The 57,671-nt window shown below is 34.7% G+C and carries 51 protein-coding genes, 2 rRNA genes and 1 pseudogene (2 of these 54 cut by a window edge); 28 read left to right on the top strand and 26 right to left on the bottom strand.

The window, feature by feature from the left end; translation table 11 throughout:
- The 3 genes from ACKXGU_RS13260 to ACKXGU_RS13270 form a co-directional block, all read left to right on the top strand.
- A 23S ribosomal RNA gene (locus ACKXGU_RS13260) occupies window positions 1-516 on the top strand (it extends 2,306 nt beyond the left edge of the window).
- Window positions 517-600: 84 nt separating this feature from the next.
- Window positions 601-708 (top strand): 5S ribosomal RNA (rrf, locus tag ACKXGU_RS13265).
- 125 nt (window positions 709-833) lie between these two features.
- The gene (locus ACKXGU_RS13270) at window positions 834-1,331 is read left to right on the top strand and encodes a hypothetical protein (RefSeq protein WP_463465753.1); all 498 of its coding nucleotides are present in this window, start codon (window positions 834-836) and stop codon (window positions 1,329-1,331) included.
- On the opposite strand, the gene ACKXGU_RS13275 is transcribed toward ACKXGU_RS13270, so the two are convergent.
- From ACKXGU_RS13275 to ACKXGU_RS13315, 9 genes are all read right to left on the bottom strand, one after another.
- The gene (locus tag ACKXGU_RS13275; RefSeq protein WP_463465754.1) at window positions 1,318-1,551 is read right to left on the bottom strand and encodes a DUF6095 family protein; all 234 of its coding nucleotides are present in this window, start codon (window positions 1,549-1,551) and stop codon (window positions 1,318-1,320) included. The two genes, ACKXGU_RS13270 and ACKXGU_RS13275, sit on opposite strands and share 14 nt — an antisense overlap.
- Window positions 1,541-2,359, bottom strand: a complete 819-nt coding sequence (gene murQ, locus ACKXGU_RS13280) for an N-acetylmuramic acid 6-phosphate etherase (protein ID WP_463465755.1) — start codon at window positions 2,357-2,359, stop codon at window positions 1,541-1,543. The genes ACKXGU_RS13275 and murQ overlap by 11 nt, the downstream gene beginning before the upstream one ends.
- A gap of 27 nt (window positions 2,360-2,386) precedes the next feature.
- Window positions 2,387-3,205, bottom strand: coding sequence for a DUF4249 domain-containing protein (locus tag ACKXGU_RS13285; RefSeq protein WP_463465756.1), 819 nt, complete (start codon window positions 3,203-3,205; stop codon window positions 2,387-2,389).
- A gap of 4 nt (window positions 3,206-3,209) precedes the next feature.
- The gene (locus ACKXGU_RS13290) at window positions 3,210-5,585 is read right to left on the bottom strand and encodes a TonB-dependent receptor (protein WP_463465757.1); all 2,376 of its coding nucleotides are present in this window, start codon (window positions 5,583-5,585) and stop codon (window positions 3,210-3,212) included.
- Between the two features lie 69 nt (window positions 5,586-5,654).
- Entirely contained in the window at window positions 5,655-7,883 is a 2,229-nt protein-coding gene (locus tag ACKXGU_RS13295; RefSeq protein WP_463465758.1) for an NADP-dependent isocitrate dehydrogenase, read from the bottom strand.
- A gap of 128 nt (window positions 7,884-8,011) precedes the next feature.
- A complete protein-coding gene (locus ACKXGU_RS13300) occupies window positions 8,012-9,328 on the bottom strand; it encodes a TolC family protein (protein ID WP_463465759.1) in 1,317 nt (438 codons plus the stop codon).
- Window positions 9,318-12,515: an efflux RND transporter permease subunit gene (locus ACKXGU_RS13305; RefSeq protein ID WP_463465760.1), complete on the bottom strand. Its 3,198-nt coding sequence runs from the start codon at window positions 12,513-12,515 to the stop codon at window positions 9,318-9,320. The genes ACKXGU_RS13300 and ACKXGU_RS13305 overlap by 11 nt, the downstream gene beginning before the upstream one ends.
- Before the next feature lie 2 nt (window positions 12,516-12,517).
- On the bottom strand, window positions 12,518-13,642 hold the full coding sequence (locus ACKXGU_RS13310; protein ID WP_463465761.1) for an efflux RND transporter periplasmic adaptor subunit: 1,125 nt from the start codon (window positions 13,640-13,642) through the stop codon (window positions 12,518-12,520).
- Between the two features lie 89 nt (window positions 13,643-13,731).
- Entirely contained in the window at window positions 13,732-14,304 is a 573-nt protein-coding gene (locus tag ACKXGU_RS13315) for a pentapeptide repeat-containing protein (protein WP_463465762.1), read from the bottom strand.
- A 182-nt stretch (window positions 14,305-14,486) separates the two neighbouring features.
- Between ACKXGU_RS13315 and ACKXGU_RS13320 the strand changes: the two genes are divergently transcribed.
- The gene (locus tag ACKXGU_RS13320) at window positions 14,487-15,842 is read left to right on the top strand and encodes a glycoside hydrolase family 2 TIM barrel-domain containing protein (RefSeq protein WP_463465763.1); all 1,356 of its coding nucleotides are present in this window, start codon (window positions 14,487-14,489) and stop codon (window positions 15,840-15,842) included.
- A complete protein-coding gene (locus ACKXGU_RS13325; protein ID WP_463465764.1) occupies window positions 15,835-19,584 on the top strand; it encodes a glycosyltransferase family 2 protein in 3,750 nt (1,249 codons plus the stop codon). The genes ACKXGU_RS13320 and ACKXGU_RS13325 overlap by 8 nt, the downstream gene beginning before the upstream one ends.
- A 679-nt stretch (window positions 19,585-20,263) precedes the next feature.
- Here the strand turns inward: ACKXGU_RS13325 and rplS are convergent.
- From rplS to ACKXGU_RS13355, 6 genes are all read right to left on the bottom strand, one after another.
- Window positions 20,264-20,617 carry a 50S ribosomal protein L19 gene (rplS, locus tag ACKXGU_RS13330; protein ID WP_103052626.1) on the bottom strand — a complete coding sequence of 118 codons (354 nt, stop codon included), beginning with the start codon at window positions 20,615-20,617 and terminating at the stop codon, window positions 20,264-20,266.
- A gap of 149 nt (window positions 20,618-20,766) precedes the next feature.
- Complete coding sequence (gene trmD, locus ACKXGU_RS13335; RefSeq protein WP_463465765.1) at window positions 20,767-21,444, bottom strand: tRNA (guanosine(37)-N1)-methyltransferase TrmD; 678 nt, start codon at window positions 21,442-21,444, stop codon at window positions 20,767-20,769.
- Window positions 21,445-21,481: 37 nt separating this feature from the next.
- A complete protein-coding gene (locus tag ACKXGU_RS13340) occupies window positions 21,482-22,168 on the bottom strand; it encodes a hypothetical protein (RefSeq protein WP_463465766.1) in 687 nt (228 codons plus the stop codon).
- Window positions 22,169-22,304: 136 nt separating this feature from the next.
- Window positions 22,305-22,934, bottom strand: coding sequence for a tRNA (guanine-N1)-methyltransferase (locus ACKXGU_RS13345; protein WP_463465767.1), 630 nt, complete (start codon window positions 22,932-22,934; stop codon window positions 22,305-22,307).
- 134 nt (window positions 22,935-23,068) lie between these two features.
- Window positions 23,069-24,517, bottom strand: coding sequence for a glyceraldehyde-3-phosphate dehydrogenase (locus tag ACKXGU_RS13350; RefSeq protein ID WP_463465768.1), 1,449 nt, complete (start codon window positions 24,515-24,517; stop codon window positions 23,069-23,071).
- A gap of 142 nt (window positions 24,518-24,659) precedes the next feature.
- A complete protein-coding gene (locus ACKXGU_RS13355; RefSeq protein ID WP_463465769.1) occupies window positions 24,660-26,072 on the bottom strand; it encodes a trypsin-like peptidase domain-containing protein in 1,413 nt (470 codons plus the stop codon).
- Window positions 26,073-26,220: 148 nt separating this feature from the next.
- On the opposite strand from ACKXGU_RS13355, the gene dapF reads away from it, so the two are divergent.
- The 5 genes from dapF to ACKXGU_RS13380 all read left to right on the top strand — a co-directional run bounded on the left by dapF (window position 26,221) and on the right by ACKXGU_RS13380 (window position 30,251).
- Window positions 26,221-27,000: a diaminopimelate epimerase gene (gene dapF, locus ACKXGU_RS13360; protein WP_463465770.1), complete on the top strand. Its 780-nt coding sequence runs from the start codon at window positions 26,221-26,223 to the stop codon at window positions 26,998-27,000.
- Complete coding sequence (locus ACKXGU_RS13365; RefSeq protein ID WP_463465771.1) at window positions 26,994-27,515, top strand: GNAT family N-acetyltransferase; 522 nt, start codon at window positions 26,994-26,996, stop codon at window positions 27,513-27,515. The genes dapF and ACKXGU_RS13365 overlap by 7 nt, the downstream gene beginning before the upstream one ends.
- Window positions 27,516-27,519: 4 nt before the next feature.
- Complete coding sequence (gene mltG, locus ACKXGU_RS13370) at window positions 27,520-28,563, top strand: endolytic transglycosylase MltG (protein ID WP_463465772.1); 1,044 nt, start codon at window positions 27,520-27,522, stop codon at window positions 28,561-28,563.
- 5 nt (window positions 28,564-28,568) lie between these two features.
- Window positions 28,569-29,477, top strand: a complete 909-nt coding sequence (locus ACKXGU_RS13375) for a DUF2279 domain-containing protein (protein ID WP_463465773.1) — start codon at window positions 28,569-28,571, stop codon at window positions 29,475-29,477.
- A 108-nt stretch (window positions 29,478-29,585) separates the two neighbouring features.
- Complete coding sequence (locus tag ACKXGU_RS13380; RefSeq protein WP_463465774.1) at window positions 29,586-30,251, top strand: peptidoglycan-binding protein LysM; 666 nt, start codon at window positions 29,586-29,588, stop codon at window positions 30,249-30,251.
- 6 nt (window positions 30,252-30,257) lie between these two features.
- On the opposite strand, the pseudogene ACKXGU_RS13385 reads toward ACKXGU_RS13380, so the two are convergent.
- From ACKXGU_RS13385 to dnaA, 4 genes and pseudogenes are all read right to left on the bottom strand, one after another.
- A pseudogene (locus ACKXGU_RS13385) lies at window positions 30,258-30,975 on the bottom strand (SAM-dependent methyltransferase).
- Complete coding sequence (locus ACKXGU_RS13390) at window positions 30,975-32,387, bottom strand: PQQ-dependent sugar dehydrogenase (RefSeq protein ID WP_463465775.1); 1,413 nt, start codon at window positions 32,385-32,387, stop codon at window positions 30,975-30,977. Before ACKXGU_RS13390 ends, ACKXGU_RS13385 begins: the two are co-directional and overlap by 1 nt.
- Before the next feature lie 53 nt (window positions 32,388-32,440).
- Window positions 32,441-32,908, bottom strand: a complete 468-nt coding sequence (locus tag ACKXGU_RS13395) for a low molecular weight protein-tyrosine-phosphatase (RefSeq protein WP_463465776.1) — start codon at window positions 32,906-32,908, stop codon at window positions 32,441-32,443.
- An 11-nt stretch (window positions 32,909-32,919) separates the two neighbouring features.
- Window positions 32,920-34,347 carry a chromosomal replication initiator protein DnaA gene (gene dnaA / locus ACKXGU_RS13400; protein ID WP_463465777.1) on the bottom strand — a complete coding sequence of 476 codons (1,428 nt, stop codon included), beginning with the start codon at window positions 34,345-34,347 and terminating at the stop codon, window positions 32,920-32,922.
- A 183-nt stretch (window positions 34,348-34,530) separates the two neighbouring features.
- Here dnaA and ACKXGU_RS13405 point away from each other — a divergent pair, with 183 nt between their 5' ends.
- On the top strand, window positions 34,531-34,929 hold the full coding sequence (locus ACKXGU_RS13405) for an acyl-CoA thioesterase (protein WP_463465778.1): 399 nt from the start codon (window positions 34,531-34,533) through the stop codon (window positions 34,927-34,929).
- Here ACKXGU_RS13405 and ACKXGU_RS13410 read toward each other — a convergent pair.
- The 4 genes from ACKXGU_RS13410 to ribD are packed head-to-tail and all read right to left on the bottom strand — an operon-like array spanning window position 34,918 to window position 38,008.
- The gene (locus tag ACKXGU_RS13410; protein WP_463465779.1) at window positions 34,918-35,538 is read right to left on the bottom strand and encodes an IMPACT family protein; all 621 of its coding nucleotides are present in this window, start codon (window positions 35,536-35,538) and stop codon (window positions 34,918-34,920) included. The genes ACKXGU_RS13405 and ACKXGU_RS13410 overlap by 12 nt on opposite strands.
- Window position 35,539: 1 nt before the next feature.
- The gene (locus ACKXGU_RS13415; RefSeq protein WP_463465780.1) at window positions 35,540-36,403 is read right to left on the bottom strand and encodes an EamA/RhaT family transporter; all 864 of its coding nucleotides are present in this window, start codon (window positions 36,401-36,403) and stop codon (window positions 35,540-35,542) included.
- Window positions 36,400-37,011, bottom strand: coding sequence for an HAD-IA family hydrolase (locus ACKXGU_RS13420; protein ID WP_463465781.1), 612 nt, complete (start codon window positions 37,009-37,011; stop codon window positions 36,400-36,402). Before ACKXGU_RS13420 ends, ACKXGU_RS13415 begins: the two co-directional genes overlap by 4 nt.
- The gene (gene ribD / locus ACKXGU_RS13425) at window positions 37,004-38,008 is read right to left on the bottom strand and encodes a bifunctional diaminohydroxyphosphoribosylaminopyrimidine deaminase/5-amino-6-(5-phosphoribosylamino)uracil reductase RibD (protein WP_463465782.1); all 1,005 of its coding nucleotides are present in this window, start codon (window positions 38,006-38,008) and stop codon (window positions 37,004-37,006) included. The genes ACKXGU_RS13420 and ribD overlap by 8 nt, the downstream gene beginning before the upstream one ends.
- Before the next feature lie 23 nt (window positions 38,009-38,031).
- Here ribD and ACKXGU_RS13430 point away from each other — a divergent pair, with 23 nt between their 5' ends.
- The 4 genes from ACKXGU_RS13430 to ACKXGU_RS13445 all read left to right on the top strand — a co-directional run bounded on the left by ACKXGU_RS13430 (window position 38,032) and on the right by ACKXGU_RS13445 (window position 42,238).
- On the top strand, window positions 38,032-38,523 hold the full coding sequence (locus ACKXGU_RS13430) for a GNAT family N-acetyltransferase (RefSeq protein ID WP_463465783.1): 492 nt from the start codon (window positions 38,032-38,034) through the stop codon (window positions 38,521-38,523).
- A gap of 11 nt (window positions 38,524-38,534) precedes the next feature.
- Entirely contained in the window at window positions 38,535-39,398 is an 864-nt protein-coding gene (prmC, locus tag ACKXGU_RS13435; protein ID WP_463465784.1) for a peptide chain release factor N(5)-glutamine methyltransferase, read from the top strand.
- A gap of 4 nt (window positions 39,399-39,402) precedes the next feature.
- Window positions 39,403-41,397, top strand: a complete 1,995-nt coding sequence (gene ligA / locus ACKXGU_RS13440; protein ID WP_463465785.1) for an NAD-dependent DNA ligase LigA — start codon at window positions 39,403-39,405, stop codon at window positions 41,395-41,397.
- A 97-nt stretch (window positions 41,398-41,494) separates the two neighbouring features.
- Window positions 41,495-42,238 carry a hypothetical protein gene (locus ACKXGU_RS13445; protein WP_463465786.1) on the top strand — a complete coding sequence of 248 codons (744 nt, stop codon included), beginning with the start codon at window positions 41,495-41,497 and terminating at the stop codon, window positions 42,236-42,238.
- Here the strand turns inward: ACKXGU_RS13445 and ACKXGU_RS13450 are convergent.
- The 3 genes from ACKXGU_RS13450 to ACKXGU_RS13460 all read right to left on the bottom strand — a co-directional run bounded on the left by ACKXGU_RS13450 (window position 42,235) and on the right by ACKXGU_RS13460 (window position 44,373).
- The gene (locus tag ACKXGU_RS13450; RefSeq protein WP_463465787.1) at window positions 42,235-42,621 is read right to left on the bottom strand and encodes a DoxX family protein; all 387 of its coding nucleotides are present in this window, start codon (window positions 42,619-42,621) and stop codon (window positions 42,235-42,237) included. The genes ACKXGU_RS13445 and ACKXGU_RS13450 overlap by 4 nt on opposite strands.
- Before the next feature lie 68 nt (window positions 42,622-42,689).
- On the bottom strand, window positions 42,690-43,607 hold the full coding sequence (locus ACKXGU_RS13455; RefSeq protein ID WP_463465788.1) for a bifunctional metallophosphatase/5'-nucleotidase: 918 nt from the start codon (window positions 43,605-43,607) through the stop codon (window positions 42,690-42,692).
- A 4-nt stretch (window positions 43,608-43,611) separates the two neighbouring features.
- Window positions 43,612-44,373 carry a 5'-nucleotidase C-terminal domain-containing protein gene (locus ACKXGU_RS13460; protein WP_463465789.1) on the bottom strand — a complete coding sequence of 254 codons (762 nt, stop codon included), beginning with the start codon at window positions 44,371-44,373 and terminating at the stop codon, window positions 43,612-43,614.
- Between the two features lie 70 nt (window positions 44,374-44,443).
- Here ACKXGU_RS13460 and ACKXGU_RS13465 point away from each other — a divergent pair, with 70 nt between their 5' ends.
- The 13 genes from ACKXGU_RS13465 to ACKXGU_RS13525 all read left to right on the top strand — a co-directional run.
- Window positions 44,444-44,971, top strand: a complete 528-nt coding sequence (locus ACKXGU_RS13465; protein WP_463465790.1) for a DUF6913 domain-containing protein — start codon at window positions 44,444-44,446, stop codon at window positions 44,969-44,971.
- The gene (gene dapA / locus ACKXGU_RS13470; RefSeq protein ID WP_463465791.1) at window positions 44,964-45,851 is read left to right on the top strand and encodes a 4-hydroxy-tetrahydrodipicolinate synthase; all 888 of its coding nucleotides are present in this window, start codon (window positions 44,964-44,966) and stop codon (window positions 45,849-45,851) included. The genes ACKXGU_RS13465 and dapA overlap by 8 nt, the downstream gene beginning before the upstream one ends.
- A gap of 108 nt (window positions 45,852-45,959) precedes the next feature.
- Window positions 45,960-46,772 (top strand): outer membrane protein assembly factor BamD, encoded by an 813-nt coding sequence (locus tag ACKXGU_RS13475; protein WP_463465792.1) that lies wholly within the window; start codon window positions 45,960-45,962, stop codon window positions 46,770-46,772.
- 10 nt (window positions 46,773-46,782) lie between these two features.
- The gene (locus ACKXGU_RS13480) at window positions 46,783-47,109 is read left to right on the top strand and encodes a DNA-directed RNA polymerase subunit omega (protein WP_463465793.1); all 327 of its coding nucleotides are present in this window, start codon (window positions 46,783-46,785) and stop codon (window positions 47,107-47,109) included.
- Between the two features lie 9 nt (window positions 47,110-47,118).
- A complete protein-coding gene (gene coaBC, locus ACKXGU_RS13485; RefSeq protein WP_463465794.1) occupies window positions 47,119-48,330 on the top strand; it encodes a bifunctional phosphopantothenoylcysteine decarboxylase/phosphopantothenate--cysteine ligase CoaBC in 1,212 nt (403 codons plus the stop codon).
- Window positions 48,323-49,213, top strand: a complete 891-nt coding sequence (porD, locus tag ACKXGU_RS13490; protein ID WP_463465795.1) for a type IX secretion system protein PorD — start codon at window positions 48,323-48,325, stop codon at window positions 49,211-49,213. Before coaBC ends, porD begins: the two co-directional genes overlap by 8 nt.
- Window positions 49,214-49,248: 35 nt before the next feature.
- Window positions 49,249-50,901: a DNA repair protein RecN gene (recN, locus tag ACKXGU_RS13495; protein ID WP_463465796.1), complete on the top strand. Its 1,653-nt coding sequence runs from the start codon at window positions 49,249-49,251 to the stop codon at window positions 50,899-50,901.
- A 43-nt stretch (window positions 50,902-50,944) separates the two neighbouring features.
- On the top strand, window positions 50,945-51,757 hold the full coding sequence (locus ACKXGU_RS13500; RefSeq protein WP_463465797.1) for an enoyl-ACP reductase FabI: 813 nt from the start codon (window positions 50,945-50,947) through the stop codon (window positions 51,755-51,757).
- 116 nt (window positions 51,758-51,873) lie between these two features.
- Window positions 51,874-53,598: an FG-GAP-like repeat-containing protein gene (locus tag ACKXGU_RS13505; protein WP_463465798.1), complete on the top strand. Its 1,725-nt coding sequence runs from the start codon at window positions 51,874-51,876 to the stop codon at window positions 53,596-53,598.
- Between the two features lie 5 nt (window positions 53,599-53,603).
- On the top strand, window positions 53,604-55,325 hold the full coding sequence (locus ACKXGU_RS13510; protein WP_463465799.1) for an FG-GAP-like repeat-containing protein: 1,722 nt from the start codon (window positions 53,604-53,606) through the stop codon (window positions 55,323-55,325).
- Between the two features lie 132 nt (window positions 55,326-55,457).
- Window positions 55,458-56,096: a hypothetical protein gene (locus tag ACKXGU_RS13515; RefSeq protein WP_463465800.1), complete on the top strand. Its 639-nt coding sequence runs from the start codon at window positions 55,458-55,460 to the stop codon at window positions 56,094-56,096.
- Window positions 56,077-57,204 carry a T9SS type A sorting domain-containing protein gene (locus ACKXGU_RS13520; protein WP_463465801.1) on the top strand — a complete coding sequence of 376 codons (1,128 nt, stop codon included), beginning with the start codon at window positions 56,077-56,079 and terminating at the stop codon, window positions 57,202-57,204. The genes ACKXGU_RS13515 and ACKXGU_RS13520 overlap by 20 nt, the downstream gene beginning before the upstream one ends.
- A 72-nt stretch (window positions 57,205-57,276) precedes the next feature.
- On the top strand, window positions 57,277-57,671 hold the 5' portion of the coding sequence (locus ACKXGU_RS13525) for a glycosyltransferase family 2 protein (protein ID WP_463465802.1). Its footprint extends 613 nt past the window's final position; only the first 395 of its 1,008 coding nucleotides appear in the window; it begins with the start codon at window positions 57,277-57,279; its stop codon lies off the right edge, out of view.

The following is a 57,671-nucleotide window of genomic DNA, read 5'->3' on the forward strand; positions in this document are numbered from 1 at the left end:
GGTACGAAAGTAGAGCATAGTGATCCGGTGGTTCCGTGTGGAAGGGCCATCGCTCAAAGGATAAAAGGTACTCCGGGGATAACAGGCTGATCTCCCCCAAGAGCTCACATCGACGGGGGGGTTTGGCACCTCGATGTCGGCTCGTCACATCCTGGGGCTGGAGAAGGTCCCAAGGGTTGGGCTGTTCGCCCATTAAAGTGGCACGCGAGCTGGGTTCAGAACGTCGTGAGACAGTTCGGTCTCTATCTACTGTGGGCGTTAGAAATTTGAGTGGATCTGACTCTAGTACGAGAGGACCGAGTTGGACGAACCTCTGGTGTACCAGTTGTCCTGCCAAGGGCACTGCTGGGTAGCTACGTTCGGAAGGGATAAGCGCTGAAAGCATATAAGCGCGAAACCCACCACAAGATGAGATTTCTTTAAAGGGTCGTGGGAGATGACCACGTTGATAGGCTACAGGTGTAAAGGCAGTAATGTCATAGCCGAGTAGTACTAATAACCCGTAGGCTTATTGTACGCCGTTCTTTTTATAGGTACAACAAATGTTCATGTAGACTTTTCAATATGTCAACAATATACGGACCAAGTGTCCGAAAGACTTAAGGTGGTTATAGCGACGGGGCTCACCTCTTACCATTCCGAACAGAGTAGTTAAGCCCGTTAGCGCCGATGGTACTGCACTCGTGGGAGAGTAGGTCGCCGCCTTTTTTAAACACCCTTCCATTATACAATGGAAGGGTGTTTTGTTTTGTAAGGTATCTGGATTTTAAAGACTAATTGAGGAAAATTAATTATATTACTGACTAATTATTCTTACAGTTTCAAAATTGCTTATGAATCCAATAATTAAAGCCAATTTAAAAAGCCTTCAAAAAGCAACAATCTTATTATCAAATTTATCTAATGACCATTTAACCAATAAGTCTGTTTCCCCATACCATTCCAGTGTAGGATCACATATAAGACACATTCTTGATTTCTATAATTGTATTCTAAAGTCCAATAATAGTTTTGATTTAACTAATAGATGTCGCAATTTAGACGTAGAAACTAGTTGCGATTCGGCTTTAATTTACTTGAATACAATTAAAGATGGACTTCAAAATTTAAGTAGTAAGGACTTGGAAAGGGAAGTTTTGGTGACAGATGATTTAGGACTTGGGAAAGTAGATATAATCTATACATTTTCAGCTTTGCTGGCCCAAGCCAATAGCCACACGATTCATCATTATGCCATTATTAACTATATTTTAGATGGCATAAATATTAGTCTAACTGATTCTGATTTCGGTTATAATCCAACTACCCCTAAATCACTCAATTTGAATTAAACATACTATCAATAATGGTTTTAAGACCTCTAAAAGCCATGTAGATAGCAAAAAAACAAATTAATAATCCAACTATTAAAATAGGAATATATAAGGGTTTTTCTTGATTACTAAATGCAATGTGTAAAAAGATGGGTCCTAAAAACATGCATAGAAGAGCTATAGCCAATTTTTTAAGGCCATTAACCAAAACTTCTTTATTGGTGTGTTTAGTTTTCATTGCGAAAGTGCTCTATAGCAGATCTAACGCTGCCGTGTTCTTCTAAAAGTCTGTTGGCATCTTGGTATGAAATGTTCAATTCATGCATAATCATTTTAGTACCTCTATCGACTAGTTTATTGTTGCTTAATTGCATATCAACCATTTTGTTACCTTTCACTTTTCCTAATTGTATCATAACGGCAGTTGAAATCATATTGAGTACTAATTTTTGGGCTGTGCCTGCTTTCATACGTGAGCTTCCGGTTACAAATTCGGGTCCAACAATGACTTCTATAGGATATTTTGCAGTTTTTGACAATGGACTCCCTTGATTACAGGTAATACATCCAGTAACTATATCATTTTTATTACAGGTCTCTAGTCCACCAATAACATAAGGGGTTGTTCCTGAAGCTGCAATACCAATAACAACATCATTTGAATGGATATGGTATTGAGATAAATCATTCCATGCTTGTGTTTTTGAATCTTCTGCAAACTCCACAGCTTTTCTAATTGCCAAATCACCACCTGCTATTAGTCCAATGACTAATTCATGTGGAACTCCGAATGTTGGTGGACATTCAGATGCGTCAACAATTCCCAATCGTCCACTTGTACCAGCTCCAATGTAAAACAAACGACCCCCACTTTGTAATTTCGTTACAATTATGGTAACTAATTTTTCAATCGCTGGAATAGCATTTTTAACTGCCTTTGGAACTGTTTGGTCTTCTTTATTGATATTGGTTAGCAATTCAGAAACAGACATCTTTTCCAGATGGTCATAATTAGAATCTTGCTCTGTGGTTTTTGTAAAATCCATAAGTCAAAAATACTGATTTTTGAAGTATCAGTTTTGAACAGTGTATATTATTTCGGATACTTCAGACAACCTAAAGTAACCTAACGGGTAATTGTTTGGATTGGTAGTATTAATACAGTTTCCTCTTATTGTGGCAGGCTGGGTTTCGAATGGGCCGCCACCTTGACTGGTTTGTTGGAGCAATACAAACATAAACTCATAAAATTCTTCTGAAACACCGTAATTTCGAATAATAACGTCATCACCGGGATTTAAATCTTCTTCAACATAAAAACCGAAAATAAGATTCCCATTTACAAATTCATCTTTAAATGTATCTAAAGTTGGAGTTACTGGAATACTGGGTATATACTCAAAAAAATAAAAATTTTCTTCATCGGCAGGGTCAGTAAAAAAAGCTTTGATTTCTGTTTCTTCACCTGTAAAACCGCCTTCTAAATTTTGTTCTATATATTCCAATTCAGCAACAGGTAATAATGTGTCTGTTGCTGTATATGTTTCATTATTATAGATAATGGTTAGCGTATATTCTAAATTAATTACAGGTACAAAGTCTGAATTTTGGTAAATACCCGAATCTGTATCTTCTAAAAATGTGTAAATGTTATTTTCTTCGTCAGTAATGAATACTTGCGCACCATTGGCAGGAGGCACACCATTATCAAAAAATGGTGCCGTAAGCGTTAATTTAATGGACTGTTCATTTCCAGAAGTGCCTTTGAACCAATTGATAGATGCATCAATTACTAATTTTGGTTCTGATGTTGGAACATCGACATCAACGACATCTTCACAAGAATAGCTTGTAAATATGAGTAGTATGATATAAATGTATTTTAATTTCATTTTGTTAAAATGTAAAGTTATATGAAATTGACGGAACTATTCCAAATATGGATAGCCGGACTGCTTCGTTAACACCCGTATCTCTATTTTCCTGAAAATTAATAGATGCAGCGTTTCGTCGGTTATAAATATTATAAATTCCAAAAACCCATTCGCCTTTCCATCGCTTTTCAATATTGGGTTTAGGTGTAAATGTTGCGGAAATATCAAGTCGGTGGTATGCAGGCAACCTATATTCATTTCTCAAACCATAGTTAGGTATGGTAATTCCATTGTACTCATATTGAGCATTTGGATAAGTGACAGGTCGTCCCGTTTGAAACAAAAAATTCGTATTGAATCGCCATTTATTAGTTAAATCGTAACTTCCTGTAAATGATACATCGTGCGTTTTGTCATAAGGGGTAACATACCAATTGCCATTATTGATTCCTGGCTCCAAACTGTTTCTGCCAGGTGTTCGTTGTTCAGATTTTGAAAGGGTATAAGCAATCCAACCTTTGAACCTACCTTCATTTTTGCGAAACAATACCTCTAAACCATAAGCTCTGGCTTCACCATTCAAAATGACTTGTTCAATGGCATCATTGGCAATTAAATCAGCTCCATCAATATAATCAATCCGGTTTTTAACCTTTTTGTAAAAGGTTTCAACTTCAAGAGAATAGATATTGTTTTTAATATTTCTGAAGTAACCTAATGCAACTTGATCAAGTATTTGAGGTTTAATATACTTACCACTTGGTGCCCAGACATCTAATGGAGTTGGGGAACTCGTGTTGGAGATTAAGTGCAAGTATTGACTTAAACGGTTGTAACTAGTTTTAATGGAAGATTTGTTATTCAAAGTATACGACAAGGCGATACGTGGTTCAAAATTCCCAAATGATTTAATAACATCACTACGATTGAATTGTTGAGTGCCAATAGGTTCAGCCTTTTCATAAATTTGAAGTGTTTGATTAAAGTTTACTGCTTGATCATTTTGATAAAGATTAAGTTCGTCCTGACCTAACCTTAAGAATGAATTGTATCTTAATCCATAGGAGGCTGTTAAACTATTAGTCAATTTGTGTTCAATATCCAGATAGATTGCATTTTCTAAAGCGAACTTATCAATTAATTTGTCTAGATTAATCCCGAACTCGTCATTTGAGGGTTTAATTTCACCGGGATTAAATTTATGATAAATACTATTTAAGCCATATTGCAATTTTATTTTGTCGCTAACATAATGCTTGAAATCATATTTTAAATTAAAGTTCCTAATACCAGAATCCCAATTAAATCCAACGAAATCTAGTCGTAAACCGTAGTAGTAATCAGAATATATTACTGATAGATTGGAAAATAATTTGTCTGAAAACAGATGATTCCATCTAAAATTCAAAACGGTATTTCCATACGTATTTTTAAAGCTTTCATTCAAACTAAATACATCACGACCAAAATATCCTGATAGATAGATGTTATTGTTTTGGTTCAGCTTGTAACTTATTTTAGTGTTCAAGTCATAGAAGTATGCCTTATTTTGAACATCGAACAAAGGCAGAAATAAATGTGCGTATGTGGCTCTGCCACCTAATAAAAAAGAACCTTTACCCTTATTAATTGGGCCCTCGGCCAAAAGTCTGCTTGAAATTAGTCCAATCCCACCATTCATATGAAATTGATTACTATTGCCTTCTTTTTGGTATATATCTAATACAGATGAAACGCGACCACCATATCGTGCTGGAATACCACCTTTATACAATTTAAGGTCTTTAATGGCGTCTGGATTAAAAACAGAAAAGAAACCAAACAGATGTGATGAGTTATAGATAATAGCCTCATCTAATAGTATTAAATTCTGATCAGCGGCACCGCCTCGAACATTGAATCCTGAAGCGCCCTCTCCAGCGGTTGTCACACCAGGTAATAATGTAATGGCCTTGATAACATCGGCTTCGCCAAAAACCACAGGGATCTGCTTGATGGTATTTGCTGATAACGCATTGATACTCATTTGTGGTTTACGAATATTTAACCTTTCAACATCTTCTTTAATAACAACCTCATCCAAACTTTCAATAGACTCCACCAAACTAAAATCCTTTTTTAGATTTTGAGTTAAGTTGATTGTATCATTCAGGTTTTGATAACCTAGATAACTGACTACTAATTCATAGTTTCCTTGAGGTAACGTAATTGAATAGAAACCATACTCATTGGTAGTAGCACCTGTTTTTAATTCTGGGAAGATGATATTGACACCTATTAATGTTTCGTTACTTTCTGCATCAGAAACAATACCACTCAAAGTGAATTTATCTTGTGAGAATATATTATGACCAATAAATAAAAAGATAGCTAGGGTGCAAAAAAAACGGATGGTCATAAATAGCAATTTTAAATAAAACTATAAAAAAAGCTCCTTTTTAAGGAGCTTTTCATGTTAATATTATTATTAATTTATAGATTTTAATATCGTGTTCAATGTATTACTTGGTCGCATCACTTGGTTTGTTAACGCATCATTTGGTTCATAATAGCCACCAATATCTGCCGCTTTTCCTTGAACACCGTTTAACTCGTTAATGATGGTGGCCTCATGGTCTTTCAATTGTTTCGCAATAGGAGCAAACATGTTTTGTAATTCTAAATCTTTGTTTTGGTTGGCTAATGCATCAGCCCAGTGTTGAGCTAGATAGAAATGACTTCCTCTATTGTCCAATTCCCCAACTTTTCGTTTTGGAGATTGGTTTTTTTGTAATAATATCTCTGTAGCTTCATCAAGTGTTTCTCCTAAAATTGCCGCTTTTTCATTGTTGGTGAACTGACTTAAATGTTCAAATGAAACAGCAAGTGCTAAAAATTCTCCAAGCGAATCCCAACGTAAATGGTTTTCTTCAACCAATTGTTGAACATGTTTAGGAGCAGATCCACCAGCACCGGTTTCAAATAAACCACCACCATTCATAAGAGGTACAATGGATAACATTTTTGCACTAGTACCTAATTCCAGAATAGGAAATAAGTCGGTTAAATAATCTCTTAAAACATTACCCGTTACGGATATAGTGTCTTTCCCTGCCTTAACACGTTCTAACGTGAATTTAGTAGCTTCAATAGGTGAAAGAATTCGAATATCCAATCCACTAGTATCGTGATCCTTTAAATAGGTATTCACCTTTTTGATTAATTCGGCATCATGAGCTCTATTTTCATCAAGCCAGAAAACCGCAGGTGTTTGAGAGGCTCTTGAGCGGTTAACAGCTAATTTTACCCAATCTTGAATAGGAGCGTCTTTTACTTGACACATTCTCCAAATGTCACCAACTTCAACAGTGTGCTGAATTAAAGTATTACCGTTGGAATCAATAACAGAAACCGATCCGTCACTGGCAATTTCAAATGTTTTATCGTGTGAACCATATTCTTCAGCTTTTTGAGCCATGAGCCCAACATTAGGTACAGTACCCATTGTTGTAGGATCAAATGCACCATGTTCTTTACAGAAATCAATGGTAGCCGTGTAAACTCCTGCATAGCTGCTATCCGGAATCACCGCTTTTGTGTCTTGCTGCTTACCTTCTTTGTTCCACATTTGTCCCGAAGTACGAATCATAGCAGGCATAGAGGCATCAATTATAACATCACTTGGCACGTGTAGGTTGGTGATACCTTTATCACTGTTAACCATAGCCAAATCTGGTTGATTTTCATAAGCGGCCTGGATATCAGCTTTGATAGCCGCTTGTTTTTCTGAAGGTAATTCAGATATTTTACTCAATAAATTTCCAAAACCATTATTCACATCAACACCTAGTTCAGTTAGTTCTTGACCGTATTTATCGAATACATTTTTAAAGTATGTGCGTACTGCGTGACCAAAAATAATTGGGTCACTCACTTTCATCATAGTCGCCTTCATATGCAGTGAAAACAAAACACCTTGATTTTTTGCATCAGCAATTTCACGCTCTAAAAAACTTAATAAAGCTTGTTTACTCATTACCGTAGCGTCAATAATTTCACCAGGCAATAATGGAAAAGCAGGTTTTAAGATAGTTTCGTTTCCTTGAGTATCTGTATGAACGATTTTTATTTCAGTAGCATTTGGAACCGTGACCGATTTTTCATTGTGAGCAAAGTCACCAGCGTTCATAGTTGCTACGTGGGTTTTGGAGTCCTTGCTCCATGCTCCCATTGAATGTGGGTTCTTTTTGGCGTAATTTTTTACGGCCTTTGGAGCGCGTCGATCTGAATTACCCTCTCTAAGAACTGGGTTAACAGCGCTACCTTTAATTTTATCGTATCGATTTTTAACATCCTTTTCAGAATCTGATTTTGGATCGTCTGGGTAGTTGGGTAGTTTATATCCTTTATCCTGTAACTCTTTAATGGCTGCTTTCAATTGTGGCATAGAAGCACTAATATTAGGAAGTTTAATAATATTAGCTTCTGGTTTTTTTACCATTTCCCCTAGGATACCTAAAGCATCTTCTACTTGTTGTTCTGGAGTCAAGAAATCCGGAAATACAGCTAAAATTCTAGCTGCCAATGAAATATCCTTGGTATCTATATTGATGCCAGAAGGATTGGCAAAAGCCTTAACAATTGGTAAAAATGAATAGGTTGCTAATGCTGGTGCCTCATCTGTCTTGGTATAAATTATCGTAGAAGATTTTGTCATAATTGTTTAGAATTTTATTTTGAAGTAGTTGCAAAAATTTACGGAATTGCAAATATAACAAAATCTAAAAGATTATGGCTTTGGCTATTGTTTTAAATTACTAGTAATAAGGGATGGTTTCAGAGAAATTAAAAATCAATATTCAATAATTCGCCACTCATTTGCAAAACAGTCAGCTCGGCAATTTTCGCATCGTATTTTGCTTGATTTCTACTAATTTCAGCATTACGCAAATTTAATTGTGCTTGTCTGAATTCTAAAGAAGTAGCTTGACCCAGTTTATACTTTTCTTCGGTTCTATTAAAATTGTCCAGAGATGTTTGGATATTATTTTCTTGGACATTATAGATCAGTAATTTATTTTGATAGTCATCCCAGGCATTATTAAAGTCTCGTTCAATGGTTATTTCAATTTCTTCTTTTAAAAGTTTTTGATTTTCCAGAAGGATCTTTGTGTTTTTGATTTGGGTAGCTGTGCTACCACCATCAAAAATATTCCAATTGAGGCTTAAACCAGCCGATAGACCGTTACCCGTTACCTCTGAAACAAACGATGCCGCATTATTATTGCTTTTGTTCCAGCCATAGGAACCCAATAAATCCAAAGTTGGTAAATATCTTGCTTTACTGGATCTAATATCAATTTCACTTATTGAAATATTTTTATCAGCCTGTAATAGTGCCACATTATTTGACTTGGTTTTTGACATTAGGTCTTCTTTATTCAACTCCAATAGAAAATCCATATCGGTTTCTACATTGAAATCCTCATTTAATTGGGCACCTAAAATAACATTCAGGTCTCTTTTGGTATTTTTGAGTTGCTGTTTGATGTTTATGAGGTTAATACTATCATTATTAATATCTACTCGAGCATTCAAAACACCTAATTTAGTGTCTTGACCGTATTCAAATTGATATTCTGCGCGTTTGAGTCTATCTTTAGAAATGCTGAAAGTTTGTTCCAGAGCCGTTGTGTTTTCTGAAATTCGCACTACAGAATAATAAACTGTAAAAAGTTGTAAAACCACATTTTCAATGGTTTCACGAGCATCCAGTTTTGATAAGGAATATTCTTCCTGAAACCGTTGAATATTGTACTGTCTTCCCAAACCATCAAAAATGGTATAATTCAAATTTAAAGATGCATTATAATTTGAACTTTCAGCACCTGATAACGTTGTGGTTTCACCATTGGAAAATTTTGCTTCAGTGTTGTCCAAATTATAATTAGCACCTGCATTTCCAGAAAGTATGGGTAAATAGCCAGAATTTAAAATACTCGTGTTGTTTTCAGCAACTTCCACCGCATTGTTTGTTATTTTGATACCATAATTATGTTCCAGTGCTAACTCAAAGGCTTGATTTGTAGTCAAAATTTCTTGAGAGAATAGGTGTAACGAACTCAAAAACAACCCATAAAAAATAAAATGCTTAATGCTCATGTTCTTCTTTTAATTCTTTAATTGCTCTTTCAACTTCTTCTTTAGTTACAGACTTGTTAGTGTATAACCATTTAGCATTTTTCTTGATACTATTACTAAATGATAAAAATAAAGGTAATACCAATAAGGTCAATATGGTGGCATAACCTATACCAAATGAAATTGAAATGGCCATCGGTTTTAAAAATTGGGCCTGTCTGCTTTTCTCCAATAGAAGTGGCGCTAATCCGGCAATTGTTGTTAATGAAGTTAAGAAAATGGCTCTAAATCTGGATTTACCAGCTTCAGTTAGTGCAATATCAAATGGTAATCCTTCCTTGAGGTTACTATTGAATTTGCCTATTAAAACGAGGCCATCGTTCACCATAATACCAATAAGCGCTATGATTCCTAAAAGTGATAATGCATTAACTGAAAAGCCAAATAGCCAATGGCCCCAAGCTACCGCTGTTAAACTGAAAGGGACTAATAATAAAAGTAATAAAGGCTGACTGTAACTCCTGAAAGTAAAGGCAATAGTTATATAGATTAGTATTAAAATTGGAATACCAGCTTTGGCTATTGATGAAGAAAGTTTTTGCGCTTCTCGATTTTGGCCTTCAAAAGAGGCCGAAATAGTTGGGTACTTTGACTGTAGTTCTGGAATGGTATTATTTCTAATATCATCTAAAATATCAGTATTACTAGAACTAGGGTCTTTAAGGTCGGCTGAAATTCTGATTTCACGTTTACCTTCCAAATGATTTATAGCCACATCACCGCGTTCAATAGTATAGGTGGCAATATCCTTTAAAGTCACACGCTCACCCGAAGGCGTTGCGATGCGCATGTCTTCTAAATTATTAATAGATGCGCGATTATCTCTATCATAGCGGACCCAAACTCTAATTTCATCTTGCCCTCTTTGGAAGCGTTGTGATTGTGCTCCAAAGAAACCGGCTCGAATTTGAGACATAACCGTTGAAAGATCTAATCCTAGGAGGTAGGCGCTTTCTTTTAACTCCAAACGGATTTCTTTAATACCTGCAGGGTCATTATCCTCAATATCTTTCAGTAGCGGATTTTTTTCCAAGACATCTTTGAGCTCCACTTTTGCAGCTTTTAATTCCTCAATATTATTTCCCAACAAGGCAACAGAAACAGGACTGCCTCCAAAATTCCCACCTGAACCAAATATTAAGCGTTCTGTTCCAATGACTGGACCTACCAGTTCCTGTACTCTGTTGGCAACCAATGACGCATTAATTTCATCAGGCCGTTCTTCTCCAGGCAACATATTGATTGTCAAACTGGCACTAGAACTACTATTTAAAGATAATATGGTGTTCTCAAAAAGTTCTTTTTCAGTTCCCTTCAGATATTCATTAGTAAACTCGGTGTTGGCAATCAATGCCTTTTCTTCTATCATCGAGATAATGGAATCGGTCACTTTTACATTCGTTCCATTGGGCATATCCAATTCAATAGATATACGGTCACTGGCAATTGATGGAAAAGTAGTAACACCAATTATACCACCAAAAATAGATCCATAAGTCAAAACTAAAAGTGCGACAAAAATTCCTAGAGATAGTACCTTAAACTCAAGTACAAATTTTAAAGCTGGTGTATAAAACTTATCCCTTAAAAATTTCATGATGCGATCACCAAGGGCATTGATGCCGCGCATTTTTGCAAAAAACTGTTTTGTTTTTGAAGGATTGTCTTCTGGGACTTGTTTTCTTAAGGCTTTAGAGTGCGCCAAATGAGCTGGTAAAATGATTAAGGCCTCAACTAGAGATATGGTTAAGGTTAATATAACAATGACTGACACTTCACTGAAGAACTCACCAATTCTACTTTCCAAGAATAAGAATAGAGAAAATGCCAAAAGCGTTGTAATGATAGCTGAAACAACTGGCGGTATTACTTCCATGGTGCCATCAACAGCAGCTTGAATAGGCGTTTTACCCTTTTCATAATGTTGGTAGATATTTTCTGCAATCACAATACCGTCATCAACCAAAATACCAATGACAATAATCATCCCAAACAGGGACAAAACATTAATGGTAACATCAAACTGACCTGCAAATATGAACATTCCCAAAAAGGAAATAGGCAATCCAAAGGCAACCCAAAATGCCAAACGTGTGTTCAGAAATAAAGACAAAAACACTAATACCAACAGCATACCAGTAGCAGCGTTTTTAGTTAATAATTCTGTACGTTGATTTAGTGTAATTGAGAGATCCCGAACCACATTTAAGGACACATTCTCATGTTTTTGGTTATAGGTTTCAATATATTCCTTAACCTTATCAGCAGATGAGATTAAATCTTCAGTATTCGTACTCGTAACTGAAATGTTTATGGATAGCTGCTGATTAAAATAGGTAGCATTAGGTGTTTCTGAAAAACGATCCCTAACAATAGCAACATCTTTAAGGCGAACAGTTTTACCATCTAGTGTCGCCTTAATGACAATATTTGAAAGTTCATCGCCATAGTAAGAACGGTTGTTAGCACGAATCAAGTATTCTTCAGCATCCGTTTTGATATTTCCACCAGTGATAAGAATGTTGGATGAAGCCACAGCTTGTGCCACATCACTAAAAGTTAGATCGTAGGCTAATAAGTCGGTTTCATTAACAGCAATTTCAATTTCTTCTTCAGGGTAGCCTGTTACACTTACTTGTGAAATGCCATCAATGGTTCTTAAGTCGTTTTCAATTTGTCTGCCAAGTTGCTTTAATGTTTTTAACGGAACATTGGTTCCACTCAAAGCAAAGGAAATGGTCTCACGAATAGCTTCTTGTTTAGAAACCACTAATGGTTCCATGCCTGTTGGAAATGACGGAACTCGGTCCACGGCATTTTTAACCTCCAATAGCATGAAATCAATATTTTCACCTTTTTCAATTTCAACGGTTATAACACCACTGTTTTCACTGGAAGTAGAAGTAACACGGTCAATACCCTTTAATCCTTTTAAATTGTCTTCTATTTGAAGTACAATACCTTCTTCAATTTCTTGAGGTGAGGCACCAGGATATGTGATATTGACATTGATAATTTTGGAATCTACCAATGGAAAAAACGATGATTTCAAGGATAAGATTCCTAAAATACCAAAAGCAAAAAATGCTATTATAAATACATTAACCGCAACATGATATCGAATAAAATAGGCTATGATCTTCCTCATGTCTACTGCTTGTTTTTGGTATCAACAAATGGTTGAACAAGCATACCCGAGTAAGCACCTACAACCGGTTTGTCCAAAATAACTGTTCCATCCGGGACATTTTTTAAGACCACTTTGGATTCGGAATAAAAAACAGGCTTAACATCTATGACGTCCAAGATACTATCTCTAACTACAAAGATTTGGTCATTATCCAACATTAAATTTCTACTAATTTCAATGGCATTCGGCTCGTCTTTGGCATCCAAATTGGCTTCCAGATACATCCCTTCTTTGAGATTATCATTCGAAACTTCAATAAAAGCTGTAATCGTTTGAGTTGTAGCATCAATACTACCGTTAACGCGAGATACCGTTCCAGTATAACTTTCGGTATGTTCTAAATTGCTTAACGTGACAGATTCCCCAACTTTTAGAAGGCTGGCATAAGCCTTACTTAAAGCCACTTCCATTTCATAAACACTAGGGTCAATAAATTCTCCCAATTTTTGGCCACTTCTAATTAAGGAACCTTCGGTGACCAAAGCTTCGGTTAGAATACCACTGAAGGGTGCCGAAATATTGTATTTGGCTAACCGTTGTTCCTGGTTTTTAACATCATAATAATTGGAGATAATTCCTCTACCAGTAATAAAGTAATTTTCTTTAGCCGATGTTATTTCCGGAAGTTTTGGGGTGGTTTTATTTAAATCGAATGTATTCAAATACCCTTGCCATTTCTGATGCATTTCGGGAAAATCCAATCGAATGTCAGGCATGATAGCAGCAATGGAATTGTATAGATTACTTTTAGCCGATTGAACACTGGCGTAATATTCAGCTGCATCAATACGAATAAGAGCTTCACCTTTTGAGTATTCCTGACCTGGTTTAAAGAGCTTGCTTCCTGATTTAAAAATCCCTTGCACTTCAGCATATAATTCTACTCGGCGTTTGGCAACCAAACTACCATTTGCTGGAATTACGATGTTGATGGTTGAATTTTTTACGGTATCCGTAAAAACGGTTTTAATGATTTTATTGGCTACCGGTTTAGGTTTTGTTTTACTATCAATTAATTTTTTGGCAACAAAAAATGAACCTGCAATAAGCAGAATTCCAATGATGGTTAGAATAATATTGCGCATGTGCTTGAGGTTAATGCATGTTTAGACTACAAAGCTATTTGTAAGTTTAATTTTTAAGTCTTAAAAAAATCATAAAAAACATACTAAAATCAATCAATAATTATTTGAAAATCATTCAAGAGCATTAGGGCGCCTTCTTTTGAAAATTTGGCATTCTTCATTTTATTATTGGTAGGATTGATTCTAAAATGTAAAGCGGTTCTTAAATCGGCTTTCTCCAAATTTGTATTATCAAAAATAGCGTGTTTCAAATTACAATTTTGAAATAGACCTTCCGAAAGATTCGCATTAGTAAAATCAATTTGTTCTAAAATACAATTATTAAAACGTGGCTTGTTCAGGTTTTTACCGTAAAAAGATGAAAAGCTAAAATTGCAATTTTCTGCTTTTATAGAGAAAAGAAAATCACTGGATATGCTAAAGTCCACACCTAGCATTTTGCACTGTTTGAAAATAACATCTTTAAATAGCGTATCTTTTATTTTGATACCACTTAAATCGCAATCTAAAAACTCACAATCTGTAAAGGATACATAGGACAGATAAGATTCTGAAAAATTACAATTTACAAAGGTGCAACTGTCGTATTCTGCTTTTGGAAGTTCATTGTTGCGGTAATCATGTTTTGTAAAAGTCTTATCGGAAATGAAGGGAAGATTCATAGTGTTTTAACAAAGAGTGAAGATACATAACCTAAAGCGGAAACAAAAGTTTTAAAACTTTTGAGCTAATTAAATTTTTTTCAAATGCTGCCTTCATCACAATTTATGTCATTATTTTTTGTTAGATATGTTTGATTATATTTATATTTCATCCGCTAATTGTTTGATTGGCAAAATTGTAAATGTTGAAGAGCACAAATTTCTATTTTTATTTTCCGGGATTCTGTTTACTTGTGTTTGGTTTAATTGTTTGTTTTAATCTTTATGGAGAGCATGCTTATGATTCAAAAAGAGCAGTCTTTATAAAAAAAACGGGTAACAATTTCCAAATCATTAGAAATGGAAAACCTTTTTATATCAAGGGAGCCAGTGGTAAATATTATATCAGGGAGCTGTCTGAAGCAGGAGGTAACACTATCAGGCTGTATGACACTCTCCAACTTCAAGAAATTTTGGATGAAGCTCAAAAGTATGACATTGCTGTAATAGCGGGTATACATCTTCCAAAATTTAGAAAGAACAACAATATATATCTTGACAGTGCATTTCTAGAAACAACCAAAACCAAAATCAAGGCTTTGGTAAACAAACATAAAAATCATCCATCTCTTTTATTTTGGAATTTAGGAAATGAATTAAACTATCCGTTACCATCTGGACCAGAAACCAGTGGTTATAAATTTATTGAAGCTTATAATGAGCTAGTTGATCTTATTCACCAGGAAGATCCTAATCATCCTGTAAGTACTTGCTTGGCTGGTCCACCATTAAGACGAACCTTGAGCATAAATAGAAATTCGCCTCAAATAGATTTAATAGGGTACAATTCTTTTAGTAATATCAAACAGGTTAATTTTAACAGAAGAGGACTCATTTATGCGTCGTCACTATTAGATATTCCTTATTTTTTTGCTGAATGGGGGATTGATGGTCCATGGGAGGCCAAAAAAAATAAATGGATGGCTATTATGGAATCGTCCAGTACTGAAAAAGGTGAAATTTACGGTGATACTTATGATTCCTATATTAGGCCTTTGGATCAACAATGTTTAGGGAGTTTGGTTTTTTATTGGGGACATAAGCTGGAAGGTACGCCTACATGGTTTAATATTTTTGATGAAACAGGTAAGAAATCCCAAGCCTATTATAGTTTGGCCAAGGCCTGGAGTGATTCGTCATCAAATCAGGTATTACTTCCTGAATTAGAAAGAATGACATTGGATGGAAAAAGTATTGAAAATAGTGTCTTTAAATCAAATGATATTATTGAGTCTGAAATTTTCATAAATGACAAGATAAGTCAAGGAATAACATACAATTGGGAAATATATGAGAACGGATGGGAAAAAAAAGAATGGAAATTAAACAACAAATTGAATGAATCTGTGTTTCTAACTCAAGAATTGAACACAAGTAAAGTCACGATGAAAATGCCTGAAGAGGAGGGAGCATATAGAGTATTTGTATATGTATATGACACCCATGGTAACTTCGCAACGGCTAATATGCCATTTTATATTCTAAACCAGAATGAATAAAATCAAGGTAAAAGCTCCCGCCAAAGCAGAAAAACGGGTTATGAGGGCGCTCATTCTACTCGGTTTAGTGAGTGTGGGTAACTTTTTTTATTGGTTTTTTAAAGATGATCTTATAGCCAATCCATTGTTATATGGTATGTTACTGGCCCTAATTATCTTTGATGTTTTTAGACTAATCTATATATGGTATCATTACTGGAACATCACGGTTCCAAAGAGACCTGAAAATTCTCGGAATTATTCGGTAGACGTCTTTACAACCTTTTGTGATGGTGAACCGGAAGACATGGTCATCAACACCTTGCAAGCGATTCAAAAAATAAACTATCCGCATACTACTTATTTATGCGATGAAGATGATAATCCATGGTTGAAATCATTTTGTGAAAAGCACCATATTATTCATGTCACTAGAAATGATCGAACTGATGCCAAAGCGGGAAATATTAACAATGCCTTGAAAATTGCAAAAGGTGAAATTTGCTTGATACTGGATCCAGACCACATTCCTGAACCAAATTTTTTGGATGAAGTGATTCCTTATTTTGAAGATGATACTGTTGGCTTTGTTCAAACAGTTCAATCTTATTATAACGTTGATGAATCCAGAGTTGCTCAAGCCGCTGCTGAACAAACCTTTCAGTTTTACGGACCAGTTATGATGAGCATGAATACTTATGGAACCGTAAATGCTATTGGGGCCAATTGTGTTTTTAGGAGAGAGGCATTGGACTCCATAGACGGTCATGCTGCAGGCTTATCGGAGGATATGCACACGGCTATGAAGTTGCATGCCAAGGGTTGGAAATCGATTTATCTTCCCAAAGCACTTTCAGCAGGTTTGGCTCCCAAAACATTGTCTGCATATTATAAGCAACAGCTAAAATGGTCTAGAGGAACTTTTGATTTGCTGTTCACGGCTTACCCAAGATTGGCTAAATCATTCACCTTAAGACAAAAACTGCACTATGGTATTTTACCGTTTCATTATTTGGCAGGTTTCTTTTTTATGATCAGTTTTTTGATACCCATTATTTCATTGTTGTTTTCAACGACACCATGGAAAGGCAATGTCATTAATTTTGGTGCCATAGCATTACCTATTTTGGTGTGCTTAATCATTATCAGGTTTTATTCCCAAAAATGGTTAGTAAGAGAAAGTGAAAGAGGCTTTCATATCCTGGGCGGCCTACTTTTGCAATGTACCTGGTGGGTTTATATTAATGGTGTTTTGTTCACTATTTTCAGAAAAAAGGTACCATACCTACCTACTTTAAAGAACGATAAAAACGCTCCTGGTTTAGCCATTGTCTTACCTAATTTAATAATTGGCTTACTATGTATAGTTTCCATTGTGTTTGGTCTATTGAGGGACTTTACGCCATTTTCAATAGTCATGGCGCTGTTTGCATTTTGGAATGCCTGTATTTTGTTTTACACCGTAAAATTTGCTTATGACGATAGCCAAAAACGGTCTGAAGAAAAATTAGTTAAAAGAGCATCGCTTTCAAAATGGCTTTCCTTTAAATTATTCGACTTATCCAACAAAGCGGCATTACCTATTGTAATGATAACTTTAGCTGGCTCCATTTTTTTTCTCGCTAATGACGAAAAATCAAAACTATTCGGATTGAGCAACCAAACGAACCAAGAGGAAAATATTAAATACCTGGGTGTTTTTGCTCCCGAAAAAGATGATGGTATTACACATTTTGATCAAGTTCGATCTATTTCGGACCGATTAGACCAAAAGTTTGACATTATATCCTATTACATCCCATGGGATAAGAACATTGATAGTGGGTTTGATTGGAGTTTATTGGATTCCACCTATCAAAATAAGGCCATTCCATTAATTACATGGGAGCCATGGTTAAATACTTTTGAGTTTGAACAAGATAGTATACCACATGTCAATGATTTGATTTTATCTGGAGAACTAGATAATTTTCTCGAGAAGTTTGCCATCAAACTAAAAAAAATTAATAGGCCTGTTTTTTTAAGATTTTCCCATGAATTTGACAATCCGTTTTATCCATGGTACGATGATAGGGAGAATGCCCATTTAGTTTTTAAAAACGCCTGGAAACATGTACATGCTATTTTTAGTAAAAATGGCGCTGACAATGTTATTTGGGTGTGGAATCCATGGAAAGCTCAAAACATCAAAACGTATTTTCCAGGAAATGATTATGTTGATTGGTTTGGTGTTAACATATTAAATTATGCAACTTTTGGTAGTAAGGATTATTATGAGTTTTCTGAATTGTATGGGCCATTTCGGAATGAATGGCTTGAAATAGCCAATAAGCCTGTAATCATTGCTGAATTGGGCACTTTAAATGATAGTGTATATCAACAAAAATGGTTTGAAAAAGCTTTTAAATCCATGACCAATAAGTTCAAGGAAATTGATGCTGTTGTTTATTTCAGTAGCCATGTAGACGATAATTACCCAGCAGAATTTGAAAACGATGATTATTTAAACTGGTCATTAAATCCAATGAAACCTTTCCGTAGTAACTTCAAAATCAATGATGTGCCTAGCTATGTTTTTGAGGATTTGCCTGATGCTGACAATCAAGTCCCAAATACATCTGAATCAAAAAATGTTTTTAAAAATATAAAGGGAGTCAATTTGGTTAAAGGAAAAAAATGGCGTGAAGATTTTCATATTTTAAATAGGGAAAATCTTGTTATTGACTTTGAAAAAATGAAATCAGCAGGAATAAATACCATTAAGTTTGAAAACAATCCCATATACAACTATAATGTTATCAATTTGGCCAAAGAATATGGTTTAAAAATGGATTTTGGATTTGAAATACCTTCAAAATTTGATTTTGAAAAGGATACTACAGGTCTTCAAAAGTTAACGGAACAAATTTTAAAAACCATTGAGACTTATAAGAGTGAGGAGCATATTATGTCTTGGCATATCCAAAATGACGTGCTTTCATATCAAGAAGCGTATTTTAATAAACCCGAGATTTTTTATCAAAAAAATGCATACTTAAGTTGGCTGGATAATCTTTGTGGACAAATTAGGGAATTGGATGCAAGGCCCATCGTTATGGATATTGAAGTTAATCAGTATACCAAGGAGCACATCAAAATGATTTCAAGATCGATTCATGACAACATCATTTTTGGTTTAATTGCCAATCAGGTGGCATTTATTGGTGAAATAGAACATTATTTGAACCAAGAAAATTTACCATATCAGTTTAGTGTTGTCAACTTAAAGTCCTTGGAAGAATTAAAGCTAATTGAAAAAGATATACCATTTTATTTGCTAGAATGGCAAGATCAGTTTGCAATAAACTATTTGTCTTTTGATGGTTTAATTGATAGAAATGGATTGAAAAAAGCTGACTATTTTAAATTAAAAAAACTCCTGCTCGAAGACGAAACAGAATCAGAAACGTTTAAAATAAAAATTATAAAACCATTGAGAAGGATTGTGGAAGGCTATCCTGAAGAATATCATGCCATGATATTGGATACAACCCTTAGTTGGCAATTTGCGGATAAAAACGATGGATTGGATGTGCAATGGTCATTGATCAAGCTCAATGGATATGGCAACTATATCAGTGCTCAAAAAGTTGGTGAAGGCCCTGTTTTGACTTTAAAAATCCCTGAAAATTACGGGACATATAATTTGGAACTTTCAGTCACAAAAGGAGAAGTCACCAGAAATTACATAACACCTTTAAATACGCCATATATTTTGAAATAATCAGAATAATAAGGCAATCTTATAAAAAACAAAAGCCATATCACTTTAGAACTTAATCCGCTGTTGACATGGCTTTCTTCGAAACCTTTGGCGTGATCTAGAAAACATTGCTGCTCTCTCGTGTGAAATTACTTTCCCACTTTTCAATTCAAGTTACTTGGTTTCAAAAAAACATTTTTAATATTACAACTTTCAAAATGTATTGACCTGTTGTTAAAAATGTTTCTGTTTAATTGCTTTTCTTGATCTATCGTCTGCCGTAATCCATTTTCATGACTTACACCATCCAATACATTGCTACTATTACACAGCTATCACTTTCGATTCTACTGCCTGTCATAGCTTTCCACTTTCCAGTTTCTGCCTGCCGAAGCATGCAACACTTTTAAAGCTTCTTGGCTTCTTCACTAAATATGCTTACACATACCGTTTCAAAAACCTCAAAAAACAATTATTATAAAGAACGTTACTTTATACGATTTACAGAGTTAAGCAGTTATTTTCAAACTAACACCAACCGAAGTTGTCCCTCAATCGTTTTGCTAATATAGGATGACATTTTAAAATTCCAAATTTTTTAAGGTATTAGATATCAACCAATTATAAACCGGAGTTATTAACTTTTGTTAATAAAAAAAGCCCTGTAAAAACAGGGCTTTCCAACGTTATCAACTAATTATTAACGTTTCATGCTTTCTTTAATTCTTGCTTTCTTACCAGTCAAGCCTCTGAAGTAGTAAATACGTGCTCTACGAACGCTACCACGTTTGTTCACTTCAACTTTTTGCAAAGCTGGCATGTTTACTGGGAATATACGCTCAACGCCTACAGTTCCAGACATTTTTCTAATAGTAAAGGTCTCGGAAGCACCTGTGCCTCTTCGTTGGATTACAACGCCTCTAAAAAACTGTGTACGTACTTTATCACCTTCTCTAATTTCGTAATAAACCGTAATAGTATCACCAGCACTAAACTCTGGGAAGTCTTTTCTTGTTACAAACTCGTCTTGTACAAATTTTACTAAAGATTCCATATCTTTAAATTTAATAGTATTGATTCGAAACAACATTCACGATTCTCGCCAGAGGTTAACCCGAAATTGGGTGCAAAAATAGTGAATAAATAATAATTAGCAATTATTAATTTTATCTTTTTTGGTTTCTTTAAAAAGATTTATTCATTTTACTCATCTAACAAATCGGGACGTCTGCTTTTGGTACGTTCGTAAGCTTGATCTTCACGCCATTTTTCAATTTTTGGGAAGTTACCACTAAACAAGACTTCAGGTACGTCCCAGCCTTTGTAGCTACGCGGTCTGGTATAAATGGGTGGTGCCAATAAATTGTCTTGAAACGAATCGGTTAGGGCAGAGGTCTCATTTCCTAATACGCCTGGTATCAATCTAATAACCGCATCGCACAACACAGCTGCTCCCAATTCGCCTCCAGACAATACATAATCGCCAATAGAAATTTCACGGGTTATAAAATGATCACGCACACGTTGGTCAACACCTTTGTAATGACCGCACAGGATAATGATATTTTCCTTTAACGAGATTTGATTGGCGATACCTTGATTCAGGGTTTCACCATCTGGTGTCATATAGATGATTTCATCATAATCACGTTCGGCTTTTAAACCCGAAATGCATTTATCTATGGGCTCAATCATCATAACCATGCCAGCGCCACCACCAAACTGGTAGTCATCCACCGATTTATAATTGTCTGTAGTATAATCCCGAAGATTATGAAAATGCACCTCTACCAAGTTAGCCTCAATGGCACGTTTTAAAATAGACGCTTCAAATGGACTATTAAGTAATTCAGGTAAAACGGTAATGATATCAATACGCATAGTCTTGCTTTAGACTGCAAATATACTTGAAACGTTTTTATTCATTTTGCACGTAATCACATTCTTTGTCAATGACAATTGTTTTATTCATCTTCTGATATTGAATAACCTCTTCCTTCACCTTAAGTTTTCCGTAATAATCGAATAGCAGTCTTTCTTTAAATATTCCGTTAGGAATATTTCTTTTGCTTTTCCATTCTTCATAAGGGGTAGAATAAATAAAAATTGGTAAATGAAAATCCGTGTTTGGATAAATAATATAGGTTTCGTATCCCAGTTTCTTTCTTTTTTTTCTTTTAGGTTTAATAGAGGTTAACTCATATCGCAAATATCCAGTACCATCAATTATTGTATCGTTTAGATTGATGAAGTCATAGTCATTTATTAAATGTTTAAAAGGATTTTTGCGTTTATGGACATAAATGCAATCAACATTTATAAATTCAGCTTTATTTAAATCAGATTTCAAGAAATTGACATTAAAATTCAATCCATTTTCATCTTTAAAAATCATATTATAATTAAGGCTATCTATTTCAGTAATTTCTGCTAAGTAATTATTGCTTTTAGAGTTTGTAAAGTAATATCTCGAAAAAGTCTTCTCAATTAATGAATCTTTGTAAATCGTGTAATTCAATTGAATTAAATAATCAAACTTATAGTGCTTTTGTGAATAAGATAGAAATGTCGAAAATGTTATTACTAATAATATAAGCTGTTTCATCAATTGTTTATTACTAATTGAAATAATATTTATTAATATCAGGAGCAAACGAAGTTCGTTGATTTTAACTTTAAAACAAAAAAAATCTGTAAACAATTGCTTACAGATTTTAGTATGATTTTAAGGGAGTTAAGTATTAACTGCCTTTTTGCTTGTTTAATTCATCTTGTAATTGACGTCTTACTTTTTGTTCTCGCTCTAAAGCGGTACGTCGGTGTTCGTCAAACTCTTCTTCAATTTCGGCCAAATTCTTTTTAGCTTCCTTGGTTACCGCATTACTATTTTTAAACTTATAAATAAACAACAATAATAAAGCCAGCAACGCTGCAATAATAGACCACATCAATACATTATAACTGGACTTGCTCATTTGCATACCAAAAAGTGCCATATTGTTCTTTTCTTTATTGGTAGCATCCAGATTTTCCTGTGTATTGGTCAGGTTGGCTTTTAAATCGGTTATTTCCTTTGCTTGTGTATTGACAATGGTTTGGGTGTCAGCCAAATCCTTACGTAAGGTTTTTAGCGAATCGTTGGTATGCGCCTGTAAGGTCTCCAACATATTACGGTTTACGGCTTCATACATTTGACCATTGGTGCCTCTAAAGTTTCCAGACTTTTTCAGTACATATTCAAACTGGTTGTTAATGGTACTGTTGTCTAAAGATAGTCCGTCGTCTTCGTCATTGGTTTCGGTTTGGGCTTGTAGTGTTTGGAAACCACATAGCATAAAAAGTGCAATGGCTAGAAAGTTTAACGTCTTCATTTGGTTTTTGTTAAGTTTTGTTGTGTTACGAAAATAAGAAAATATGTTTAGTTAAAAACAGATATATTAAAAAGCCTCACTGGGTGAGGCTTTTTTTATATACGGACGTATTATTAATTTGGATTACTTTCCTACTAATAATAGGTGTAACGTCTTACTTTGGCAATGTATTTAGCCAGTCTAATAACCTGATGGCTATAGCCATACTCATTATCATACCAAATATATAAAATAGCATTTTTTCCATCTTCACGTACAATGGTTGCTTTACTATCATAAATAGCAGGAGCCGAGCTACCAACAATATCGCTGGATACTAACTCATCACTCAATTCGTATTTAATTTGCTCAACCAAATCACCTTCCAAGGCATATTTTTTAAGAATGGTATTGATACCATCCAATGAGGTTTCTTTTTCCAATTCCAAATTCAATATAGCCAAAGATCCGTTTGGAACAGGCACACGAATGGCATTTGAGGTTAACTTACCTTCTAATTCAGGTAAAGCTTTGGCAACAGCACTTCCAGCACCTGTTTCAGTAATAACCATGTTTAGTGCTGCAGCACGACCACGACGGTATTTTTTATGGAAATTATCTACTAAATTTTGGTCATTGGTGTAGGCATGAATGGTTTCTAAATGACCACTTTTTACACCAAATGAATCTTCAATTGCTTTAAGAACTGGTGTAATAGCATTAGTTGTACAAGATGCTGCCGAGAATATATCAACAGAGTCTGGATTGTGATCTTTTTGGTTGACACCATGTACAATATTAGGAACGCCTTTTCCAGGAGCCGTTAATAAAACCTTGTCCGCACCTTTGGATGTTAAATGTCTTGATAAAGCCTCTTTATCTCTAAAGGCACCAGTATTATCAATTACCAAAGCATTGTTGATGCCATAGGCTGTATAATCGATCTCTTCAGGATTATTGGCAGAAATAATGTTAACTGTTGTACCATTGATGATTAATGCTTTATTTTTAATATCAGCTACTACAGTCCCAGAAAAATCTCCGTGAACAGAATCATTACGTAGTAACGATGCACGTTTTTCCAAAACTGTTTCATTGATGTCACCTCTGGTCACAATAGCACGTAAACGCAATTGGCTTCCCTTACCAGTTTTGGTCATAAGTTCTCTTGCTACCAAACGACCAATTCTACCAAATCCATACAACACCACATCTTTTGGCTGAATAGCTTTTTCTGATTTGGCACCATTGAGTTTATCAGCTACAAATGCTAACGCGTTGCTGAATTTTTTCTCCTCTAAATGATACTCATACGTTAATTTACCAATGTCTAATTTGGCAGGTGGTAAATCCAATGTTTTGATGGCTTGTGCAATTTCTACAGAATCGAAAATAGAAATCGGTTTTTGAACAAACTCACAGGCATACTCGTGTAAGTTTAATATTTCGCTGACATTTCTATCAATTAACTGATTTCTAAAAAGTACCAATTCAATGGACTTGTCGTACCATAAATCGCTTACAATTTTGATAAATTCAACAGTTGCACGTCTACGGTCTGCTTGAAATGCTAATTCGCTTTCATAAGTTTCGTTAAAACTCATTGTTTAAAATTTTAGTGTGTTGTTTTAAATTTTTTGCAAAAGTAACACATTTCAAACGTTTTCGTTTACAATTTTTTAAAATAAAAAATCCCTTTAACGTTAAAAGTTGTTAAAGGGATTTTGATATTTCTGTACCTACTTCTTACCTGAAAATAAAACTCTGTTTTTGACCACGTCTGTTAATGATACCTAACTTTTCAATGTTATCACTAAAGTCGCTACCGTATTTATTTTTTAATTTAGAAATGTCTTCGACACTATTAATAGTTACATCGTTGATGTCGGTAATAATATAGCCTTTATTCAGACCGATTTTTTGGTACAACCAGTAGTTGTCATTCTTGGTCACCATGACTCCATGGTCAATATTGTATTCATCCTTAATATCCTGTGACATGTTTTTTACCTGAATATCCATAAATTCCAAGGTCATAATTTCGCTATTGGAAAGTTTGACAGGTAATATATTGGTATTACCGTTTCGGATGAAAGATACTTGTACAACATCGCCTGGTCTTTTGGTATTGAGATATCCTGTTAAATCGGCAAACTTGGAAATCTTCACATTATCAATTTGCGTAATGATATCGCCTTTTTCAATTCCAGCATTTTGAGCGCCCGACTTTTCTTCAACCGAACTGACGTAGAAACCTTCGGTGTAATCCAATTCCAATTTTTCAGATGACTCTCCATTAAGGCTCAATCCTGAAACCCCTAAAATGCCATTTTGTACATCGCCAAATTCCATGATATCCTCTATGACTTTTCTGGCAATATTACTGGGTACAGCAAAAGAGTAACCTATGTAGGATCCTGTTTGAGAGGTAATAGCTGTATTGATACCTACTAATTCGCCATTTTCATTTACTAAAGCACCACCCGAGTTACCAGGGTTTACAGCGGCATCGGTTTGGATAAACGATTGGTAATTTTGACCTGAAAGATCACGGGATTTCGCACTAATGATTCCTGCCGTTACGGTTGAGGTCAGATTAAAAGGATTTCCAACAGCCAGAACCCACTCGCCAATCTTGGCTTGGTCTGAATCACCAAATACAATGTATGGTAAATCCTCATCTGCTTCTATTTTTAGAAGCGCTATATCGGTTTTAGGATCTGTACCAATAAGTTTGGCATCATAAATCTTATTGTCATTTGTAGTAATTGATATTTCTCGGGCGCCATCAATCACGTGATTATTGGTTATGATATAGCCGTTTTTGTCAATAATGACACCGCTTCCAGTACCTATTTGAGGACGCTGTGAACGTCTGCCATAAAAGAAGTCCTCTAAAGTAGTTGGGCTTGATACAATAGCCGTGTTTTTAACATGGACTACAGCGTGGATAGACTTGTCTGCAGCATCCACAAACCCAGGAAGGGCATTTACATTGTTTAAGTTTGTATGCGTGTAACTGGTTGGTATGAAATTAGGTTGTTCCTCACTGTGAGTAATCGTGTTTTCAGTGTTGTTTTCAACAAATAATTTGTAGGCGGATAAACTAATAAATCCACCTAATACCGAAACAAATACTAAAGTTGCAATCTTTTTCATGTTTTAAATTGTTTTAATTAAATGAATAACGATTAAAATTAATTTTTTATTGAAACATAATTTGATATTTAACTTTTTTTAACGTCAGAATTAACGCCTATTTAACAAGGTTTAAAACGTGATAATATTCATATATTTGCCTTGCATTATGACACTGACATTTTATAAATATCAAGGTACCGGAAATGACTTTGTAATCATTGACAATCGGCAGTTGATTTTCGACAAAAATGATACCAAACGGATTAAGCATTTATGTGACAGACGTTTTGGCATTGGAGCCGATGGTCTTATTTTACTTGAAAACCATGATACTTTGGATTTTAAGATGGTGTACTTTAACTCTGATGGTAACGAAAGCTCTATGTGTGGAAATGGCGGTAGATGCATTGTAGCCTTTGCCAATTTTTTAGGTCTGATTGATAAACAGACATCTTTTCTGGCCATAGATGGAGAGCATCAGGCGGTTATTGAGAATGGAATCGTTCGTTTGCATATGCAGGATGTCAATAATATTGAAAAACATGAAAATCATGTCTTTTTGAATACAGGTTCGCCACATCATGTAGAAATGAATGATAATCTTCCAGAATTAAATATTAAGTCATTGGGTTCAAAAATTAGATATGGTGCGCCATATTTTGAAGCTGGTAGTAATGTGAATTTTGTGAGTAAGCGGTCTAATGACAATTTTTCAGTCAGAACCTATGAGCGCGGTGTCGAAGACGAAACATTATCCTGTGGTACTGGTGTTACAGCTGTGGCTTTAGCCATGCATGCCATTGGAGAGACAACAACAAATGATGTTACCTTGCATACACCTGGAGGTGATTTAAAGGTGTCCTTCAAGCAAAGTGGCGACAGCTATGTTGATATTTGGTTACAAGGACCAGTCGTCATGGTTTTTAAAGGGGAGATTTCATGGTAACGCTCAAGGGAGAACATATTTTTTTAAGGGCATTAGAGCCAGAAGACCTGGAGTTTATCTATGAAATAGAGAATGATGAAAATCTATGGGAATTAAGCAACACGCAAACACCGTACTCCAGATATTTAATAAAACAATATCTCGAAAATGCCCACAAAGATATTTATGAAGTGAAGCAGTTGCGATTGGTTATTTCAGATTACAACAATCAAACTCTGGGACTCATTGATTTATTTGATTTTGACTTTAAAAATAAACGTGCTGGTGTGGGTATTTTAATTAAGTCAGAAAGTAATCGCTATCAAGGACATGGAAAGGAAGCTTTAAAATTATTGATTGATTATAGTTTTCAACAGCTACAATTACATCAACTTTTTTGTAACATTTCAGAGGAAAACGAAGCCAGTCTTCAATTATTTAAGGGACAGGGATTTGTCGAGGTTGGATTGAAGCAAGATTGGAATTTTGATGGCAGGACATTTAAGAACGAATATGTATTACAACTAATTAATTAAGTAAATGTATATCAAAAAAATACTTTGGGCTATAGCATTGATTGGGTTGGCAGTAGCGGCCTATTTTGCCTACTATGTGTATAGTGCGATGTTTGAGCCCAATACAGCTTTCAATAATGAAGAAGCCTATATTTATATTCCTACTAACGCCAATTATGATGAGGTTCGCGAGCAACTTATACCATTACTAAAAGATATTAATGGATTTGATGCTCTAGCTGAACGTAAGCAATACACGACAAACGTAAAAGCAGGTCGTTATGCGATAAAAAAGAATATGAATAATAATGATATTATTAATTCCATTAGGATAAATAATTTACCGATAACCGTAACCTTTAATAATCAGGAATCTTTAGAGAATTTGGCGGGTCGAATTGGTTCGCAAATAGAAGCTGATAGTCTGTCTTTAATTCAAGCCATGAAAGATGAGGCTTTTTTGGCTGAAAATGGCTTTTCCAATGTAACGGCTTTGGGAATGTACCTGCCGAACAGTTATGAATTTAAATGGAATACATCTGCGGATCAGTTTCGGGAGCGCATGCTAACTGAATACAATCGATTTTGGTCTGAAGAAAAAAAATCTCAAGCTAAATCTTTAAACATGACTCAAAATGACGTTATGACTTTGGCTTCAATTGTTTATGAGGAATCCAAAAAGAAGGAAGAACAACCGCGCGTGGCTGGCGTATATATAAACAGATTACGAGCTGGTATTCCATTACAGGCAGACCCTACACTGAAGTTTGCTGCTTATCAATTACCAGAATATCAAAACACAGTTATTAAAAGAGTCCTTAACAAGCATAAGGAAATAGAATCACCGTATAACACTTATAAATATGTGGGATTGCCACCAGGATTAATCACGATGCCTGATATTTCTGCTATTAATGCTGTTTTAAACCATGAAAAGCATACTTACCTGTATTTTGCTGCTGATGCACAACGTATCGGCTATCATAAGTTTGCTAAAACATTAAGTCAGCATAATGCCAATGCACGTGAGTATCAACGTTATTTATCATCACAAGGCATTTATAATTAATATTATTGAGACAGCTTTGGATAAATAGTGTTGCTTGCTTTTTTGTGTTTTTCTCATATTCACAATCTCAAATAACCCTGTTTCTTAAACCCAGTGATTCTCTAAACAAACCGAGAAGGAATGCTGTGATTATTACCGAGGCCAGTTTAGGGGCATTGTCATTATTGGCTTTAGACCAATTATGGTATCAAGATTATCCGCGTTCCAAATTTCATACCCTTAATGATAACAGCGAATGGTTACAAATGGATAAGCTAGGCCATGTGTATTCTGCCTATCAACTAGGTCGACTGGGAGCTAGTGTACTCAATTGGAGTGGTGTCAGTGAGAAAGATCAGCTGATTTACGGAGGGACTTTGGGATTTACTTTTTTAACGGCCGTTGAGATTTTTGATGGTTTTTCAGAAGAATGGGGATTTTCTTGGGGCGATATGGCTGCTAATGCCGCAGGAACAGGCTTGTTTGTTGGTCAAGAGTTGTTGTGGAAAGAACAGCGTATCACAATGAAGTATTCGTTTCATCAAACCCAATATGCTTCTCAAAGACCAGAAAAACTAGGAGAAGGGCTTTCAGAAGAGTTTTTAAAGGATTATAATGGGCAAACTTACTGGTTGAGTTTTAATGTGCATTCTTTTATAAAGAATGACAAAATTCCCAAATGGCTGAATGTTGCTTTTGGATATGGAGCCGATGGCATGTTGACAGGTGATAATGAAACGTTAAATGGTACTTTTGTGAATCAAAATAGAGTCCGGCAATATTACTTGAGTTTGGATATTGATTTGACCCGAATAAAAACAAATTCTCATGTTTTGCGATCGATATTCTGCGTTTTTAATACGATAAAAGTACCATTCCCAGCTTTGGAGTTCAACGAAGAAAAAGGCATTTTACTACACGGAATCTACTTTTAAGGTACTTAATCGATTAATTTTCAATATTTAAAAAAACCTCATACCTTTGCACGCTGAAAATTTCAAAACATTTTTCCCTCAAGAAATGTGTTGAAGAAATTTAAAATTATGAGAAAAAATATTGGAAGTCTAATAGCCCTATCGCTTACAATATGTGTCTTATTATTCAGTTCGTTTAAAACGAATAAAGCGATTACATCTAATGATTATTCTGCTAATACATTGTCATACCCAAATGTCAATGAATTAGATCCTTCGGAATCGACCATGTTACCACTTGAAAAAACGTATAAACCATTCTCTCCAACTTTGGGGAAATCGTTTGTAGGTTTCAAAGAAGCTCTTGGTTTTAAAGAGTCAGGTGGCGATTATTTTACAGTAAACACCTTTGGATATTTAGGAAAGTACCAATTTGGTAAAGAAACCCTTAAAATGATTGGTGTTTATAATCTAACACATTTTTTAAACAATCCAGAAATCCAGGAAAAGGCATTTTTAGCAAATGCGGAACGTAACAAATGGATTTTAAGAAAGGACATTGACAAATTTGTTGGAAAAACCATAAACGGTATTCACATTACAGAGTCTGGTATTTTAGCCGCTGCTCATTTAGCAGGTCCAGGAAATGTCAAAAAATATTTGAGAAGTTATGGTGCTGATGTATTTGCAGATGCATTTGGAACTACCATCCAGCATTATATCAAAAAGTTTTCTGGTTATGATACCTCAATAGTAAAGCCTAATAGAAAAGCAAAAGTGGAATTAAAAGCTTAATTTTAGTTAGTTTTTATGAATTATAAACAGTGCTGGTCTTTTATGAAGGTCAGCACTATTTTTTTTCCAATTTCTTACTGTTTTCGTTTTTATATATTCTGTTGGTAATGTAATATCACAAGCAACACAAACGAATGTATTATCATTTAGGGTTTTGCAGATATCCTCCAACATGGTATTATTTCTATAAGGCGTCTCGATAAATAATTGGGATTGATTTTGTTGTTGGGATAATTTTTCCAATCGCAGTAGTTCTGATTTTCGGGCATTCTTATCGATAGGCAAATAACCATTAAAAGCAAAACTCTGTCCATTCATGCCCGAGGCCATTAAGGCCATAATAATTGAAGAAGGACCTACCAGAGGAATAACTTGAATATTTTCTTTGTGGGCCAAATCAACAATATCGGCTCCAGGGTCAGCAATAGCTGGACAGCCTGCTTCAGATAACAAACCAATGTCTTGGCCATTCAGACAGCTTTCAATAAAGGTAGGTAGTTCTGAAGGGTCAGTATGTTTATTAAGCGTATATAGTTTGAGTTCAGAACTGTTTCTTTGAAGGGCTTATTTTTTTAATGAATCGTCTGGCCGATTTTTCATTTTCAACAATAAAAGTATCTAATTTTTCAATGGTATTTTTGACAGTAATCGGTAATACTTCCAATGGATCGTTGTCACCTAATGTTGTAGGGATTAAATACAGTTTCCCAAGTTTGTTTGTCATTAATTGATAACTAATTTTTTAATTTCTTTCGATGATTTATCCGAGATGATTTCTGTAAGATACACACCTTTAGCTAGATCTGTAGTATTGATTTCTGCTTGAGTTAGACCATTAAAATTAATGGATTTGACTATCTTACCAGGTAGCGAGTATATATTAACAGTATTGATGGCTTTATTATTAATAGACTCAATAGTGATAAATCCTTTAGCTGGATTTGGATATAAACTAAACGTAGATTTTGAATATTCATCAATACTTAAGCTAGCATCGACAATATGATATATATTTCCTGAATTTCTACCAGCAATATATAATTCGCCATCAATAGCCTCACCAAAAGTTGTCCATCCATTACCTGTAAATTGATTTGAAAATGCCATGTCCCATCCACTTCCATTAGGAGTCAATGTGCCTATTTCGTTACTACAATAATCGGCAAAAAAGTAAAGTCCGAAAAAATTAGGATAAAGTATGCCTCTATATCTGTAGCCTCCCGTAATGGAGCACTTAAATGGACCATTTCCAGAATGCGTATATTGTGCCACAGGAAAGGTTAAGGTGTTTGCATCTGGGCATCCAGAAGTATTGTAAGTAGCATTTCCTTCATAGCAACGCCAACCAAAATTTTCACCTCCTGTAGAAGTAGACTCTACAAAATCAATTTCTTCAATGTTTCCTTGGCCAACATCACCAATCCACATGTCATTTGTTTGACTATCGAATGAGAATCGCCATGGATTTCTTAAACCATAAAACCAGATTTCATCAAGGGCAGCTCCATTGCCAACAAATGGATTATCTGCAGGAATGCCATAGTTATTTCCACCTTCAGCACTATTTATGTTAATACGAAGCATTTTTCCCAACATGGAATTTAAATTTTGTGCATTGTTGTTGGGATCTCCACCCGAACCACCGTCACCAGTAGCAACATATAAGTAGCCATCATTTCCAAAAGCTAAATCGCCACCATTGTGATTTGAAAAGGGTTGTGTGATAGTCAATATAATATCTTCGGTATTGGGGTCGGCTATATTGCCATCAGGAGGATTTGCAATAAATCGCGACACAACTGTATTACCGCTATTGTTTATATAGTTTACGAAGAAAAAGCCATTGGACATATATTGTGGATGGAAAGCTAAACCTAAAAGGCCGCGTTCATTTCCAGTGTCTATCACCCTGGAATCGATATCCAGAAACGGTGTAGCATTAACAGATCCATCAGAATTGACTATTTTAATAACGCCACCCTGCTCGACAACAAATAATCTACTGTCACCAGCATGTTTTATACTCACAGGGCTATTGAAGCCAGATGCAAATAAATCAATATCAATCTCTTGAGAAAAAACAGCGAAACTTAAAAAAGTTGCTATAAAAAGTAGGGTAGTGTTTCTTGTTTTCATGTTTTTTGGCGTTTTGCTACCAAATTACAAAAAAAGAAACGAATTAGTAAGAATTAATTTTCTCGCTGCCTGATGAGTTTGGCTGCAATTTCTTCACAGGCCTCATCCAGCATTTTAAACGTAGCTTCAAAACCTTGAGGACCTCCTGTATAAGGGTCAGGAACGCTATGGTTTTGATTTGGATAAATTTCATTCAAAATGTAATTTACTTTTGAAATATCTTGTGCATTTCGAGCTAGTTTGATCACATTTTCGAAATTTGAATTATCCATGACATAAATCATATCGAATTCATCAAAATCTCTGACGCTAAATTGTCTGCCTCGCTGATTGGTAATATCAAGTCCGTACTTTTTAGCGACATCAATAGAACGTTGGTCTGGTAAATCGCCAATATGGTAATTGCCTGTACCTGCGGAATCTACTATGTACCCTGAATCTGGGAGTTTAGACTTTAGGATGCCTTCAGCCAATGGTGAGCGGCAAATATTACCCAGGCAAACCATGAGTACTTTTGTCATAATGGAGGAATTTATACCGACAGTTTTTTAGTTAAATCTTCAACGTATTTTCTAAACTGCTTATCAGTAGATGATAAATTGTCAACTGTTTTGCAAGCATGTAAAACAGTAGCATGATCACGTTTTCCAATTTGTGAACCAATACTGGCAAGGGACGCTTTGGTGAACTTTTTGGCAAAGAACATAGCTAATTGTCTGGCTTGCACAATATGACGTTTTCTGGTTTTAGATTGCAAAGTGTCAATATCCATTTGGAAATAATCAGAAACAATTTTCTGGATGTAGTCAATAGAAACCTCACGTTTGGTATTCTTTACAAACTTTTCAACAACTTGTTTCGCTAATTCAGTTGTGATTTCCTTTTTATTAAATGATGATTGCGCAATTAAAGATATGATAGCACCTTCCAATTCTCTGATGTTGGATTTTATGTGTTTGGCAACGTATTCAATAATTTCTTCTGGCATTTCAACACCATCGCGATACAACTTATTCTTTAAAATGGAAACACGAGTTTCAAAATCTGGGCTTTGCAGTTCGGCAGAAAGACCCCATTTGAATCTGGATAGTAATCGTTGTTCAATATCCTGCATATCAACAGGAGCTTTATCACTAGTTAAAATAACTTGCTTGCCATTTTGGTGTAAGTGATTGAATATGTGAAAGAAAACATCTTGTGTTCCAGATTTTCCTGACAAGAATTGAACATCATCAATAATTAATATGTCAATGATTTGATAAAAATGAATAAAGTCATTTCTATTATTCTTTTTTACAGAATCAATATATTGTTGGGTAAACTTTTCAGCTGAAATATATAATACCGTCTTCTCCGGGTATTTGTCCTTTATATCAACACCTATGGCATGTGCCAAATGTGTCTTTCCTAAACCAACACCACCAAATATCAATAACGGATTAAAAGAAGTTCCTCCTGGTTTTGCAGCCACAGCTAAACCAGCACTTCTTGCCAATCGGTTGGAGTCACCTTCTAAAAAGTTCTCGAAATTATAATTAGGATTGAGTTGAGATTCTATTTTTACATTACGGATCCCAGGAATGATAAATGGATTTCGTAATTCTGGACTTTTATTATTTAACGGGATATCAACATCTTGAGCTTTTACTGCTGTTCGATTGGAACTCGGGATTTTTTCAGTAAATGGTTGTTTATTGCCATAGGTGTTTTCCATTTTGATGATATACACCAGTTTGGCGTTTTCACCTAATTGCTTGGTTAGGGCAACTTTTAATATTTTAACATAATGTTCCTCAAGCCATTCGTAAAAAAACTTACTAGGCACTTGGATACTTAATGCATTATCGGCAAACTTAACTGCTACTATAGGTTCAAACCATGTTTTGTATGCTTGCGGTTGAATATTATCCTTTATGAATTTAAGACAATTTTCCCATACCGATTGCGCAGTTTTACTCATTCTTTAAGTTGAAATTTACTAGTTAGTTAGTCTAAGAGATGTGGATTTCCCTCGTTGATTTTTAGCACGACAAATATGTGAACAAAATTCTAAAAAAAAAAATGATAGGCTATTGAATTTTTAGAAATTTTTTCGCATGTTTAAAGCCATGCCTAAACTACAAAAAAATATTTAAAACAACCTATGTTTTTCGATGAAATCCCAATAAGAGTGAGATATGGTGAAACGGATCAGATGGGAGTCGTGCATCATGGCAACTATGCATTGTATCTTGAAATGGGTCGAACAGAGTGGCTCCGAAAAAAAGGAATTTCGTATAAAGAAATGGAAGATGATGGAGTCATGTTACCAGTAATTTCCATGAATTTAAAATTCAAAAAGTCAGCCCTTTATGATGAGGTAATTAAAGTAAAAACAATACTACCAAAATTGCCTTCTGTTAAGATAGAATTTGATTATGAAATTTATAATGAAAATGGCGATTTGTTAGTTTCTGCTAATACGGTTTTGGCTTTTATTGACATGAAAACAAAACGACCTATCAAGTGCCCTGATTATATTTTAGAAAAACTACAGAGTTAGCTCTTGTATTTCGACGCCATATATGCTGTTAAAGGAATTGTATGTCTTATCAGCTTGTTTAAGCCTTACTGAAATGGTAATCTCGCATGTCAGTTCCAGTTTTTGATCTACAATCTTGAGATTTTTCTCTTTAATCAATCGCATGACCTTATTCATGTCCTTATATTCAAAAGCGATGAGATATTGGACATTAATGGTCTTTGTAATGATTTCTGAAGCTTCCAAAGCTAATTGCGCAGCAGATTTATAAGCATTTATTAAACCACTGACACCCAATTTAACACCTCCAAAATAGCGTACTACCACAATTAAAATATTTGTAACATCAAATGATTGTATTTGTCCATATATAGGCATGCCGGCACTGTTGTTGGGTTCACCATCATCATTAGCTCTGAATTGAATGGATTTCTCTGTTTTTCCTAACTGACAGGCATAGCACCAATGTCTTGCCGAATGATGCTGCGCTTTTAATGTTTCCAAATGTTGCTTGATGGCTTCTTCAGACGTAACAGGAAAAGCATACCCGAAAAATTTGCTGTTTTTGTCTTTGAATAATACCTCCTCGGAAGGCAATTTAATGGTTTTGTATGTGTCTTTAACTTTCAAATTATGCTAATGTAACCAATAGAATTGAAAGTATGGCCATGCCAATTCCTAACCAGTTTTTTAAGGATAATCTTTCTTTGAACAATAATAGACCAACAATCCCTGAAAGCATGACGATGGCTACGTTATTTACAGTAAAAATTGTTGAACTCTCTAGTGATTCATGGTCCAAAGCTTTTAGTAAATAATAAATGGATGCATAGTTCACAACACCCAAAATGGAGCCACCTAGAAGACTCAATTTGTTCAATTTAAACGTGCCATTAAACTTATTAAATATTAAGAGGGAAACACCAATAATGGCTGCGCAACCAAAAATTGTAGCTGAAAAAAGCGGGATTCCATTATCTTCTACATAAAATGTTTCTAAATATTTAATCGATGTATCTATGATTCCAGATCCCAAAAACACTAAAAATGGAAACAAAAGATTGTTTTTGATTCGAATTTGGGATTTTGGTTTAAGTGAGACCAGTACCACGGCAACTAAAGCTAAAATGACACCTAATAGTTTTTGTAATCCAGTGCTTTCGCTATAAAGATAAATTCCAAAAATGACTGGGATGACAACACTCATTTTTGTAGCAACCGAGGCCACTGATACACCATTTCGTTGTGAAACAATGGCCATCATGTTGAATATGCTTATGAATAAAAAACCCAAAACAATGGCGCCCAAAAACCATTTAGCATTCCAAATTTCAGAAAGATTAAACTTTTTGGTGCTTAAACTCAGACCGAGAATGAAGGCCGTTATATAATTTGTGACAATAGCCTGAAGCGTATTTATTCGAAAACGATCAAACAATTTAAACAACACGAAAATGGCTGTTGAGGATAAGATGCTGAATAACAGATAAATCAAAACAACTCCTGTTTTATGGAAAATAAATCCGTGATATCTTGTGAGGTTTCATCAATGTTCCAAACGTGAAAACCCATATTTTTTGCCGTCATAGTATTATCAGTAGTGTCATCAATAAAAAGGCATTCTTTTGGATTAAGGTTGTTTTCATCCAACACAAATTGAAAAATATCGTTATTAGGTTTTCTTAATCCAATTTCATGAGACAAATAAAATTGGTGAAAGCTGTTCTTAAAAATTTCATAGAAAGGAACATTTTCTTTAATCCAATTAATATGCAATTCATTGGTGTTACTCAACAAAATGAGTTGATAATCTTGTTTTTTGGCTAAATTGTCAATAAAGTGCAATCGGCGCCTTGGAAAATCCTTCAATATATAATTCCAGGCTTCTAAAATCTGTTCTCTTGTCAGGTTAGGAAAGGTTTTTAGGTAAAATAACATAAAATCTTCTGATGTTATTTTGCCTTGCTCATACAATTCATTGGTATGAATCATTTGTGGCGTAAATTGATTAAGCTTAAAGAGATTTAAGGCATTGTCCATAGCGCCTTTTTTATCCAGGTTTATAAAAACGTCACCAAAATCAAAAATCAAGGCTTTAATCATTGATATAAATTTTTAAAGTATCATTTAGTAAAGTACTGGATGTATTAGGTTTGTAATCGAAATGTGGTGATGGAGTACCATCTTTTAATAACATAGGTCCTGTAAAAATGCGCGCTTCATCCCAAAGGTTCGCATTAATAAACGATTGCAGTGTTTTAGAGCCTCCTTCAATGATGACCGATTGAATGTTTTGGTTATATAAATAAGAGCAGATGTTTGCGGGAACATTGTTCTTAAAATCGATTTCTTGATCTGAAATAATAATGGTGGTTGCTTCTTTATTAAAAACGTTCAAATCTGAAGGTAATTTTCGGGTTCGGTCCAAAACGATTCGAATCGGGTTTTGTCCTTGCCATTTTCTGGCCGTTAAACTGGGATTGTCGTCAATGGCTGTTTTGGTGCCAATCAAAATTGCTTGCTCTTGTGTACGCCATTTATGTACCAATTGTTGAGAAGCGCTATTGGATATCCAAAAAGGTTTGTTTTGGAGTTTGCTTTTTGGAGAAATAAATCCATCTGCACTTTGAGCCCATTTCAGAATAATATACGGTCTTTTTTTATTATGAAACGTAAAAAAACGCTTGTGATGTTCTTTACAGGCATCTTCCAATACCCCAACAATTACTTCAGATCCCGCATTTTTGAGTCTTTCTATGCCTTTCCCGGCAACTTTGCTATGAATATCAATAGTTCCAATGACAACTTTGGGGATTTTATATTCCACTATTAAATCGGCACAAGGAGGTGTTTTTCCAAAATGGCTGCAAGGTTCCAAAGTCACATATAGCGTCGCTAATTTGAGGAGCTCTTTATTGGTGACAGACTCAATTGCGTTGACTTCGGCATGAGGGCCACCATACGGACCGGTATATCCTTCGCCAATAATCGCGTTCTCGTGAACAATCACGCAGCCTACCATAGGATTTGGAGCGGTTGTTCCCAATCCGTTTTTGGCAATTTCAATACAGCGTTTTATGTATTTTTCATGTATCTTCACAGGCGTAAAAATAACACATTATAGTGAGCAATAATAATATTGTTATACGGGAAATAACCAAACGAGATGATGAGCAAATAGCTCAAGTCATTCGAAGTGTTTTGATTGAATTTGGAGTTCCAAAAGTAGGTACGGCCTATGCAAACAAATCATTAGATATCATGACCGACACTTATAAGGATAGTAAATCCATCTATTATGTCATTGATTATGAAGGTCGCATTATTGGCGGTGCAGGAATTGCACCCTTGGATAACTTTGATGGCAATGTTTGTGAGCTTCAAAAAATGTATTTTTTACCTGAAGCCAGAGGGAGAGGTCTTGGTTCTTTAATGATGGACTCATGTTTAAAAAAAGCTAAAGAGTTTGGTTTTGAAAAATGTTACTTGGAGACCATGCCTTATATGGATGACGCCAGAAAATTATATAGTAAGTCTGGATTTGAAAATTTAGAGCAGCCATTAGGAGACACGGGTCATTACTCATGCAATGTATGGATGATAAAGAATTTGTAATAATCTGAAATATGTTGCTGAAAGACATTCAAACAATATTTCATAAAGAATTAGATGCCGAATATGGTAATCATGAAGTCGCTAGTTTTTTTTACATCCTCATCAAACATTTTTTGGATTTGGATCGAATTTCATTAGTGCTTGAACCACAATTAACCATCTTAAAAAAAGAAGAGGAGCCGTTATTTGATGCGTTGTCCAGATTGAAGAAACATGAGCCTATTCAGTATATTATTGGTGAAATAGAATTTTTTGGACTGAATTTTAAAGTCAATCAACATACCTTAATTCCAAGACCAGAAACAGAAGAATTGGTTGAATGGATTATTAATAATGTCACTTCGAGTGAAGTAGAAAAGTCTCTTGATATTTTGGATATTGGGACAGGAACAGGGTGTATTGCCATTACACTAGCTAAAAACCTTCCAAATGCTCAAGTTACAGCGATTGATATTTCTGAAAGCGCTTTGCAGATTGCCAAACAAAATGCTTTGGATAATAAGGTTGAGATAACATTTATTAAAGCCGATATTCTAAAGAAGGATGACATCGATTCTAAAAACCGAAAATTTGATATAATTGTCTCTAACCCACCGTATGTGAGACAGCAGGAAAAATCTGAAATGAAACTTAATGTCTTGGATTATGAACCAAGCCAAGCATTATTTGTAGCAGATGATAATCCATTACAATTTTATAAAGCCATTACCGAGTTTGCTGTTGATAATTTAAAAGAAAATGGGCTGCTATTTTTTGAAATTAATCAATATCTTGGTCAGGAAACCAAACAGTTACTAGCTGATTATGGTTTTAAAAATTGCCGCCTCAAGCAAGATATTTTTGGGAATGATAGAATGTTAATAGCCTCTAAATAAAACTATGTCAGTAAAAGAACAGATAGATACGTTACGTCAAGAACTTCGTCAACACAATTACAATTATTATGTGTTGGACAACCCTACAATTAGTGATTTTGAGTTTGATATGAAGCTTCAGGAGCTTCAAGAGCTTGAAGCTAAACATCCTGAATTTTTTGATGCTACATCACCTTCGCAACGAGTAGGCGGCGCTATAACCAAAAATTTTCAAACAGTAGTTCATGAACATCGCATGTATTCTTTGGATAACTCCTATTCTAAAGAAGATTTATTGGATTGGGAAACTCGAATAAAAAAAATGGTTGATGGCTCTATTGAATATACCTGTGAATTAAAGTATGACGGCGCATCCATCAGTTTAACTTATGAAAATGGTAAGTTTATTAAAGCTGTGACAAGAGGGGATGGTGTTCAGGGTGATAATGTAACTGAAAATGTTAAAACCATAAAATCGGTTCCATTGCAATTGAAAGGAGATTATCCGCCAAAATTTGATATTCGTGGTGAAATTGTCCTACCTTTTGAAGGCTTTAATCAAATGAATGAGGCTCGAATTGAAATAGGCGAGGAGCCTTATCGAAACCCACGAAACACGGCGTCAGGAAGTTTGAAGTTGCAAGATAGTTCAGAAGTGGCCAAACGTCCTCTAGAATGCTTGCTTTATAATATCACTGGAACAAATTTAAATATTTCTTCTCAATTTGAAAGCCTGGAAAAAACCAGAAACTGGGGTTTTAAGGTGCCTGATGCGGCGAAACTGGTGAATTCAATCGATGAGGTTTTGGAATTTATTTCATATTGGGATGTCCACAGGCATGATTTACCTTATGAGACGGATGGTGTTGTAATAAAAGTCAATAGTTTGCAGCAACAGGAAGAGTTAGGCTATACAGCCAAAGCACCAAGATGGGCTATCGCTTATAAGTTTAAGGCCGAGCAAGTTTCGACAAAATTATTGGAAATCACCTATCAAGTTGGGCGAACAGGAGCGATTACGCCCGTGGCCAATCTAGAACCTGTTGAATTGGCAGGCACAACTGTTAAAAGGGCATCATTGCACAATGCAGACCAAATAGCCAAATTGGATATAAGGGAAGGTGATACTGTTTTTGTTGAAAAAGGAGGAGAAATTATTCCAAAGATAATTGCTGTTGATTTTACCAAAAGATCAAATAATTCTGAACCCACGCAATATATAACCCAATGCCCCGAATGCCATACAGAATTGGTAAGGCAAGAAGGTGAGGCACAGCATTATTGTCCTAATTATAATGGATGCAAGCCTCAAATTATCGGTAGAATTCAGCATTTTATTAGTCGAAAGGCTATGGATATTGATGGTTTAGGAGGCGAAACGGTGGCTTTACTTGTTAATGCTGGGTTGATTATCAATTATGCTGATTTGTATCAATTAACTAAAGAGGACGTGCTTCCGTTAGAGCGAATGGCTGATAAAAGCGCTGAAAACCTTATTACTGGAATTGAGCAATCAAAAAATATTGCTTTTGAACGTGTGCTCTATGCACTGGGAATAAGATATGTAGGCGAAACAGTAGCTAAAAAATTAGCCAAGCATTATAAATCTATTGATGCTCTGATAAATGCTAATATTGAAGAACTGGTAAACGTTGATGAAATTGGTATTAAGATAGCGGAAAGCGTAGTGCAATTTTTTAAAGACGAAGAAAATCTCTCAATAATTAATAAACTTAAGTCAGTTGGTATTCAATTTGAACTTTCCCAAGATCAATTGGCTAATCAAACAGATAAATTATCTGGTCAAACATTTGTGGTTTCGGGAGTTTTTCAATCAGTTTCACGTGACGAACTTAAAAAATTAATAGAAGATAATGGCGGAAAGGTCTCATCTTCAATATCTTCAAAAACAAACTATGTTGTAGCAGGTGATAACATGGGGCCTAGTAAGAAAGACAAGGCGGAAAAGCTGCATGTTTCCATTATTTCGGAACAAGACTTCCTGAATATGATTATTTAGAATTAATATAAATAATCACTTTTCATCGTTAAAGTGTATATTTTTATCGATTAATTGTAAATTTTGTATATATTTGCTTTCAATAATGTGTAAATCTATGAGGGTTAGAAAGTCTAATATATTAATTGGATTTATAATAATGCTATGTGTAGCATTTACCGTGTTTGAATTTAAACAGGAATATTTCTTGTCTCAATTCTTCAGGGCACTCATCGTGCCTTTATTTGCATTGTTGTATTTTAATAATGTCAAACGCAGATCCGTCTATTTTACATGGTTTCTCATACTATATTCCATTTCAGAACTTTCGGTTTTCAACGAATTGTTTTTTGACTTTTCAACCATGACGGATGAACAATTAACATTATATGATAGTATCAATTATACTGTGGGTAATATAATATACATAGCCGCATATATATTATTGTTGATTGATGTTATGAAAACACTGGACATCAAGATGGTTTTCAAAAATTACCGAATTCATTTGGTGGTTTTAAGTGCTTTGAACGTTTACATTATATATGTGTTGTTGACCATTGTCAACCCTTATGTTGAAGATTCTTATTTGTTTTTTATAGAACTTATTTACAACATAGTCATGTTGTTAGTACTGACTTCCTGTTTAATCAGCTACTTTTATAATGACAATAAGAAGTCTTTATTATTATTCTTTGGCTCAATATGTATCGTGTTTTCTGAAGTCATTCAAGTAGCTTATTACTACATTTCAGATAAGGATCTATTGAATTTAATGCAAACATTGTTATTTGTACTTGCATTTAGTTTCTTTCACTTTCAATCCAAAATCAGAAACAAAAAAGTACAATTTTTTGCCTAACTGTTTTTCTGTTTCAGAAAAGGAATATCCTTTCGATATTGATATACTATAATCAGTGATATTATAAAGGTAACCAAAGCAGTTATAAATAAGGTTCCGGAATCATTATTAACCTCAATTCCCAATTTAGTTAGGTGCATCATAATGGCACCACCAATGACACCAATTGTCAAGAAGGCACCAATCCAAACGGTTTTTGGGATTAATAAGAGTATCCCTGCAATTAATTCTACAATACCTATGCCTATTCTACCATAGGGTTCTAAACCAACTTGTTCAAAAATATAAACACTGTCCGGATGAGCCGTAAATTTAAATCGTAAGGTTTGAATAAGGATTATTGCTACTATGAGTCTTAAAACAAAAGTGATTTTTGATTTCATATTGTTGGGTTTGATGGCATTTTAGACGCAATCCAAAAGAAATCATTACAAAAAGGCGACTATCGTAACTAAACAGTGATGGATACGCCTTCGGCTGTTTTATTTTTGTTGTTGTCCAGATAAAAATCAATTCTACCCAAATTGATGCCATAACAACCTACCTGGTTTACCAAAACCTTGTCTCCAATGCTATTGGTGACAATAGTTGGTTCAGGAAGAAACGTGTGCGTGTGTCCACCAATTATTAAGTCTATATTCTTCGAGTTTTTGGCAATTATTAAATCACTTATAATATCTGGATTGCCATCGTAGTCATATCCTACATGGGATAAGCAAATAATTAAATCACATTTTTCGTCCTCTTTCAAAATTCTGGACATGTCCTGAGATATTTCAAGCGGATTCAGGTAAACCGTTTCTTTGTATAATTTTTCGTTCACTAAACCCTGTAATTGAATGCCTAGTCCAAAAACACCGATTTTTATACCATCCTTGATAAAAACCTTATATGGCTTAACATGTCCGTCCATTATGGTATTTGTAAAGTCATAGTTAGCTGAAAGAAAATCAAATTTAGCATGCGGTAATTGCGCAAAAAGACCATCGATACCATTGTCAAAGTCATGATTGCCTATGGTGGCTGCATCATATTTTAATTTACTCATGAGCTTAAACTCTAACTCGCCACCATAATAATTGAAGTAGGGAGTGCCCTGAAAAATATCGCCAGCATCCAATAGCAAGGTATTCGGATTTTCCAACCGAATACTATCAATTAGGCTAGCTCTTCTGGCAACACCGCCTTTGTTTGGGTTTTTGCCGTCTTCAGGACCAAACGGATCAATATGACTATGAACATCATTTGTGTGTAGGATGGTGATTTTTTTATGCTTTTCAGTTTGAATACAAGAAGTCAATCCAGAACTGCCTAGGCTTACTAGTGCTGCACTTGCAGAAGTTTGCTTGATAAAATCTCTTCTTTTCATAGTATTAATTTTTTAGCTTCATGAAGCGATCATCAATTTTGGGATTGATGGTGTCTGTTTTTAAAAAATAATCAAGCAAGGCATTACGAATCTTATAATCCATAACATAAAGACTGTCATTTGGTTGAAAGAATGTCATTCGGTCACCACCATTGTATAAGTAATCATTTGTAGCCACATAATAAGTTTTCTCTGGATCGATAGCTGCACCATTTATATTAGCATCAATCAAATTAAAATCTGCATCAACCTTAATCTGTAGTTTAGAAATAGGATGGGCGCGTTTGGCTTTTAATAGATAGGATACCAGTTCTTGAACTTTATCACCCTTCATGGCCACGACAACAATACTGTTTTCAAAAGGCATGATTTCATAAGCTGTCCTCATAGTGATATTACCTTTGGATATGATGGCTCTGATGCCTCCATGGTTAACTAAAACCATATCAATATTCTTGCCAGTCCTCGAGTAAAAAACAGGATTGGTTTGCTCGTAAATAACATCAGCAAATAGATTGCCAATAGCGGTATTTAATTCACCATCGCTCTTCGAATAGGTATCAACCGCATATGATATCACACTATCCAGATTTTTATTCAAATGTGTTCTGTAAGGTTGTATAAATGAGTCTATGGCAACATCCGTTTTTAAAGTATCGGTAATACTGATTTGTTTGCCCTCAATACTGTTTAACTTCCAGGTGTCATGTTTACAACTGTACAGAAAAATTATCAAGAGGCATAAATAGGCGTATTTTTTAAACATGTTCTAGCGCTAAAAATTAATCTGCTTATCAAGGTACTTTTACTACCTTTGTCCAAAGCATAAAGATATAATGATTTTAAAGGGTTTTAAAGAAAAATCTATTAAAAAAAAGCTTAACTCTCTGTTACATTCACCAGGTGCTAGTAGCGAAAACAGTATTGTTAAAAGTATCGGTGTCTTATTTAATGGTGATGAGGTTAATGATTTTGAAGTATTTAAAACTTTAGCTGATGATTTAAATGTTAGACCCAATAAATTAAAAATTATTGCTTTTACTGAAAATAAGAAAGAGAATCTTTTTTCATGGAATGTGTGCTTTAATCCAAAGGATATTGGTTGGCATGGTAAAATCAAAAACATTGAACTGGAAGAGTTTTTGGAAACTGAATTTGATTTGCTGGTAAGCTTTTACACCAAAGATTTACTAGAATTGAAATTGCTTACAGCATTGTCAAAAGCAAAATTTAAAGCAGGAATTTTTCAAGAAGATGAACGATTGAATGACTTGATTGTTAATACAGGTATTAAGGATTTTTCGGCATTTAAGAGAGAATTAAAAAAGTATTTAAAAGTATTTAATAAGTTAAAAAATGAATAAAAAATTTGAAGGTGTCGGTATTGCAATAGTAACACCATTTAAAAATGATTTGAGTGTAGATCATGAATCATTGACCAATATTGTTAACTATAATGTTGAAAATGGTATGGATTACATTGTTATCTCTGGTACAACAGGAGAAAGCGTCACTATTACCAAAACCGAAAAACAAGCGATAATTAAAACCATAAAAGAGGCTAATAGTAGTCGAGTGCCTCTGGTTTTGGGTATTGGTGGAAATAATACCCATCAAGTCATTGATGAAATCAAAAACACCGATTTTACCGGTATTGATGCTATTTTATCTGTTTCGCCTTATTACAGTAAGCCAACACAAGAAGGTATTTATCAGCATTATAAAGCTATATCTGCTGTTGTCCCAGTACCAATTATTATGTACAATGTACCCGGAAGGACATCCTCAAATATGTTACCCCAAACGACACTTCGACTAGCGCGGGATTTTGAGAATATCATAGCTGTTAAAGAAGCAGGAAATAATATGTCACAATACTTATGGCTTCTAAAAGACAAGCCAAAAGATTTTATGATAATATCTGGCGATGATGACTTGGCTTTACCAGTGACATTAGCAGGTGGTTCTGGAGTTATTTCTGTTTTAGGACAGGCCTTTCCAGCAGATTTTACAAGAATGATTCATTTAGGGTTGAATGGTCAAGCCAGAGAAGCTTATGAACTGCATTTTAAACTCATGGAAATAACCAGTTTGATATTTTCAGAAAATAATCCAGCTGGAATAAAAGCTGTTCTGGAAGCTATGACATTATGTGACGCAACAGTTAGATTACCATTGGTTCAATCAACAAATGACTTGAAAAATAAAATAAAGGAATTTATATCAAATTACAGTAAAAGTTAAATTAAACTTAAACCCAATAAATACTGTAAGTCAACTGTTATTTTAGCAACATAAAAATATTTTTTAATTACACATTATTAACGTAATTTTGCATTCTGTTTAAAAACTATGAAAAAACTCTTTTACATATTTATAACTTGCTTGCTTTTAAGTTCTTGTAGTGAATACCAAAAAGCCCTTAAAGGAACTGATATTGGTGTTAAATTTACAGAAGGCGAAAAGCAGTTTAACAAAGGTAAATATGCTAAAGCCAATAAGTTGTTTGAGCAGATCATTCCAAATTACAGAGGTAAGCCCCAGGCAGAAAAGTTAACATATCTTCATGCCAAAGCTTACTATGAGATGGAGGAGTGGTATTTGGCAAGCTATCAGTTTGAGCGTTTTGTGGCCTCTTATCCTGATAGTGAAAAATTGGAAGAAGCCGCTTTTTTGAGCGCAAAAAGTGCTTATATGTTGTCTCCAGTTTACACGAAAGAACAACATGAAACCAAAGAAGCTGTTGATAAATTGCAATCGTTTATAAATTTATATCCAGAATCCGAATACTTGGCTGAAGCTAACAAACTAGTCAAGGAATTGGATTATAAACTGGAGAAAAAAGCCTTTGAAATAGCCAAACAATACAATACCGTTGCTGGATATACCAATGATTATAATGCGCCAATTAAGGCTATGGATAATTTTATCTTTGATTTTCCAGGGTCTGTTTTTAGAGAAGAAGCGCTTTTTATAAAGTTTGATTCAGCCTATAAGTTGGCCATGAACAGTGTTTATTATAAAAAGCATGAGCGATTAAAGAACGCGCAAACATATTATAACAATTTCAAGACTTCGTATGCCAATTCTGAATTTATTGAAGAGGCCAATAAAATGAACGAAGACATTGAAAATGAACTTAAAAATTTCAGTACTAAAAGCTAATATTTACAAGATGGATTTAAAAAAGATTAATGCTCCGGTTAATACAACAACCTATAACAGAAACAAGGTTGATGAGCCAACTGAAAATATTTACGAGGCTATCTCGATTATTTCAAGAAGAGCAGAACAGATAAATTCAGAAATAAAAAAGGAATTGATTGAAAAGTTGGAGGAGTTTGCAACTTACAATGATAGCCTTGAAGAAATTTTTGAAAATAAGGAACAAATAGAAGTTTCTAAATTCTACGAAAAATTACCAAAACCTCATGCTTTGGCGGTTCAGGAGTGGTTGGATGGTAAAATCTATCACAGAAACACCGAAGAAGATACGCAGTAATAACATTATATGTCAATATTAAGCGGCAAAAATATACTATTAGGCATAAGTGCTGGTATAGCCGCTTATAAAACGGCTAGTTTGGTCAGGCTTTTTATTAAAGCCGGAGCTAACGTTAAGGTGGTGATGACACCTGCCTCAAAAGACTTTGTTACACCTCTAACATTATCAACACTTTCAAAGAATCCAGTTCATTCATCCTTTATCAATGAAGAGGATGATAATGCTGTCTGGAATAACCATGTGGATTTGGGATTATGGGCTGACTTCATGCTCGTTGCGCCCGCAACGGCCAATACATTGGCCAAAATGGGCAACGGTGTTTGTGATAATCTTTTACTGGCCACTTATTTATCGGCAAAATGTCCAGTTTATTTTGCACCTGCAATGGATTTGGATATGTATAAGCATCCATCTACTTTACGATCATTGGATATTTTAAAGCGTTATAGTAACATTATCATTCCGGCTACTAGTGGTGAATTAGCTAGTGGTTTAGTTGGGGAAGGACGAATGGCTGAACCAGAAGATATCGTTCGATTTATTGAAAAGGATATCCTAAATAAATTACCGCTTCGTGGCAAAAAAGTTTTGATTACTGCAGGACCAACCTATGAGGCAATTGATCCAGTAAGATTCATTGGTAATCATTCAAGTGGGAAGATGGGATTTGAAATAGCCTTACAGGCAGCCAATTTAGGCGCCGAAGTACATTTGATTTCAGGACCCACTAATCAAAAAATAAACCATAGTCTTGTTGAAGTGGTTCCTGTTACCTCTGCACAAGAGATGTTTTTGGCTTCCCAAAAAGTGTTTGAAAATTGTGACATTGCTATTATGGCAGCGGCTGTTGCGGATTATAGGCCAAAAGTAGTTGCCGACAAGAAAATAAAGAAGACGGAAAATTCGTTATCTTTAGAATTAGAAAAAACAAAAGATATCCTGGCTTCTTTAGGAGCTGTCAAGAAAAATCAATTTTTAGTGGGCTTCGCATTGGAAACAGATAATGAAGTTGAAAATGCAAAAGCCAAATTAAAAAAGAAGAATTTAAACTTAATTGTGTTAAATTCGTTGAATGACAAGGGTGCCGGATTTAAATCAGACACAAACAAAGTGACCTTAATAGATGATAATGAAAATATGACATCATTTGATTTGAAATCCAAAGAGCAAGTGGCCAAGGACATTTTTGTTGAAATTTTAAAACAACTTCATGAATAGATTTATAATAGTTTTATTGTTCTTTTTGTCATTTTCGGCTAAAAGTCAGGAATTAAATTGCAATGTTATAGTCAATGCTCAATTTACAGGAAATGAAAATTTTCAGATTTTTAAAACCCTTCAAACACAGTTACGCGAGTTTGTAAATTCAACCAAATGGACAGATAAGGAATATGCACCTCAAGAGCGTATTGAATGTGGAATTTTTATCAACATCACGGAATATGATAATAGTGACACATTTAAAGCTTCTATTCAAGTTCAGTCATCCAGACCAGTATATGGTTCTACCTATTCAACACCCATTTACAATGTTAATGACAAGGATTTTACATTTCGATATGTTGAATTTCAAAACTTATTGTATAATGAAAATCAGTTTGAATCCAACTTAATATCTGTCATAGCATTTCATGTTTACATGGTTTTAGGTTTAGATGCCGATTCATTTGCCCCTGATGGAGGTCAAGAGTATTTGAAACAGGCCCAAACCATAGTCAACTATTCCCAACAGGAAAATGCAAGAGGTTGGAAATTGGAAGATGGTTTACAAACTAGGTTTGCTTTAATTGATAATTTATTATCTCCAACTTTTAAAGAGTATCGTTCAGTTTTATATGATTACCATAGAAATGGTTTGGATATTATGAATGAAGACCCAAAAAGGGGAAAAGAAGCCATTGCTAATGCATTAGAAGCGTTTAATACCATGAACAGGCGCAGACCCAATTCGTTTTTATTGAGAACATTTTTTGATGCTAAGGGTGATGAGATTGAACAAATATTCTCTGATGGGCCCAGTGTACCAATCACTGAACTTGTTGCAACACTAAATCGTGTGGCGCCAATGTATTCCAGTAAATGGCGTAACATTAAGTATTAGTTTTCGTTATTTCGTAACCTTAAAATTTAAAGAACTTGCTAACGTCTCTTTCCATAAAGAATTATGCTTTAATTGATAGTCTTCAGGTTGATTTTAATCAAGGACTAACGATTATTACTGGAGAAACTGGCGCCGGAAAGTCTATTCTTTTAGGAGGATTATCCTTGATTTTAGGTAAAAGAGCCGATTTGAGTGCATTAAAAAAGGGTGATGAAAAATGCATCATAGAAGCAGTTTTTGATGTTACGAATTACCAACTGGAAGACTTATTTAACCAGTTGGATTTTGATTATGAACCACAAACCATTATTAGAAGAGAAATTTTGCCTTCAGGAAAATCTCGAGCATTTGTTAATGATTCACCTGTTAACTTAAGTGGCTTGCAAACTCTGGGAAATCATTTGATTGATATCCATTCACAACACGAAACCATACAATTGGTAGATGATGATTTTCAATTTCGTGTTATTGATGCATTGGCAAAGAATGGGAATAGTTTAGATAACTATAAAAAGGCATTGGTTCAATATAAATCACTTCAGAAAGCATATGATGCCTTGTTAAAGTTTCAATCGGAAGCTTTAAAGGAGCAAGATTATAATACGTTTTTACTAAATGAACTTCTGGAGGCCCATTTAAAGGCTGGTGAACTTGAAGAACTCGAGGAGCAGTATGAGACCCTGAATAATTTGGAGGAAATTAAACAAACTTTTGAAAGCGCTGATTACTTATTGAATGATGAACAAATAGGTGCTATTGGTAATTTGACGCAATTAAAAAACAATCTTCAAAGATTGTCTAAATATGCCTCAAAGTATGATGATTTATTTAACAGGGTAAACAGTTCAATTATTGAATTGAATGATCTATATGATGAGATGAATACACTTCAAGATCATTTGGACTTGGATACTACACAAATTGAGGGAATTGGTAACAGAATCGACTTGCTTTCCAATTTGCTTAAAAAACATCATGTTGAGACCACTACAGATTTGATTGAAATTCGTGATGAACTTTCTGAAAAAGTCTTGGCCGCTGAAAATATTGATACAGATATAGTTAACAAAGAACAAGAAGTTAAGAGTTCTTTAGAGGCTTTGAATGCTATCTCAAATGAAATTCATAATAATCGTAAATTGGCCATTCCTAAACTTTCGGAAGAACTAGAAAAGATTTTGAATCAACTGGGAATGCCCAATGCCCAATTTAATATTCAATTGATTTTGTCAGATAATTTTCATTACAATGGAAAAGACAATCTGCAATTTCAGTTTAAAGCCAATAAAGGGGGAAATTTTAATGACCTGAAAAAAGCGGCATCTGGAGGTGAGCTGTCCCGAATTATGTTGGCTATCAAGCTTATTTTGTCAAATTACGTGCAATTGCCATCTATTGTTTTTGATGAAATCGATTCAGGTGTATCCGGTGAAATCTCCAATAAAATGGGTGACATCATGTTGCAAATGAGTAATACGATGCAAGTGTTTACCATTACTCATCTTCCACAGATTGCTGCTAAAGGCCATACACATTTTAAAGTCTACAAGGAAGATGTTGATCAGGTTACCCAAACAAGTTTGACTAAATTGGATTTTGATGCACGCATTGTAGAAATTGCCCAAATGTTGGGTGGTGAAAAAATATCAAATTCGGCCATAGCCCATGCCAAACAATTATTGAATTAATACTATCTTTGAAAAGAAAATAACGAACCAACAATTCAACAATATGTCACATAATTTATTAAAAGGGAAGAAAGGAATTATTTTTGGAGCATTAGATGAAAATTCAATTGCTTGGAAAACAGCTGAACGTGTTCACGAAGAAGGTGGTAAATTTGTATTGACCAACGCGCCTGTCGCCATGAGAATGGGCCAAATTAATGCTTTGGCTGAAAAAACAGGTTCTAAAGTCATTCCAGCAGATGCAACGTCAATTGAAGATTTAGAGAATCTTGTTGAACAGGCTATGCAAATATTAGGAGGTAAAATTGACTTTGTACTGCATTCCATAGGTATGTCTATAAATGTTAGAAAGGGAAATCATTACACAGATCAAAACTATGATTGGACTCAAAAAGGAACCGATGTTTCAGCCACGTCATTTCACAAAGTTATGCAGACTCTTTATAAAAAGGATGCTATGAATGATTGGGGTAGTATTGTAGCCCTAACCTATATGGCGGCACAAAGAGTGTTTCCAGATTATAATGATATGGCAGACAACAAAGCTCTATTGGAAAGTATAGCGCGTAGTTTTGGTTATTTCTTTGGTCGTGATAAAAAAGTAAGGGTTAATACCATATCACAATCCCCAACACTAACTACAGCCGGTAGCGGTGTAAAAGGATTTGATGGTTTTATTTCCTATGCCGAAAAAATGTCGCCTCTTGGTAATGCTACGGCATTGGATTGTGCTAATTATACCGTAACATTGTTTAGTGATTTGACACGTAAGGTTACCCTTCAGAACTTATTCCATGATGGTGGCTTTAGTAATATGGGAGTTAGCGATGCAGTTATGGAAACATTTACAAAGTAGTTGAACTCATAAAATAAAATTTTGAAAGAGAAGCAAATAGCTTCTCTTTTTATTTTGTAAAAAGTTTTTTTTAATAGTAAATTTAATTTCTGAACGTAATTAAAGGTGCTTCTTACATGAAAATATCGAAATATGTTTCTTTTATGGTAATGCTTTGGACTTATTGTGTTGCCGCTCAAGTAAATTTTGTTAACATAGCATCAGAACTAAATTCCGATTCCACTTCTGGAACAACATATTTAGGTAATGGTATTTCATTTTGTGATTATAATAGCGATGGGTTTGATGATATTACAATTGCTACTGAAAGCGGAAGACCTATTAAATTCTATAAAAATGTTAATGGAGTTTTTGTACAAGAGAATTTACAAGGAATTGATAATGTCAAACAACATAAACAGATTTGTTGGGTTGATTATGATAATGATGGTGATAAGGATTTGTTTGTAACTTCTGATAGTTTTGGTAACAATTTATATATGAATCTTGGAGATTCAAGCTTCATTGATGTTACAATGATATCAGGCCTGCCAACAGAAAGAATTGAAACTTATGGTGCTTCTTGGGGAGATTATAACAATGACAGTTTTTTAGATGTTTTTTTAAGCAATAGAAGTGAGACTGATGAACAACAAAACTATTTTTATGAAAACAATGGAGATGGAACGTTTACTAATGTGACAGACGCTGCTGGATTTGATGACGAAAGTCATATGTCCTTTTGTTCTGCATTTTTTGATTTTAATAATGATGGATTGCAAGACATTTATATTTCTAGTGATAAATACATTAACCAAAACTTTTTATACAAAAACAATGGAGATGGAACGTTTACTGATGTAAGCGAATCTTCAGGAACAGGTGTTTTAATTGACGCAATGTCTACAACCATTGGTGACTATAATAATGACGGTTGGTTTGACATTTATGTTACCAATACACCCATTGGAGGTAACGCTTTTTTTAGGAACAATGGCGATAATACCTTTTCCAATATTACGGAGCAAACAGGGACTGATTTTCACAGTTTTGCCTGGGGTGCTGTTTTTTTAGATGCTGATAACGATATGGATCAAGATATGTATGTCAGTAGTTCCATGGATGGATCTATTCCAACATTACTTTCAGCTCAATTTTATACGAACGATGGAGATGGAACTTTTTCTACTCCCAATTCTGGATTTGTTGATGATACAGGCATTAGTCATTCAAATGCCATTGGCGATGTCGATAATGATGGATATCCAGAGATTATTGTCAATAATTCAAATAACGAAAATATTTTTTTGTGGAAAAACCTGGCTGAACATAATAACAACTGGTTAAAGGTCAATTTAGAAGGGGTTATTAGTAACAGGGATGGTATTGGGTCTAGAATTGAAATATCAATAAATGGAGAAAAACAATATCGCTATACTTTATGTGGAGAAGGTTATATTTCTCAAAATTCAAATTCTGAATTTTTTGGATTGGGTACAAATGTGCAGGTAGATTACATCAAAGTAACTTGGTTGAGCGGTGTAATAGATTATATAGAAAATGTTACTGCCAATCAAATATTAAATATATTGGAAGGATCTTATCCTTTGTCTGTAACAGAAGAGGTTTTTCAAAATGATTTTATTGTTTTTCCTATTCCAACAGAAGATTTACTTGAGTTTAATTCTAAATCCAAGGTGTCAACTATTCAAATATTTAATCAATTTGGCAGCCGTGTTTATGCCAGTAAACCAAATACATCAGAGGGAGTGGTGAACATAGGCCATTTATCTTCGGGAGTCTATATTTTAAAGGTTCAACTTGGTAATACATTAGTTTCAAAAAAGATTATTAAGAATTAAATATTATGTTAAGAGTATGGATTTTCATATTGGTGCTCGTTAATTGGCAAGTTAGTTCTCAAATTTCATTTTCTAATGAGGCTGGTGTTTTGGGGCTGGATAATGTTCATTTGGGTGTGACTTATGCTGGAAATGGCGTTTCTTTTGTTGATTTTAATAATGATGGATGGGATGATTTGAGTTTCGCATCTGGTCAGGATATACCAATTAAATTTTTTGAGAATGATAATGGCCAGTTTGTTGAGAGCAATTGGAATCTTCCAAATTTGCGTTATCAAACAAAAAGTGTTTTTTGGGTGGACATTGATAATGATGGCGATAAAGATTTGTATACGGTAAGTAATACTTCAAATGGCAATAAGCTGTTTCTAAATGAAAGTAACGGAAGCTTCACCGATGTAACGGCTATTTCAGGTTTACCGTTAGGAAATTTAGAATCGTTTAGTGCTTCTTGGGGAGATTATAACAACGATGGTTTTTTAGATGTTTTTATTTGTAATAGAGGTGAAGGGGTTTTTGCTCCAAACAAGTTGTATAAAAATAATGGTGATAACACATTTCAAGATGTTAGTGAAATAGCTGGTATCGCTAATACCAATAATTTTACGTTTTGTTCGGCCTTTTTTGATATGAATAATGATGGTTTGCAAGACATATATGTTATAAATGATAAGGATTACATACCAAATATATTATACAAAAATAATGGCGATGGTACGTTTTCTGATATCTCAATAGCTTCGAATACGGATGTCTATATAGATGCCATGACGGCAACTATTGGTGATTATAATAATGATGGTTGGTTTGATATCTATGTAACGAATACACCATCCGGAAATGTATTGTTAAAAAATAACGGTGATGAAACTTTTGAAGATGTTGCAGCTTCAACAGGTACTACCTTTAATAGTGTTGGTTGGGGAGCCGTTTTTTTGGACGCAGATAATGACACGGATTTAGATTTATATGTCAGTGGTGAGCTAGATGGAACAATTGGTAGCTATTTACCGTCGGCATTTTATATGAATAATGGAGATGACACGTTTAGCATTCCTTCTGGCATTGGTTTTGAAAATGATACAGGTAATAGTTTTTCGAATGCTATTGGAGATATTGATAATGATGGATTTCCAGATATAGTTGTAAATAACTCAAACAATCAAGAGCCCTTTTTATGGAAAAATTTAACCGCTTTTGAAAATAATTGGTTGAAAATCGATTTAGAAGGTGTTGTAAGTAACCGAGATGGAATAGGCTCAAGGATTGAAATATCAATTAATGGTGAAAAATACTATCGTTACACGTTGTGTGGTGAAGGGTATTTGGCACAAAATTCGAATACTGAATTTTTTGGATTGGGATCCAATGTTTTGGTAGATTATGTAAAAGTAACTTGGTTGAGCGGTATGGTTGATTATATTGAAAATGTTCCAGCTAATCAATTATTAACTATTACCGAAGGATCAAATCCATTAGGTGCGCACGAATTTATTGCAAACACGAGTTTATTCGTGAAAAATCCAGTTTTTGAATTTTTAGAGATTAATAGCTCACAAACAATTAATGAAATCCATTTGTTTGATATGACTGGCAGTTTAATGAGGAAAATTAGTTTGAATTCAAGTCAATTCAAAATGAACATTTCTAACCTTTCTATAGGTGTTTATGTTTTAAAAATATATAGCCAAGGCAATTATTTTATAAAACGTATAATTAAAGCATAAATGCATTTTGTCGACAATAAACGCATTTAATCGAAAAAATATCTTTTTTTTTCGATTAACTACAAGCCAAGTTTTTTGAGTATAAATTATTCAATACTTTTAAGCATTAACTTAACTTAAACTATTTTCAACATGAAAAAAATTACATTATTATTTACTTTTTTAACTTTTAGTTTTGGGTTTTCCCAAAATGGCGGAGTAGATTGTGCCAGTGCTGTTCCAGTTACGGCTGGAACGTTTACAGGTACAACTATTACGGATAATAATCCCGGTGATAACGAAGACGATTTTGCTTGGTTTTCTTTTACAGCACCAGGTGATGGAACCCTAATATTGAGTTCTTGTGGCGGTGGAGATGATACACATGTCGTGTTATATGATGATTGTGCAGGTCCAGGTTTAATTGATAATGATGATCAATGCGATTTAGGTGATGGTAATGCTTGGGCTTCATATTTAGAATATGCGGTTACTAATGGCACTACTTACTACATTCAATGGACTGACAGATGGAGCTTTGGACCATTTGATTGGGAACTTGCCTTTTTAGGATGCGTGCCTCCAGCTGGAACAGTTGCTGTTGTTGATGATTGTGCGAATAACCAATTTACAATTGATGTTGATGTGACGGATTTGGGTAGTAATGGTGCATTGTCCATTACGAACAGTTTTGACGCTAATGTCGTTGCTGTTGATATGGGTATTAATACGTATTCTGTTGGACCATTCCCAGCTTGGAACATCAGTCTCTGTGTCAATTGTTGGAGATGATACTGATTGTGATATTAGTTCTGGCGTATTAATAGATTCTTGTCCACCATCTAATGATGAATGTGATGGAGCGATAGCTGTAGCTTGTGATGGCAATTATACTGGATCTACTGCAGGAGCAACCGATAGTGGTGGTAATGCTGCTAATGATGTTTGGTTCTCCTATACAGGTTCAGGTGTAGCTGAAGATGTTACCCTAGATTTATGTGCCTCTGCTTACGATACTACCATAAGAGTTTATACAGATTGTCCAGCTACTACTCAAATTTTATTTAATGATGATTCAGATATCTGTACCATGGGAACTAGATCGTATGGAACGTTTTCTTCTGATGGAACTACCACTTATTATATCATGATAGAAGGCTGGAACACATCTAATGGTACTTTTGATATGACAGTAACTTGTGCTGAAAATATTCCTGCACCAGCAAATGATTTATGTGCCAATGCTGAAGCTCTTACTCTAGATGTTCAAGCATCTGGTACAACTGCAGGTGCTACTGATGATTCTACTGGTGCTACCGATGATACAACTTGTGAAGGATTTACATTTAAATCAGATGTTTGGTATTCGTTTGTTGCTCCTGCTGATGGTGATGTAGGTATTATGACAACTATTACTGGAGCTTCTGATCAAGCTAGTGTGGCTGTTTATCCAGACTGTAACCAATTGGATGCTGATTCTATAGCTTGTTCTAGTGGCAATGGAGGTGAAACAGTAAATGTTACAGGTCTAACTTCAGGTAATACTTACTACGTTAGAGTTTGGAGTGATGGTATTGCTGCCAGAGAAGGAAACTTTAGAACTGAAGGGACATTCAATATTATTATTATGGACGCTACGTTATCTACTGAAGATTTCCAAGCTAATAGCCAGGAATTATTCACATATTTCCCAAATCCAGTAAGTAATAATTTGACTATCAAGGCTCAAAAGAATATTCAAAATGTATCTGTTTATAATATGCTTGGGCAAACTGTGATAAACAATGTGCCTAATGCTATTGAAAGTAATGTAGACATGTCTGCATTAAAGTCGGGTGCTTATTTTGTGAAAGTAACAGTTGAAAATCAAACTGAAACCATCAGAATTATAAGAAACTAATAATTCGTTATAATAATTAAAAAGCCACTCATATTGAGTGGCTTTTTTTATGGGTTTAGTTACATTTGTTATATGCAGCTAGAGTATTCATTCATTATTCCGGTCTTTAATCGCCCCAATGAAATTAAAGAATTATTGGAAAGCTTTGCTAACCTTGAGTTTACTGATTCTTTTGAGATTATTATTGTTGAGGATGGTTCTACCGAACCTTCTGTTGAAGTCGTAAATTCTTTCAAAAGCACCTTAAACATTGTATACCTTGTTAAGCCAAATTCTGGGCCAGGAGATTCAAGGAATTTTGGCATGAAACATGCCTCGGGCAATTACTTTATAATTTTGGACTCCGATTGTATTTTACCCAAAAATTATTTGTTTGAAGTTAATAAAAGTCTGCAATCGGAATTTGTTGATTGTTACGGTGGGCCTGATGCTGCAAAGGATTCATTTTCCATTTTACAGAAAGCCAT

It is taken from the genome of Hanstruepera sp. CR43, assembly GCF_055227665.1.

What these genes read in the sequence shown, in the direction of transcription:
- ACKXGU_RS13300 (WP_463465759.1), bottom strand. Translation starts at nt 9,328, where the DNA reads ATGAGCATTAAGCATTTTATTTTTTATGGGTTGTTTTTGAGTTCGTTA.
- ACKXGU_RS13380 (WP_463465774.1), top strand. Translation starts at nt 29,586, where the DNA reads ATGAGAAAAAATATTGGAAGTCTAATAGCCCTATCGCTTACAATATGT.
- ligA (WP_463465785.1), top strand. Translation starts at nt 39,403, where the DNA reads ATGTCAGTAAAAGAACAGATAGATACGTTACGTCAAGAACTTCGTCAA.
- ACKXGU_RS13295 (WP_463465758.1), bottom strand. Translation starts at nt 7,883, where the DNA reads ATGACAAAATCTTCTACGATAATTTATACCAAGACAGATGAGGCACCA.
- ACKXGU_RS13285 (WP_463465756.1), bottom strand. Translation starts at nt 3,205, where the DNA reads ATGAAATTAAAATACATTTATATCATACTACTCATATTTACAAGCTAT.
- ACKXGU_RS13305 (WP_463465760.1), bottom strand. Translation starts at nt 12,515, where the DNA reads ATGAGGAAGATCATAGCCTATTTTATTCGATATCATGTTGCGGTTAAT.
- ACKXGU_RS13365 (WP_463465771.1), top strand. Translation starts at nt 26,994, where the DNA reads ATGGTAACGCTCAAGGGAGAACATATTTTTTTAAGGGCATTAGAGCCA.
- dnaA (WP_463465777.1), bottom strand. Translation starts at nt 34,347, where the DNA reads ATGAGTAAAACTGCGCAATCGGTATGGGAAAATTGTCTTAAATTCATA.
- ACKXGU_RS13405 (WP_463465778.1), top strand. Translation starts at nt 34,531, where the DNA reads ATGTTTTTCGATGAAATCCCAATAAGAGTGAGATATGGTGAAACGGAT.
- ACKXGU_RS13455 (WP_463465788.1), bottom strand. Translation starts at nt 43,607, where the DNA reads ATGAAAAGAAGAGATTTTATCAAGCAAACTTCTGCAAGTGCAGCACTA.
- ACKXGU_RS13445 (WP_463465786.1), top strand. Translation starts at nt 41,495, where the DNA reads ATGAGGGTTAGAAAGTCTAATATATTAATTGGATTTATAATAATGCTA.
- ACKXGU_RS13505 (WP_463465798.1), top strand. Translation starts at nt 51,874, where the DNA reads ATGAAAATATCGAAATATGTTTCTTTTATGGTAATGCTTTGGACTTAT.
- ACKXGU_RS13315 (WP_463465762.1), bottom strand. Translation starts at nt 14,304, where the DNA reads ATGAATCTTCCCTTCATTTCCGATAAGACTTTTACAAAACATGATTAC.
- ACKXGU_RS13390 (WP_463465775.1), bottom strand. Translation starts at nt 32,387, where the DNA reads ATGAAAACAAGAAACACTACCCTACTTTTTATAGCAACTTTTTTAAGT.
- ACKXGU_RS13460 (WP_463465789.1), bottom strand. Translation starts at nt 44,373, where the DNA reads ATGTTTAAAAAATACGCCTATTTATGCCTCTTGATAATTTTTCTGTAC.
- ACKXGU_RS13290 (WP_463465757.1), bottom strand. Translation starts at nt 5,585, where the DNA reads ATGACCATCCGTTTTTTTTGCACCCTAGCTATCTTTTTATTTATTGGT.
- trmD (WP_463465765.1), bottom strand. Translation starts at nt 21,444, where the DNA reads ATGCGTATTGATATCATTACCGTTTTACCTGAATTACTTAATAGTCCA.
- ACKXGU_RS13275 (WP_463465754.1), bottom strand. Translation starts at nt 1,551, where the DNA reads ATGAAAACTAAACACACCAATAAAGAAGTTTTGGTTAATGGCCTTAAA.
- mltG (WP_463465772.1), top strand. Translation starts at nt 27,520, where the DNA reads ATGTATATCAAAAAAATACTTTGGGCTATAGCATTGATTGGGTTGGCA.
- ACKXGU_RS13345 (WP_463465767.1), bottom strand. Translation starts at nt 22,934, where the DNA reads ATGAAGACGTTAAACTTTCTAGCCATTGCACTTTTTATGCTATGTGGT.
- ACKXGU_RS13325 (WP_463465764.1), top strand. Translation starts at nt 15,835, where the DNA reads ATGAATAAAATCAAGGTAAAAGCTCCCGCCAAAGCAGAAAAACGGGTT.
- ACKXGU_RS13395 (WP_463465776.1), bottom strand. Translation starts at nt 32,908, where the DNA reads ATGACAAAAGTACTCATGGTTTGCCTGGGTAATATTTGCCGCTCACCA.
- ACKXGU_RS13355 (WP_463465769.1), bottom strand. Translation starts at nt 26,072, where the DNA reads ATGAAAAAGATTGCAACTTTAGTATTTGTTTCGGTATTAGGTGGATTT.
- dapF (WP_463465770.1), top strand. Translation starts at nt 26,221, where the DNA reads ATGACACTGACATTTTATAAATATCAAGGTACCGGAAATGACTTTGTA.
- murQ (WP_463465755.1), bottom strand. Translation starts at nt 2,359, where the DNA reads ATGGATTTTACAAAAACCACAGAGCAAGATTCTAATTATGACCATCTG.
- ACKXGU_RS13515 (WP_463465800.1), top strand. Translation starts at nt 55,458, where the DNA reads ATGAAAAAAATTACATTATTATTTACTTTTTTAACTTTTAGTTTTGGG.
- ACKXGU_RS13320 (WP_463465763.1), top strand. Translation starts at nt 14,487, where the DNA reads ATGTTGAAGAGCACAAATTTCTATTTTTATTTTCCGGGATTCTGTTTA.
- dapA (WP_463465791.1), top strand. Translation starts at nt 44,964, where the DNA reads ATGAATAAAAAATTTGAAGGTGTCGGTATTGCAATAGTAACACCATTT.
- ACKXGU_RS13465 (WP_463465790.1), top strand. Translation starts at nt 44,444, where the DNA reads ATGATTTTAAAGGGTTTTAAAGAAAAATCTATTAAAAAAAAGCTTAAC.
- ACKXGU_RS13340 (WP_463465766.1), bottom strand. Translation starts at nt 22,168, where the DNA reads ATGAAACAGCTTATATTATTAGTAATAACATTTTCGACATTTCTATCT.
- ACKXGU_RS13510 (WP_463465799.1), top strand. Translation starts at nt 53,604, where the DNA reads ATGTTAAGAGTATGGATTTTCATATTGGTGCTCGTTAATTGGCAAGTT.
- ACKXGU_RS13420 (WP_463465781.1), bottom strand. Translation starts at nt 37,011, where the DNA reads ATGATTAAAGCCTTGATTTTTGATTTTGGTGACGTTTTTATAAACCTG.
- ACKXGU_RS13500 (WP_463465797.1), top strand. Translation starts at nt 50,945, where the DNA reads ATGTCACATAATTTATTAAAAGGGAAGAAAGGAATTATTTTTGGAGCA.
- ACKXGU_RS13310 (WP_463465761.1), bottom strand. Translation starts at nt 13,642, where the DNA reads ATGCGCAATATTATTCTAACCATCATTGGAATTCTGCTTATTGCAGGT.
- coaBC (WP_463465794.1), top strand. Translation starts at nt 47,119, where the DNA reads ATGTCAATATTAAGCGGCAAAAATATACTATTAGGCATAAGTGCTGGT.
- ACKXGU_RS13480 (WP_463465793.1), top strand. Translation starts at nt 46,783, where the DNA reads ATGGATTTAAAAAAGATTAATGCTCCGGTTAATACAACAACCTATAAC.
- ACKXGU_RS13450 (WP_463465787.1), bottom strand. Translation starts at nt 42,621, where the DNA reads ATGAAATCAAAAATCACTTTTGTTTTAAGACTCATAGTAGCAATAATC.
- ACKXGU_RS13270 (WP_463465753.1), top strand. Translation starts at nt 834, where the DNA reads ATGAATCCAATAATTAAAGCCAATTTAAAAAGCCTTCAAAAAGCAACA.
- ACKXGU_RS13350 (WP_463465768.1), bottom strand. Translation starts at nt 24,517, where the DNA reads ATGAGTTTTAACGAAACTTATGAAAGCGAATTAGCATTTCAAGCAGAC.
- porD (WP_463465795.1), top strand. Translation starts at nt 48,323, where the DNA reads ATGAATAGATTTATAATAGTTTTATTGTTCTTTTTGTCATTTTCGGCT.
- prmC (WP_463465784.1), top strand. Translation starts at nt 38,535, where the DNA reads ATGTTGCTGAAAGACATTCAAACAATATTTCATAAAGAATTAGATGCC.
- rplS (WP_103052626.1), bottom strand. Translation starts at nt 20,617, where the DNA reads ATGGAATCTTTAGTAAAATTTGTACAAGACGAGTTTGTAACAAGAAAA.
- ACKXGU_RS13475 (WP_463465792.1), top strand. Translation starts at nt 45,960, where the DNA reads ATGAAAAAACTCTTTTACATATTTATAACTTGCTTGCTTTTAAGTTCT.